This window comes from Paracoccus sp. (in: a-proteobacteria), assembly GCF_030538695.1.
Lineage (GTDB): Bacteria > Pseudomonadota > Alphaproteobacteria > Rhodobacterales > Rhodobacteraceae > Paracoccus.
Window position 1 is genome coordinate 1 of the sequence record NZ_JAUNTN010000020.1, and the last position, 55,293, is coordinate 55,293.

56 protein-coding genes (1 of these 56 only partly in view) are annotated in these 55,293 nt (G+C 62.8%); 29 read left to right on the top strand and 27 right to left on the bottom strand.

Annotated features, from left to right (window positions below):
* The 5 genes from Q4G24_RS11970 to Q4G24_RS11990 all read right to left on the bottom strand — a co-directional run.
* A partial coding sequence (locus tag Q4G24_RS11970; protein ID WP_303366834.1) for a beta-ketoacyl synthase N-terminal-like domain-containing protein occupies positions 1–392 on the bottom strand: 392 nt, incomplete at its 3' end.
* A gap of 131 nt (positions 393–523) precedes the next feature.
* Positions 524–787: an acyl carrier protein gene (locus Q4G24_RS11975; RefSeq protein WP_303366768.1), complete on the bottom strand. Its 264-nt coding sequence runs from the start codon at positions 785–787 to the stop codon at positions 524–526.
* Positions 788–803: 16 nt separating this feature from the next.
* Complete coding sequence (gene lpxD, locus Q4G24_RS11980) at positions 804–1,895, bottom strand: UDP-3-O-(3-hydroxymyristoyl)glucosamine N-acyltransferase (RefSeq protein ID WP_303366769.1); 1,092 nt, start codon at positions 1,893–1,895, stop codon at positions 804–806.
* Between the two features lie 25 nt (positions 1,896–1,920).
* Complete coding sequence (locus Q4G24_RS11985; protein ID WP_303366770.1) at positions 1,921–3,504, bottom strand: murein L,D-transpeptidase; 1,584 nt, start codon at positions 3,502–3,504, stop codon at positions 1,921–1,923.
* Positions 3,501–3,815 carry a hypothetical protein gene (locus tag Q4G24_RS11990; RefSeq protein ID WP_303366771.1) on the bottom strand — a complete coding sequence of 105 codons (315 nt, stop codon included), beginning with the start codon at positions 3,813–3,815 and terminating at the stop codon, positions 3,501–3,503. Before Q4G24_RS11990 ends, Q4G24_RS11985 begins: the two co-directional genes overlap by 4 nt.
* Here Q4G24_RS11990 and Q4G24_RS11995 point away from each other — a divergent pair.
* The 5 genes from Q4G24_RS11995 to Q4G24_RS12015 all read left to right on the top strand — a co-directional run bounded on the left by Q4G24_RS11995 (position 3,814) and on the right by Q4G24_RS12015 (position 9,062).
* Complete coding sequence (locus Q4G24_RS11995) at positions 3,814–4,371, top strand: DUF882 domain-containing protein (protein WP_303366772.1); 558 nt, start codon at positions 3,814–3,816, stop codon at positions 4,369–4,371. The genes Q4G24_RS11990 and Q4G24_RS11995 overlap by 2 nt on opposite strands.
* Before the next feature lie 129 nt (positions 4,372–4,500).
* Positions 4,501–5,676, top strand: coding sequence for a DegT/DnrJ/EryC1/StrS aminotransferase family protein (locus Q4G24_RS12000; protein ID WP_303366773.1), 1,176 nt, complete (start codon positions 4,501–4,503; stop codon positions 5,674–5,676).
* A complete protein-coding gene (gene gmd / locus Q4G24_RS12005; RefSeq protein ID WP_303366774.1) occupies positions 5,673–6,740 on the top strand; it encodes a GDP-mannose 4,6-dehydratase in 1,068 nt (355 codons plus the stop codon). Before Q4G24_RS12000 ends, gmd begins: the two co-directional genes overlap by 4 nt.
* On the top strand, positions 6,737–8,152 hold the full coding sequence (locus Q4G24_RS12010; protein WP_303366775.1) for a mannose-1-phosphate guanylyltransferase/mannose-6-phosphate isomerase: 1,416 nt from the start codon (positions 6,737–6,739) through the stop codon (positions 8,150–8,152). Before gmd ends, Q4G24_RS12010 begins: the two co-directional genes overlap by 4 nt.
* Complete coding sequence (locus Q4G24_RS12015) at positions 8,139–9,062, top strand: NAD-dependent epimerase/dehydratase family protein (protein ID WP_303366776.1); 924 nt, start codon at positions 8,139–8,141, stop codon at positions 9,060–9,062. Before Q4G24_RS12010 ends, Q4G24_RS12015 begins: the two co-directional genes overlap by 14 nt.
* A 45-nt stretch (positions 9,063–9,107) precedes the next feature.
* Here Q4G24_RS12015 and Q4G24_RS12020 read toward each other — a convergent pair whose 3' ends face one another.
* The 3 genes from Q4G24_RS12020 to Q4G24_RS12030 form a co-directional block, all read right to left on the bottom strand.
* Positions 9,108–10,646: an NAD(P)(+) transhydrogenase (Re/Si-specific) subunit beta gene (locus tag Q4G24_RS12020; protein ID WP_303366835.1), complete on the bottom strand. Its 1,539-nt coding sequence runs from the start codon at positions 10,644–10,646 to the stop codon at positions 9,108–9,110.
* A gap of 45 nt (positions 10,647–10,691) precedes the next feature.
* A complete protein-coding gene (locus Q4G24_RS12025; RefSeq protein WP_303366777.1) occupies positions 10,692–12,266 on the bottom strand; it encodes a Re/Si-specific NAD(P)(+) transhydrogenase subunit alpha in 1,575 nt (524 codons plus the stop codon).
* 141 nt (positions 12,267–12,407) lie between these two features.
* Entirely contained in the window at positions 12,408–13,109 is a 702-nt protein-coding gene (locus Q4G24_RS12030; RefSeq protein ID WP_303366778.1) for a hypothetical protein, read from the bottom strand.
* A 140-nt stretch (positions 13,110–13,249) separates the two neighbouring features.
* Here Q4G24_RS12030 and pepN point away from each other — a divergent pair, with 140 nt between their 5' ends.
* Positions 13,250–15,787 carry an aminopeptidase N gene (gene pepN / locus Q4G24_RS12035; RefSeq protein WP_303366779.1) on the top strand — a complete coding sequence of 846 codons (2,538 nt, stop codon included), beginning with the start codon at positions 13,250–13,252 and terminating at the stop codon, positions 15,785–15,787.
* Here the strand turns inward: pepN and Q4G24_RS12040 are convergent.
* Positions 15,784–16,536 carry an NAD kinase gene (locus tag Q4G24_RS12040; protein ID WP_303366780.1) on the bottom strand — a complete coding sequence of 251 codons (753 nt, stop codon included), beginning with the start codon at positions 16,534–16,536 and terminating at the stop codon, positions 15,784–15,786. The two genes, pepN and Q4G24_RS12040, sit on opposite strands and share 4 nt — an antisense overlap.
* A 105-nt stretch (positions 16,537–16,641) precedes the next feature.
* On the opposite strand from Q4G24_RS12040, the gene glyA reads away from it, so the two are divergent.
* The gene (gene glyA, locus Q4G24_RS12045) at positions 16,642–17,925 is read left to right on the top strand and encodes a serine hydroxymethyltransferase (RefSeq protein WP_303366781.1); all 1,284 of its coding nucleotides are present in this window, start codon (positions 16,642–16,644) and stop codon (positions 17,923–17,925) included.
* A gap of 123 nt (positions 17,926–18,048) precedes the next feature.
* Here the strand turns inward: glyA and Q4G24_RS12050 are convergent, their stop codons facing one another.
* Positions 18,049–18,432 (bottom strand): hypothetical protein, encoded by a 384-nt coding sequence (locus Q4G24_RS12050; RefSeq protein WP_303366782.1) that lies wholly within the window; start codon positions 18,430–18,432, stop codon positions 18,049–18,051.
* A 78-nt stretch (positions 18,433–18,510) separates the two neighbouring features.
* Between Q4G24_RS12050 and Q4G24_RS12055 the strand changes: the two genes are divergently transcribed.
* Positions 18,511–19,266, top strand: a complete 756-nt coding sequence (locus Q4G24_RS12055) for an alpha/beta fold hydrolase (RefSeq protein ID WP_303366783.1) — start codon at positions 18,511–18,513, stop codon at positions 19,264–19,266.
* 21 nt (positions 19,267–19,287) lie between these two features.
* On the opposite strand, the gene Q4G24_RS12060 is transcribed toward Q4G24_RS12055, so the two are convergent.
* The 5 genes from Q4G24_RS12060 to Q4G24_RS12080 form a co-directional block, all read right to left on the bottom strand.
* Entirely contained in the window at positions 19,288–19,479 is a 192-nt protein-coding gene (locus Q4G24_RS12060; protein WP_303366784.1) for a hypothetical protein, read from the bottom strand.
* A gap of 128 nt (positions 19,480–19,607) precedes the next feature.
* A complete protein-coding gene (locus Q4G24_RS12065; protein WP_303366785.1) occupies positions 19,608–19,913 on the bottom strand; it encodes a hypothetical protein in 306 nt (101 codons plus the stop codon).
* Positions 19,914–19,947: 34 nt separating this feature from the next.
* On the bottom strand, positions 19,948–20,262 hold the full coding sequence (locus Q4G24_RS12070) for a TraR/DksA C4-type zinc finger protein (RefSeq protein ID WP_303366786.1): 315 nt from the start codon (positions 20,260–20,262) through the stop codon (positions 19,948–19,950).
* Between the two features lie 71 nt (positions 20,263–20,333).
* Positions 20,334–22,133, bottom strand: coding sequence for a translation elongation factor 4 (gene lepA, locus Q4G24_RS12075; RefSeq protein ID WP_303366787.1), 1,800 nt, complete (start codon positions 22,131–22,133; stop codon positions 20,334–20,336).
* A gap of 41 nt (positions 22,134–22,174) precedes the next feature.
* Positions 22,175–23,053, bottom strand: coding sequence for a DMT family transporter (locus Q4G24_RS12080; protein ID WP_303366788.1), 879 nt, complete (start codon positions 23,051–23,053; stop codon positions 22,175–22,177).
* Positions 23,054–23,139: 86 nt separating this feature from the next.
* Between Q4G24_RS12080 and Q4G24_RS12085 the strand changes: the two genes are divergently transcribed.
* Together Q4G24_RS12085 and Q4G24_RS12090 are read left to right on the top strand one after the other, a co-directional pair.
* Positions 23,140–23,331 carry a heavy-metal-associated domain-containing protein gene (locus Q4G24_RS12085; RefSeq protein ID WP_303366789.1) on the top strand — a complete coding sequence of 64 codons (192 nt, stop codon included), beginning with the start codon at positions 23,140–23,142 and terminating at the stop codon, positions 23,329–23,331.
* Between the two features lie 179 nt (positions 23,332–23,510).
* Positions 23,511–23,801 (top strand): hypothetical protein, encoded by a 291-nt coding sequence (locus Q4G24_RS12090; RefSeq protein WP_303366790.1) that lies wholly within the window; start codon positions 23,511–23,513, stop codon positions 23,799–23,801.
* Between the two features lie 59 nt (positions 23,802–23,860).
* Here Q4G24_RS12090 and Q4G24_RS12095 read toward each other — a convergent pair whose 3' ends face one another.
* The gene (locus Q4G24_RS12095) at positions 23,861–24,913 is read right to left on the bottom strand and encodes a DUF475 domain-containing protein (protein ID WP_303366791.1); all 1,053 of its coding nucleotides are present in this window, start codon (positions 24,911–24,913) and stop codon (positions 23,861–23,863) included.
* Positions 24,914–25,017: 104 nt separating this feature from the next.
* Between Q4G24_RS12095 and Q4G24_RS12100 the strand changes: the two genes are divergently transcribed.
* Positions 25,018–25,704, top strand: coding sequence for a DUF1045 domain-containing protein (locus Q4G24_RS12100; protein WP_303366792.1), 687 nt, complete (start codon positions 25,018–25,020; stop codon positions 25,702–25,704).
* A gap of 54 nt (positions 25,705–25,758) precedes the next feature.
* On the opposite strand, the gene Q4G24_RS12105 is transcribed toward Q4G24_RS12100, so the two are convergent.
* From Q4G24_RS12105 to Q4G24_RS12125, 5 genes are all read right to left on the bottom strand, one after another.
* Positions 25,759–26,715 carry a magnesium transporter CorA family protein gene (locus Q4G24_RS12105; RefSeq protein ID WP_303366793.1) on the bottom strand — a complete coding sequence of 319 codons (957 nt, stop codon included), beginning with the start codon at positions 26,713–26,715 and terminating at the stop codon, positions 25,759–25,761.
* A 144-nt stretch (positions 26,716–26,859) separates the two neighbouring features.
* Positions 26,860–27,060, bottom strand: coding sequence for a CsbD family protein (locus tag Q4G24_RS12110; protein WP_303366794.1), 201 nt, complete (start codon positions 27,058–27,060; stop codon positions 26,860–26,862).
* Positions 27,061–27,151: 91 nt separating this feature from the next.
* Positions 27,152–28,099 (bottom strand): D-glycerate dehydrogenase, encoded by a 948-nt coding sequence (locus Q4G24_RS12115; protein ID WP_303366795.1) that lies wholly within the window; start codon positions 28,097–28,099, stop codon positions 27,152–27,154.
* On the bottom strand, positions 28,096–28,902 hold the full coding sequence (gene proC / locus Q4G24_RS12120) for a pyrroline-5-carboxylate reductase (protein ID WP_303366796.1): 807 nt from the start codon (positions 28,900–28,902) through the stop codon (positions 28,096–28,098). Before proC ends, Q4G24_RS12115 begins: the two co-directional genes overlap by 4 nt.
* 21 nt (positions 28,903–28,923) lie before the next feature.
* Positions 28,924–29,427: a YbjN domain-containing protein gene (locus Q4G24_RS12125; RefSeq protein ID WP_303366797.1), complete on the bottom strand. Its 504-nt coding sequence runs from the start codon at positions 29,425–29,427 to the stop codon at positions 28,924–28,926.
* A gap of 108 nt (positions 29,428–29,535) precedes the next feature.
* Here Q4G24_RS12125 and cobD point away from each other — a divergent pair, with 108 nt between their 5' ends.
* Positions 29,536–30,531 (top strand): threonine-phosphate decarboxylase CobD, encoded by a 996-nt coding sequence (cobD, locus tag Q4G24_RS12130; RefSeq protein ID WP_303366798.1) that lies wholly within the window; start codon positions 29,536–29,538, stop codon positions 30,529–30,531.
* Here the strand turns inward: cobD and Q4G24_RS12135 are convergent.
* A complete protein-coding gene (locus tag Q4G24_RS12135; protein WP_303366799.1) occupies positions 30,518–31,963 on the bottom strand; it encodes a cobyric acid synthase in 1,446 nt (481 codons plus the stop codon). The genes cobD and Q4G24_RS12135 overlap by 14 nt on opposite strands.
* Positions 31,964–32,037: 74 nt before the next feature.
* Between Q4G24_RS12135 and secG the strand changes: the two genes are divergently transcribed.
* The 16 genes from secG (at position 32,038) to Q4G24_RS12215 (ending at position 47,204) form a co-directional block, all read left to right on the top strand.
* A complete protein-coding gene (secG, locus tag Q4G24_RS12140) occupies positions 32,038–32,466 on the top strand; it encodes a preprotein translocase subunit SecG (protein WP_303366800.1) in 429 nt (142 codons plus the stop codon).
* 162 nt (positions 32,467–32,628) lie between these two features.
* A complete protein-coding gene (locus Q4G24_RS12145) occupies positions 32,629–34,275 on the top strand; it encodes a CTP synthase (protein ID WP_303366801.1) in 1,647 nt (548 codons plus the stop codon).
* Positions 34,268–34,741 carry a hypothetical protein gene (locus tag Q4G24_RS12150; RefSeq protein ID WP_303366802.1) on the top strand — a complete coding sequence of 158 codons (474 nt, stop codon included), beginning with the start codon at positions 34,268–34,270 and terminating at the stop codon, positions 34,739–34,741. The genes Q4G24_RS12145 and Q4G24_RS12150 overlap by 8 nt, the downstream gene beginning before the upstream one ends.
* A 45-nt stretch (positions 34,742–34,786) precedes the next feature.
* Complete coding sequence (locus tag Q4G24_RS12155; protein ID WP_303366803.1) at positions 34,787–36,031, top strand: PAS domain-containing protein; 1,245 nt, start codon at positions 34,787–34,789, stop codon at positions 36,029–36,031.
* Positions 36,032–36,088: 57 nt separating this feature from the next.
* Complete coding sequence (ppk2, locus tag Q4G24_RS12160; RefSeq protein ID WP_303366804.1) at positions 36,089–36,994, top strand: polyphosphate kinase 2; 906 nt, start codon at positions 36,089–36,091, stop codon at positions 36,992–36,994.
* A gap of 63 nt (positions 36,995–37,057) precedes the next feature.
* Positions 37,058–37,930 carry a PhzF family phenazine biosynthesis protein gene (locus Q4G24_RS12165; RefSeq protein ID WP_303366805.1) on the top strand — a complete coding sequence of 291 codons (873 nt, stop codon included), beginning with the start codon at positions 37,058–37,060 and terminating at the stop codon, positions 37,928–37,930.
* Positions 37,931–38,233: a DUF1330 domain-containing protein gene (locus Q4G24_RS12170; RefSeq protein ID WP_303366806.1), complete on the top strand. Its 303-nt coding sequence runs from the start codon at positions 37,931–37,933 to the stop codon at positions 38,231–38,233.
* A gap of 40 nt (positions 38,234–38,273) precedes the next feature.
* Complete coding sequence (locus Q4G24_RS12175) at positions 38,274–38,735, top strand: TerB family tellurite resistance protein (protein WP_303366807.1); 462 nt, start codon at positions 38,274–38,276, stop codon at positions 38,733–38,735.
* A gap of 82 nt (positions 38,736–38,817) precedes the next feature.
* Complete coding sequence (locus Q4G24_RS12180; protein WP_303366836.1) at positions 38,818–39,618, top strand: ABC transporter ATP-binding protein; 801 nt, start codon at positions 38,818–38,820, stop codon at positions 39,616–39,618.
* An 18-nt stretch (positions 39,619–39,636) separates the two neighbouring features.
* Positions 39,637–40,365 (top strand): transporter substrate-binding domain-containing protein, encoded by a 729-nt coding sequence (locus Q4G24_RS12185; protein ID WP_303366808.1) that lies wholly within the window; start codon positions 39,637–39,639, stop codon positions 40,363–40,365.
* A gap of 51 nt (positions 40,366–40,416) precedes the next feature.
* Positions 40,417–41,295 (top strand): ABC transporter permease, encoded by an 879-nt coding sequence (locus tag Q4G24_RS12190; RefSeq protein ID WP_303366809.1) that lies wholly within the window; start codon positions 40,417–40,419, stop codon positions 41,293–41,295.
* Positions 41,292–42,119, top strand: a complete 828-nt coding sequence (locus tag Q4G24_RS12195; RefSeq protein ID WP_303366810.1) for an ABC transporter permease — start codon at positions 41,292–41,294, stop codon at positions 42,117–42,119. The genes Q4G24_RS12190 and Q4G24_RS12195 overlap by 4 nt, the downstream gene beginning before the upstream one ends.
* Positions 42,116–43,456 carry a glutamine synthetase family protein gene (locus tag Q4G24_RS12200; protein WP_303366811.1) on the top strand — a complete coding sequence of 447 codons (1,341 nt, stop codon included), beginning with the start codon at positions 42,116–42,118 and terminating at the stop codon, positions 43,454–43,456. The genes Q4G24_RS12195 and Q4G24_RS12200 overlap by 4 nt, the downstream gene beginning before the upstream one ends.
* Before the next feature lie 6 nt (positions 43,457–43,462).
* Complete coding sequence (locus Q4G24_RS12205) at positions 43,463–44,452, top strand: FUSC family protein (RefSeq protein WP_303366837.1); 990 nt, start codon at positions 43,463–43,465, stop codon at positions 44,450–44,452.
* 84 nt (positions 44,453–44,536) lie between these two features.
* Positions 44,537–45,733 carry an MFS transporter gene (locus tag Q4G24_RS12210; protein ID WP_303366812.1) on the top strand — a complete coding sequence of 399 codons (1,197 nt, stop codon included), beginning with the start codon at positions 44,537–44,539 and terminating at the stop codon, positions 45,731–45,733.
* Between the two features lie 82 nt (positions 45,734–45,815).
* Positions 45,816–47,204, top strand: coding sequence for a hypothetical protein (locus tag Q4G24_RS12215; RefSeq protein ID WP_303366813.1), 1,389 nt, complete (start codon positions 45,816–45,818; stop codon positions 47,202–47,204).
* Between the two features lie 32 nt (positions 47,205–47,236).
* Here Q4G24_RS12215 and fosX read toward each other — a convergent pair whose 3' ends face one another.
* From fosX to Q4G24_RS12235, 4 genes are read right to left on the bottom strand one after another with little or no spacing between them, the layout of a single operon-like run.
* Entirely contained in the window at positions 47,237–47,653 is a 417-nt protein-coding gene (gene fosX / locus Q4G24_RS12220; RefSeq protein ID WP_303366814.1) for a FosX/FosE/FosI family fosfomycin resistance hydrolase, read from the bottom strand.
* A gap of 19 nt (positions 47,654–47,672) precedes the next feature.
* The gene (locus Q4G24_RS12225) at positions 47,673–48,452 is read right to left on the bottom strand and encodes an ABC transporter ATP-binding protein (protein ID WP_303366815.1); all 780 of its coding nucleotides are present in this window, start codon (positions 48,450–48,452) and stop codon (positions 47,673–47,675) included.
* Positions 48,449–49,486 carry an iron ABC transporter permease gene (locus Q4G24_RS12230; protein ID WP_303366816.1) on the bottom strand — a complete coding sequence of 346 codons (1,038 nt, stop codon included), beginning with the start codon at positions 49,484–49,486 and terminating at the stop codon, positions 48,449–48,451. The genes Q4G24_RS12225 and Q4G24_RS12230 overlap by 4 nt, the downstream gene beginning before the upstream one ends.
* Positions 49,483–50,595: an ABC transporter substrate-binding protein gene (locus tag Q4G24_RS12235; protein WP_303366817.1), complete on the bottom strand. Its 1,113-nt coding sequence runs from the start codon at positions 50,593–50,595 to the stop codon at positions 49,483–49,485. Before Q4G24_RS12235 ends, Q4G24_RS12230 begins: the two co-directional genes overlap by 4 nt.
* 89 nt (positions 50,596–50,684) lie before the next feature.
* Between Q4G24_RS12235 and Q4G24_RS12240 the strand changes: the two genes are divergently transcribed.
* Positions 50,685–51,512, top strand: coding sequence for an alpha/beta hydrolase (locus Q4G24_RS12240; protein WP_303366818.1), 828 nt, complete (start codon positions 50,685–50,687; stop codon positions 51,510–51,512).
* Positions 51,513–51,567: 55 nt separating this feature from the next.
* Here Q4G24_RS12240 and Q4G24_RS12245 read toward each other — a convergent pair whose 3' ends face one another.
* On the bottom strand, positions 51,568–55,293 hold the 3' portion of the coding sequence (locus Q4G24_RS12245) for an amino acid adenylation domain-containing protein (protein WP_303366819.1). The gene runs 147 nt beyond the window's last position; the window shows 3,726 of its 3,873 coding nt (coding positions 148–3,873); the start codon falls outside the window, past its right edge; the stop codon is at positions 51,568–51,570.

The following is a 55,293-nucleotide window of genomic DNA, read 5'->3' on the forward strand; positions in this document are numbered from 1 at the left end:
AAGGGGTGAACGCGGTTCTTCCCTTCCTCGAACACGGTGCGGTAATTTTCGTCCCAGGTGTTCATGCCCCCCGCCGCGGTGCCAAGCACCACGCCCGAGCATAAGCCCAATTCGCCCGCGAAGGACAGGCCCGACTGGGCCACCGCCTGTTTCGCAGCCAGCAGCGTGAACTGCGTGAACTTGTCATAGAGCAGGCATTGCTGGCGGTTAAAGTGATCCTCTGGCACCCAGCCGTGAACCTGCCCACCGATGCGCACCGCCAGCCGGTCCACATCGCGAAAGTCCAGATCGGTGATGCCGCAGCGCCCCTCGCGGAAGGCGGCAAAGGTCGAGGCCACATCAAGCCCGAGCGCGTTGATCGTTCCCGCCCCGGTGATTGCCACCCGCCGCAGCCCCGAGGCCGCAGCGACCGGCGGGGCAACATAGGCGGGTGCCGCAGGCGGGTTGCCCTGTACAACGGGATCGGATTTACGCGCCTTTTTCGTGGCCTTTTCGACCTTATCGCCCTTGGTTTTCTTGGGACTCATGCTTTTTCAGCCACCAGCTTTTCGACAGCGGCGATGATCTTGCCCATATCCGAGATGTCAAATTCGGATGCCTCGGGGTCATTGGCGTTGAAAGGAATCGAGATGTCGAACGCCTCCTCGATCGCAAAGATCGATTCGACCAGCCCGAGGCTGTCGATGCCCAAATCGGCAGGCGTTGCCTCGTCGGTGATCTGTTCGGGGTCCAGCATCGCCTGTTCGGCAATGATTTCCCGGATGCGGGTCTTGATGTCTTGGGTCATGGGAACCTCCGGCCTGTCAGGTCTTATCCATCAGTTTTGTAACAGTTTCCTGAAGGCGCGCCACTTGCTCGAACAGGCGCGGCAGGCGGCGGATATTTTTCTGCGCTGTGACCTGCGTTTCCATCTTGACCGCAGGGCTGCCAAGGATGACCCGGCCAGCCGGCACATTGGTATAGATTTTGCTGGCCCCGCCGGCGATCACATCGTCACCGATAAAGATGTTGTCCGACACGCCGCATTGCCCGCCAAGCACCACCCGGTCCCCGATCCGGGTCGAGCCTGCCACCCCGCACTGTCCGGCGAACAGACAGTCGCGGCCGATCTGAACGTTGTGGCCAATGTGGTTCAGGTTGTCGATCTTGGTGCCTGCGCCGATCCGGGTCGCGCGGACGGTGCCGCGATCCACGGTGGCATTGGCCCCGATTTCCACGTCATCGCCAAGCTCAACCCCGCCGAGGCTGTGGATGCGGGTCCAGCTTTGCTGGCGGATCTCGGCGCGTTCCCCCAGGGTTTCGCGGATGTCCTCGACCCCGGATTTTTCAGGGGTTACGAAAGAATGGCCATCCGCACCGATAATCGCGCCGGGGTTGATCCAGACCCGATGCCCCAGCACCATCCCATGCGCCAGCCGCGCCCCGGCCAGCAGCGTCACATCATCCCCGATGCGGCTGTCGCGGCCGATGCTGACGCCGGTAGCAATGCGGGCGCGGGCACCGATCCGCACCCCTGCGCCGATCACCGCAAAAGGCCCGATCACCGCGCCTTCCCCAATTTGCGCAGTCTCGTCGATCACCGCTGTCGGATGCACACCACTGATCACGCCAAGATCCGCGCCGGGATCAAAGGCGCGGGTCAGCCCGGCCATCACCAGCCGCGGACGCGGTGCGAAAATCGCCGCCCGCAGCCCGTAAGCCTGCGGGTCCATACCCTCAGCCAGAATGGCAATACTGCCAGATTTCAGCGCCTCGGCATATTTCGGGGCCATCGCCAGCGCGATCACCCCCTCGTCCGCGTCAGACGGCTCGGCCGCGCCCGTCACCGGCAGGTCGGTTTCCCCCCAGGCGCGGGCATCCAGCGCACGCGCAAGTTCAGCAATGGTCAGGGTCATGGTTATCTCCCTATTCAGGACAGGTTTACCCTTCGGCGCCGCCGCTTTCCAGCCCGGCGCGGCTCAGCGCCTGCCACAGCTTGCCGTCCCGGTTGTAAATGTCGGGATAGGTCCGCAACCGCCCGGTCTCATCGGGGAAGGTGGTGAAATAGACCAGATGCACCGGCAAGGGCGGGTCCAGTTTCAGCCAGCGTTCGTTGCCCCCCGCCAGCGCCCGGTCGAACATGCCGCGCGGGTTGTCTGTCTGGCGCGACAAAAGCTGTGTCGCAAGATCCACGGGGTCGCCCACCCGCACGCAGCCATGCGAATAGGCGCGGCTGTTGTGCGAAAACAGCCCTTTGGACGGTGTGTCGTGCAGATAGATGTTCCACGGGTTCGGAAAGATGAACTTGACGATCCCAAGCGCATTATCATCGCTGGGCTGCTGCTGCATCCGATAGGGAAAGTTGGCCTCGGTATATTTGGAAAAGTCGATGCTGCTGCGGTCGATCTTGCGGCCCCGGCTGTCCACGATGTCGATATGGCTGACCGCGTTGCGGTTCGCCTTGAGCCGCGGCAGGTATTCCCGCACCGTGATCGAGCGCGGCACGTTCCAGCGCGGGTTGACCACGACATATTCCATCAGATCCGAGAACTCGGGCGTCTGCAATTCCTCATCGACCTTGCCGACCACGACGCGCGTGTCGAAAACCTGCTGTCCGCCATCCAGAATCTGGGTCTTGAACTCGGGGATATTCACCCAAACCTGCCGCGCCATCGGGTCGGCATCCCCCATCCAGCGCATCCGCTCCAACGCCAGCAGGATGCCGCGCTGGCTGCGGTCAAAGCCGCCGTTCAGCCGCCGCGCCGTCGCCGGGCCGCTGATCCCATCGGCGGCCAGGCCTGCCGCCTGCTGATAGGCCGCAACCGCATCACGCAACGGCTGATCGTAAAGCTGCGGATCGGGACTGTCGGCCGTAAAGCCGATGCTAGCCAGACGCGCCCGAAGATCGGCCACCTGTGGGCTGCTTTCGCCGGGACGCAGCAGCACCTCGGGCGCCAGCGGCGCATCTGCGGGGGCGACCAGCCCGGCCTTTGCTCCAAGTGCCGCCTGCAATTGCGCATAACGCGGGTCTTTCGGGCCAAGCCCGGTCAGATAGCCCACCGGATCGTCCGAGGCGATGAAATCACGCAGCATCCCGTCCAGCGGCGGGCGCCTGACCTCGCGCTTGATGCCGGGATCAACGCGCTGCGGGTCCACCACGCCGCCGGTCAGGTCACGCATCCAGCGGGCGGCGGCACGCGCTTCCTGCGCCTCTGCTCTGGCGCGAGCGGCGGCGTCGGTTGCCGCAGGTGCGGCAGGCAGGCTGTAACGGCTGACCGGCAGCCCATGCGCCGGTGCCGATGCCACGGCCTGAACCAGCGCCTGACGCCGGGCCGCACCATCCACCCCCTCGAAAATCGGGCGCAGGCCGTTTGCACCATAAAATGCCGCCAACCCAGGATCAGCAGCGACGTTTTGCGCCAAAGCCCATTCGAATTCATCAAAATCCAGCTTTGGCCCGGCAAGGGCCGCAACCGGCGCCGACAGCGCCAGCACCGCAACGACGCCCCGGATGATTCTGCTCATATTCCTGCACCGATTCGTTTTTCTTGTTTGATATGGCTGATTCGCACAGCGCGACCCACAATGCCAGCGCTGCCCGCGCTTGCGACAATTTTGTCGCTTGACGCGCGGCCTGTTGACCACAGGCGGCAACAATACCCCCACGCCGCACCCGGAAGCGGCAAAAATCCGCCGATACTGGCGGATTTGCGCCATGCCGGGAACTTAATTGCTGCGATCGTGCCAAGCTGGTGACATATTCTTAACGAGTTCAGGTTAAACCCGAGCTTGCCGCGAACGGGCGGCGACAAAAAACAGGACAGGCGATCTGACATGACTCTCGACATTTCCCGCCGCGGCGTTCTGGGCATCTTCGCGGCAACGGCTGTTGCTGCCGCCCCATATTCAGCCAATGCGTTTGGCATCCGGCGCGGTGCCGGTGATGTGCGTCGCATTGCGATGTATAACCCGCGCACTGGCGAAAGCATCGACACGGTTTACTGGGTTGATGGCAAATACATTCGTGAATCGCTGAACGAGATTAACTACTTCATGCGCGACTGGCGCACGGGTCAGGTGCGCGGCATCAACCCGAACACCATCGACATCGCCGCTGCTTCGCACCGGCTGCTGCAAACCAACGAACCCTATATGATGCTGTCGGGCTATCGTTCGGCGCAGACCAATCAAATGCTGTCGCGCAATACCCGCGGCGTAGCCCGCAACTCGCTGCATATTCAGGGCATGGCTGCCGATATGCGGCTGAAGTCGCGCTCGGTGAACCAGATGTTCCGCGCGGCGGTGTCCTGCGCTGGTGGCGGGGTCGGCAAATACAGCCGCTCGAACTTTGTCCATATGGATTGCGGTGCTGTCCGCACCTGGGGCGTCTGATCCCCGGCCGTCCGGGCGATCTGCTGAAGGGCCTGTCGCATCGCGGCGGGCCTTTTGCGTTCTGGATCGTTTACCCCGGCGCGGCTTTTGTCTAAGCCTGTGATAACGCAAACCGCTGACAGGCATATGATGTTTTACCCTCTGGCCAGCCCGACTTGGGACGATGCCGAAGCGCAGGCCATGGCCCGCGTCATCGCCAGCACCCGGCACACGATGGGACCAGAGGTCGCGCGGTTTGAAACCGATTTCGCAGCATATCTGAACAGTCCGCATGTGCTGATGGCCTCGTCCGGCTCGGCGGCGAATCTGCTGATGCTGGCAGGCTGTTTCTGGCACCCTGATCTGGACTGGCGGCAGGGGGATGAGGTGATCGTGCCGGCCGTCAGTTGGTCCACGACCTATTTCCCGGTTTCACAGATGGGCTTGCGGCTGCGTTTCGTGGACATCGACCCGGCCACGCTGAACATTGACCCAGCACTGGCCGAGGCCGCCATAACCCCCCGCACCCGCGCAATTCTGGCGGTGAACCTGCTGGGCAACCCCGCCGAGCTGATCCGCCTGCGCGAGATCTGTGACCGCCACGGCATCCTGCTGCTGGAGGACAACTGCGAATCCATGGGTGCCACGCTGGCAGGCCGCCAGACCGGGACATTCGGCTTTGCCGGGACGTTTTCGACGTTTTTCTCGCATCATATCTGCACGATGGAAGGCGGGCTGATTGCCACCCCCGACCGCCGCTTGCGCGATACCATCCTGTCCTTGCGGGCGCATGGCTGGACCCGCGAACAGCCCGAGGGCAGCCATCTGGCCCCCGACCCCGATCCATTCATCCGCCAGTTCCGCTTTGCCCTGCCCGGCTATAACCTGCGTCCACTGGAGCTGGAGGGTGCGACCGGACAGGAACAGTTGCGCAAACTGCCTGATTTTATCGTGAAGCGCCGCCGCAATGCCGCGATCTTCCGTGACCTCTTTTCCGATTGTGAGGATGTGACGATTCAGCAGGAAACCGGCGAATCGTCGTGGTTCGGCTTTGCCCTGACCCTGCGCGAAGGGCTGGCAGACCGCCGCGGCGATCTGGTTCGGGCGCTGACCGCTGCTGACATCGAGACCCGCCCTATCGTCGCAGGCAATTTCCTGAACAACCCCGTCATTAGCAAGCTGGACCATACCGTCGCCAGCCCCTTGCCCGCCGCTGAAACCATTGATCGGCAAGGGCTGTTCACCGGCAACGGCCATCTGCCGCTTGGCCCGCAACTGACCCGTCTGCGCGAGGTCGTCGAAACTGTCCGAAAGGCAAAGCCATGACCCGTAAGGCATTGATAACAGGCGTAACCGGGCAGGATGGCGCCTATCTGGCCGAGTTCCTTCTGGCCAAGGGCTATGAGGTTCATGGCATCAAGCGCCGTTCGTCCAGTTTCAATACCGGGCGCATTGATCATCTGTCGATCGACCCCCATTCCGGCAGCCGCTTTCATCTGCATTACGGCGACATGACCGACGCCACCGCACTGATCCGAAGCGTCACCGAAATCCGCCCGGATGAGGTTTACAACCTCGCCGCACAAAGCCATGTCCGGGTCAGTTTCGATATGCCGGAATATACTGCCAATTCCGACGCGCTTGGTGCGCTGCGCCTGCTGGAAGCGATCCGGCTGGCCGGGCTGACGGAAACGCGGTTTTATCAGGCGTCCACATCCGAGCTTTACGGCGACGCCCCCGCCCCGCAGGATGAAAACACCCCGTTCCGCCCGCGCAGCCCCTATGCGGCGGCGAAACTTTACGCCTACTGGGTGACGGTGAATTACCGCGAGGCTTACGGGATGTTCGCCGCCAATGGCATCCTGTTCAACCACGAAAGCCCGCTGCGCGGTGAAACCTTTGTCACCCGCAAGATCACCCGCGCGGTGGCGGCGATTGGTTTGGGGCTGCAAGATACGCTTTACCTCGGCAATCTGGATGCGCAGCGCGACTGGGGCCATGCGCGGGATTATGTCGAAGGCATGTGGGCGATCCTGCAACATGACCGCCCCGATGATTTTGTGCTGGCCACGGGCGAGACCCATTCCGTCCGCGATTTTGCCAAGGCCGCCTTTGCCGCCGCCGGCACCCGTCTGGAATGGCAAGGCACGGGCGTCGATGAAACCGGCATGGATGCGGACACGGGCCGGGTGCTGATCCGCATTGATCCCGTCTATTTCCGCCCGACCGAAGTGCCGCTGCTGCTGGGTGATCCGGCCAAGGCGCGGCGCGAATTGGGTTGGTCGCATCGCACCAGCTTTGCTGATCTGGTCGCAGAGATGGTGGCCGAGGACCGCCGCCTTTTGGAAACCGAGCGCCTTGCCCGCCGTGCCTATGGGGTCAGTGAATGATGACCCCGGTTCTTTTGGCGGGCGGTTCCGGCACCCGCCTCTGGCCCGTGTCGCGACGCAGTTTTCCCAAGCAGTTTGGTCAGATTGCGGGTGATTTATCGCTGTTTCAGCAATCTGCCCTGCGTCTGTCCGCACCGCAATATGGCAAGCCGCTGGTGCTGACGCATGAGGATTTCCGCTTTATTGCCACCGAACAGCTTGGTGCCATTGGCATTACCCCCGCCGATGTGCTGATCGAACCGGCGCCGCGCAATACCGCCCCTGCGGTGCTGGTCGCCGCCCTTTACGCCGCCGCGCGTGACCCGGAATCGCTGGTGCTGATTGCACCCTCGGATCATGCCATGAACGACCCGGATGCGTTTAATGCCGCCGTCTTACGCGGTGCGGATGAGGCCCGGCGCGGTCAGATCGTGACCTTTGGCATCCAGCCGACGCGGGCGGAAACCGGCTATGGCTATTTGGAACCTGCCGGTCTTGGCGACATCGCCCCCTTGCGCCGTTTCGTCGAAAAGCCTGATACGGACACCGCGCAATGGATGCTGGAACAGGGCAGTTTCTTGTGGAACGCCGGGATTTTTCTGTTCAAGGCGCAGGTCATGCTGGACGCTTTCCGCGATCTGGCCGCCGATTACATGGGGCCGGTTCTGGCGGCGATGAAGGCATCGCGCCGCGACCTTGGCTTTATCCGGCTGGATGCACCCGCATGGGAAAAGCTGCCGGATCTGTCCATCGACTATGCGGTGATGGAAAAGGCGGCAAACTTGTCGGTGGTGCGCTATGCGGGCCATTGGTCAGACCTTGGCGGCTGGGATGCGGTCTGGCGCGAAGGACTGGCGGCTGCGCCAGATGCGGCAGGCGTGGTCACACAAGGCCCGGCGCAGGCGCAGGATTGCCGCGATGTGCTGCTGCGATCAGAGGATGCCGACACGCAGATCGTCGGCATCGGGCTGGAAAATCTGGTGGTGGTGGCCACCTCGGACGCGGTGCTGGTGGCGGATAAATCCCGCGCGCAGCAGGTCGGCGCTGCGGTCAAAACGATGAAAGCAAATAATATTCGGCAATCCGAGAGCTTCCGCCGCGATCACCGCCCTTGGGGCTGGTTTGAAACGCTGGCGCTGTCAGATCGGTTTCAGGTCAAGCGTATCGTGGTCAAACCGGGTGGAATCCTGTCGCTGCAAAGCCACCTGCACCGGGCCGAACATTGGATCGTGGTCAGCGGCACCGCGCGGGTGACGCTGGATGATGCGACCCATGTGCTGACGGAAAACCAGTCGGTCTATATCCCACTTGGGGCAAAACACCGGCTGGAAAACCCCGGCAAGCTGCCAATGGTTCTGATCGAGGTGCAGACCGGCGGCTATCTGGGTGAGGACGACATCACCCGATATGAGGACATCTATGCCCGCCCCTGACCGCATCGCCCTGACCGGCGGCACCGGGCTGGTCGGTCGCGCCGTGCTGCGGCAGGCCGAGACGCGCGGCATCCCCATCCTTGCGCCGCGCCGCGCTGATCTGGACCTGGCCGACCCGCGCCGGGTGGCGGAATGGCTGGGCGATCACCAGGTCGATACGCTGATCCATGCCGCTGCGAAAGTGGGCGGAATCGCTGCCAATATTGCCGACCCGACCGGGTTTCTGGCAGAGAACATCGCGCTGAACCACGGCGTTCTGATGGGGGCGCATCAGGCCGGAGTTACGCGGCTGCTGAATCTCGGTTCAAGCTGCATCTATCCGCGCAATTACCGGCAGCCACTGGTCGAAACCGACCTGATGGCCGCGCCTCTGGAACCCACGAACGAAGGCTATGCGCTGTCGAAAATTGCCGCCCTTCGGCTGGTGCAGGCCATTGCCGGGCAATACCCCGACCGGCATTGGCGCAGCCTGATCCCCTGCAACCTGTTCGGGATCGACGACCATTTCGGCAGCACCTCGGCGCATCTGATCGCAGCGATTATCACCAAGGTTCTGACCGCCGGACCAGTTATCGACATCTGGAGCAGCGGCACCGCCCGGCGCGAGTTTCTGTTCGCGGATGATCTGGCGGGTTTCATTCTGGACAGCTTGCCCCGGCTGGAAACCTTGCCGCCGCTGATGAACACCGGCTTTGGCCGCGATTACAGCGTCAATGAATATTACCAGATGATTGCAGATCTGGCGGGTTGGCAGGGGCGCTTTACCCATGACCTGACCCGCCCCGAAGGCATGGCGCAAAAATTGATGGATTCGTCGCTGGCGCGGCGTCACGGATGGGCACCGCCCGATAATCTGATCCCCGCGCTGAGGGTCACACTAACGGCAGCGCGCGCACGGCTGCAAACGTAAACGGGCGGCCCCAAGGGACCGCCCGCCTGTCATATCACCGAAAAATCAGTCGATCAGCGGCAGCAGCGCGTCGATGGATTTCTTGGCGTCACCATAGAACATCCGGGTATTGTCCTTATAGAACAACGGGTTTTCGATCCCGGAATAGCCGGTCCCCTGCCCGCGCTTGGACACGAACACCTGCTTGGCCTTCCAGACCTCCAGCACCGGCATCCCGGCGATGGGGCTGTTGGGATCTTCCTGCGCAGCCGGATTCACGATGTCGTTCGAACCAATGACGATCACCACATCCGTATTCGGGAAGTCGTCGTTGATCTCATCCATTTCCAGAACGATGTCATATGGCACCTTGGCCTCGGCCAGCAGCACGTTCATATGGCCGGGCAAACGGCCCGCGACCGGGTGGATGGCAAAACGCACGTTCTTGCCCTTGGCCCGCAGTTTGCGGGTCAGCTCCGACACGGATTGCTGCGCCTGCGCCACGGCCATGCCGTAACCCGGCACGATGATGACCTCATCAGCATCATTCAGCGCCTGCGCCACGCCCTCGGCGTCGATGGCGATTTGTTCGCCCTCGATCTCCATTGCGGGGCCAGCCTCACCGCCAAAGCCGCCAAGGATCACCGAAACAAAGTTCCGGTTCATCGCCTTGCACATGATATAGGACAGGATCGCGCCCGAAGACCCGACCAGCGCCCCGACCACGATCAGCAGATCGTTCGACAGGGTAAAGCCGATCATCGCCGCCGCCCAGCCGGAATAGCTGTTCAGCATCGACACCACCACCGGCATATCCGCACCACCAATGCCCATAATCAGGTGATAGCCGATGAAAAACGCCAACAGGCAGATCAGCACCAGCCACAGCACCGGCGAGCCGACATTCGCGCAATACAGGATCGCAAAGATCAGCGACAGCGCAGCGGCACCGGCGTTCAGCATATGCCCGCCCGGCAGCTTTTTCGGCTTGCCGTCGATCCGGCCCGCCAGCTTGCCAAAGGCCACGATCGAGCCGGTAAAGGTCACGGCACCGATGAACACACCCAAGGCGACCTCAACCCGCAGCATCGCCAGTTCCGCCGGGGTTTTCTGCGCCAGAAGCGCGGCGAACCCCTTGAGATTGCTCAGATATGCCTGCGCATCCGCGACGCGCTGCATGACCACATCAATCGGCGTATCACCCATCCGACCCTGCGGGATCAGATCATGCAGCGCACGGGTCAGCTTGGACAGTTCAAACTGCGCGTTGAAACCGACAAAAACCGCTGCCAGGCCAACCAGAGAGTGCATGGCAGCGACAAGCTGCGGCATCTCGGTCATTTGCACGCGCTTGGCCACGAACCAGCCGATCACACCGCCAATGGCGATCATCACCAGCGACAGGAACCAGTTGCCCGCGCCCGGCCCGATCAGCGTGGCGACCACCGCCAGCGCCATGCCGGCAATGCCATACCAGACCGCGCGTTTCGCGCTTTCCTGCCCCGACAGCCCGCCAAGCGACAGGATGAACAGAACCGCCGCAACCACATAGGCCGCAGTGGTCAGCCCACAGGCCCCCACGCTATGCGCCGCGCCCGAAACCATGAACTGATCCATGGGATGAAAAACCTTTTCCATGTGTTCAGCCCCTTACGATTTCTGGAACATGGCCAGCATCCGGCGCGTGACCAGAAAGCCGCCAAAGATATTGATGCCCGCCATCAGCACCGACAGCGCCGCCAGAATCAGCACCAGCCACGAGCCGGAGCCAATCTGCATCAGCGCTCCCACAATGATGATCGAGGAAATCGCGTTGGTAATCGCCATCAGTGGCGTATGCAGGCTGTGGCTGACGTTCCAGATCACCTGGAAGCCGATGAACACCGACAGCACGAACACAATGAAATGCTGAAGGAAGCTGGCCGGCGCAAAGGCCCCGACAATCAGCATCAGCACTGCGCCCGCAACCAGCAGCGTGACCTGCGATTTCGTCTGCGCCTTGAACGCGGCGGCTTCTTGTGCGCGACGTTCCTCGGGGGTCAGCTCGCGCGGCTTGTCCTTGGGCTTTTGTGCCGCGATGGCCGCCACTTTCGGCGGTGGCGGCGGGAAGGTGATCGCGCCGTCATGGGTCACAGTCGCGCCCCGGATGACATCATCTTCCATGTTCTGATTGATGACGCCATCCTTGCCCGGCGTCAGATCAGCCATGAAGTGACGGACGTTATTGCCATACAATTCAGAGGCTTGCGCAGCCATCCGCGACGGGAAGTCCGTATAACCGATAATGATAACGCCATTATCGGTGACGATGCGCTGGTCTTTCTGGGTCAGCTCGCAATTGCCACCCTTTTCAGCGGCAAGGTCCACGATCACGCTGCCCGGCTTCATCGCAGCGACCATATCGGCGGTCCACAGCACCGGCGCATCGCGGCCCGGAATCAGCGCCGTGGTAATCACGATGTCCATTTGCGGCGCAAGCTCGCGGAACTTTTCAAGCTGCTTTTCGCGGAACTCGGGGCTGGAGGGTGCGGCATAGCCGCCAGTCGCGGCCCCGTCCTGCTGGCTTTCCTTGAAATCAAGGAAAACGAACTCGGCGCCCATGGATTCAATCTGTTCGGCCACTTCTGGGCGCACGTCAAAGGCATAGACCTGCGCACCAAGGCTGGTCGCCGCGCCAATGGCGGCCAGACCGGCAACACCTGCGCCGACGATCAGCACCTTGGCTGGCGGCACCTTGCCCGCCGCCGTCACCTGCCCGGTGAAAAAGCGGCCGAAATTGTTCGCCGCCTCGATCACCGCGCGATAACCGGCGATGTTGGCCATGGACGACAGCGCATCCATTTTCTGCGCCCGGCTGATCCGCGGCACCATATCCATGGCGATGGCCGTCACACCTTTGGCGCGAGCCTGTTCCAGCAAATCGGCATTCTGCGCCGGGTAGAAATGCGAAATCAGCGTCTGGCCAGCGTGCATCCGGTCCAATTCAGCCGGTTCCGGTGGGCGGACCTTGGCGACCACATCGACGCCATCAGTCAGGCTTTGCGCATCGGGCAGAACCTCGACCCCGGCCTTGCGGTAATCTTCGTCCGAGAAACCCGCCGCGACACCCGCGCCCGATTGCACAAAGGGCTGATGCCCCAGTTTTTGCAGATGCGCCGCCGAAGCCGGAGTGATTGCCACCCGCGCTTCGCCGTCCTGCACTTCCTTCAAGGCGCCGATTTTCATTCAGCCAATCCCCCGTCTGGTTCACAGTCGGGGATTGTCTAGCACCCCGGTGTGAAACTTCACAAGCCTGACCGGGCGCGTCCGCGAACGAAAACGCCGCGCAGAGAAACCCTGCGCGGCGTCAGTCAAAGAACGAACCAATCAGTTCGAGGTCGCGGGCGCAGCCGGCTCGACCGACACGGCCGCAGCCGCATCATCAACGGCATTTTCAACAGCCGAAGCCGCAGCCTCGGCAGCATCCGCCGCCGCATCGGCTGCGCTGTCAGCCGCCTGACCAGCGGCACGGGCCGCATCCGCGGCACCTTGGGCTGCCGAATTGACGGTCTGGTTCACGACATTGCCCGCCGCCTGACCAGCGGTGCTGACGGCTTCAGCGGCACTGTCAGCAGCCGAAGACGCGGCTTCGGCGGCCTGACCGGCGGCCTGCTGCGCACGCTCGGCGGCATCGGTTGCGGCCTCACCCACGGCCGTGGCGGCCTCGCCCGCAGCCTCAACAGCCTGATCGGCGGCCTGATGCGCCTCGGTCGCGGCCTGATCGGCAGCTTGCGCAGCGTCCTGAACAGCCGTTTCCACAGCTTCCGCAGCGGTTTCCGCAGCCGCTTCCGTCGTCGCGGCAGCCTCAGCCGGAGCTTCGGTCGTCACCGTGGTGGTGTCCGTCTCGGTCGCCGTGGTGGTTTCACCGCCCATGAACTTTTGCGCCACGAAATAAGCCAGCGCCAGCGCAATCACGATCCCGATAATCAGCGGCAGCGGCGACGCGCGCTTTTCTACCGGCTCGACATAGGTGTTGTTGGGATCATTGCTGTTCGACCGATTCGGGTCGTTGGGATCATAATGCGCCATCGGCGTCCTCCAGTTCAGTTACGGTGACGGGGCCAGCATCCACTGGCGGTCCCGCGCCTTGCGGCCCGTCCGTCAAGCGCCTAACACTTGAACAACCAAACAAGTTCCCGGCCTGCCACATTTTTTCTTGCGGAAATACCATGACCCAAAACAGCACCAGCTTTCGCCTTGCCGATTACCGCCCCTGGCCGTTCACCCTGACCGCCACGCGGCTGGATTTCACGCTGGACCCGGCGGCGACACGGGTGCGGTCCGAGCTGGATCTGGTGCCGCAAGGCACCGCCGATCTGGTGCTGAACGGCGTCGGGCTGGACACCCGCAGCCTGCTGATCGACGGCCAGCCCATCGACCCCGCGCATCTGGTCCAGACCGATGAGACCCTGACCATCCGCGCCGCCGCCCTGCCCGACGCGCCCTTCACCTTTGCCGCAGAGGTGCAGATCAATCCCGCCGCCAACACCGCCTGCGAGGGGCTGTATATGTCCGGCGGCATCTATTGCACTCAATGCGAGGCCGAGGGCTTCCGCCATATCACCTGGTATCCCGACCGCCCCGATGTGATGGCTCCGTTCCGGGTGACGATCCGTTCCGACATGCCGGTGCAACTGTCCAACGGCAATCCGGTGCCGGGAACGCTGGCGGTTTGGGATGACCCGTGGCCCAAACCCGCCTATCTGTTTGCGCTGGTCGCCGGTGATCTGCGCAATATCCATGACACCTTCACCACCCGCAGCGGGCGCGTCGTGGACCTGAACATCTGGGTTCGCCCCGGCGACGAGGACCGCGCCGGTTTCGCCATGGGGGCGCTGACCCGCTCGATGCAATGGGATGAAGATGTTTACGGGCGCGAATATGATCTGGACGTGTTCAACATCGTGGCCGTCGATGATTTCAACATGGGGGCGATGGAGAACAAGGGGCTGAACATTTTCAACAGCAAGCTGGTGCTTGCGAGCCCGGAAACCGCCACCGATTCGGATTTCGAGCGGATCGAGGCTGTTATCGCGCATGAATATTTCCACAACTGGACCGGCAACCGCATCACCTGCCGCGACTGGTTTCAGCTTTGCCTGAAAGAAGGGCTGACGGTGTTCCGCGACCAGCAGTTCACCAGCGATATGCGCAGCGCCGCGGTCAAGCGGATCGAGGACGTCATTACCCTGCGCGCCCGCCAGTTCCGCGAGGATGCAGGCCCGCTGGCGCATCCGCCCCGGCCCGACCACTACCAGGAAATCAACAATTTCTACACCACCACCGTCTATGAGAAAGGCGCCGAGGTTATCGGGATGCTGAAACGGCTGGTCGGGAATGACGGCTATGCGCGGGCGCTGGATCTGTATTTCACCCGCCATGACGGGCAAGCCTGCACCATCGAAGACTGGCTGAAGGTCTTTGAGGATGCCACCGGCCGCGACCTTGACCAGTTCAGCCGCTGGTATACAGACGCCGGCACCCCACGCCTGACCATGACCGAGGAGTGGGATTCGGGCCGCCTGACCCTGCATTTCCGTCAGGACACCGCGCCCACGCCGGGCCAGCCCGACAAACCCGCCCGCGTGATCCCGATCGCGCTTGGCCTGATAGGCCCGAACGGCGGCGAGGTTCTGCCCACCACCGTGCTGGAAATGACCGAAGCCACGCAAAGTTTCAGCTTTGAAGGGCTTGGCGCACGGCCCGTCGTCTCGCTGTTGCGCGGCTTTTCCGCCCCGGTCACGGTGACGCGGCAGATCGACAATGCCGCGCGGGCGCATCTGCTGGCCCATGACACCGACCCATTCGCGCGGTGGGAGGCCGGACATGATCTGGCCGTCGAGGCGCTGATACCCGGCGGCGACAGCGCGGGATATATCGCTGCGATTGGCGGGCTGCTGGATAATGCAACCCGCGACCCGGCCTTTACCGCGCTGTGCCTGCGCCTGCCGCCCGATGATGAAATCGCCGCCGAAATGGCCGCGCGGGGCATGACCCCGGACCCCGACGCCATCCACGCCGCGCGAGACACGCTGGCCGATGCGCTGGCCCGCGCCCATGAACGCAGCCTGACCACGCTTTACGACGCGATGGCCGTTGCCGGGGATTACCGCCCGGATGCCGCGCCTGCGGGCAAACGCGCCTTGCGGCTGGCGGTTCTGTCGCTGCTGACCCGGCTGGATGGCGGCGTAAGGGCGCAGGCGCTTTACGACAGCGCCGACAACATGACCGAGCGGCAAGGGGCGCTGTCGGTGCTGATCCGCCACAACAAGGCCGATGCCGCGCTGGCCGATTTCGAGGCGCGCTTCCGCGATAACCGTCTGGTGATGGACAAGTTTTTCACCCTGCAACCGATGCTGGCCGACCCGGCCCGCGCGGTGGCGGTGGCCCGCGATCTGGCAGCGCGGCCGGATTTCGACTGGAAGAACCCCAACCGTTTCCGCGCCCTGATCGGTGGGCTGGCAGGCAACCATGCGGCGTTTCATGCCGCGGATGGCGCAGGCTATGATTTCACCGCCGACTGGCTGATGCGGCTGGACCCGCTGAACCCGCAGATTGCCGCCCGCATGTCCGGCGCGTTCGAGGTCTGGCCCCGCTATGACGCAACCCGTCGCAAAGCCGCGCAACGGGCACTGGACCGCATCGCCGCCCTGCCCGGCATCAGCCGCAACCTGTCAGAAATGATCGGGAAAATGCGCGAAATCTAAGTGAACTGCTCGCGCATCAGCCGCTCGTCCAGCCCGTGATCGGGGTCAAACAGCAGCCGGTGCGCGATGCTCGCCTCGGATTTGATTTCGACCCAAAGAACAGATCGCACCTCGCGGCTGTCAGCATCGGCCATGACCGGACGCTTTTCCGGCTCCAGCACGTCGAACCGCACCTGTGCGCCCTTTGGCAAAATCGCCCCGCGCCAGCGCCGGGGCCGGAATGCCGCAATCGCCGTCAGCGCCAGCACATCCGATCCAAGCGGCAAGATCGGCCCGCCTGCCGAATAATTATAGGCCGTGGACCCCGCAGCCGTAGATAAAAGCGCCCCGTCACAGGTCAATTCGTCCATGCGCACCCGGCCATTGACGCTGATCCGCAGCTTGGCCGCCTGCGCCCCGGCCCGCAGCAGGCTGACCTCGTTTATGGCCAGCGCGCAATGCTCATGCCCATCGACAGAACAGGCAACCATCGACAGCGGATTGGTCACGGTTTCCTCGGCTGCGGCAATTCGCGCAGGCAGGTCGTCCTCGGCATATTCGTTCATCAGGAAACCGACCGTGCCGCGATTCATCCCGTAAATCGGCAGGTTGCGGTTCTGGTGCATGGTATCCAGCATCAACCCGTCACCACCAAGCGCCACGATCACCTGCGCCTGCGCCAAAGGCACCTGACCGTAACGCGCAATCAGCGTTGCCCGCGCATCCTGCGCAATCTGCGTCCGGCTGGAAATAAAATGCATCCGTGTCATGCTCGCCATCATGGCCAGCCTGCGGCAAGGCGCAAGCGCAATCGCCACTTTGCCCCCGCGTCAAAACCGGCTAAACCACCGCCACGCCCATCTATGAGGACCGCTATGACCCAGAACGGCTTTTTCACCGAAGACCTCTCGACCCGCGACCCGGAAATCTTTGACGCCATCGGCAAGGAACTTGGCCGCCAGCGCGACGAGATCGAGCTGATCGCATCGGAAAACATCGTCTCCAAGGCTGTGTTGCAGGCGCAAGGCTCTGTTCTGACGAACAAATATGCCGAAGGTTATCCGGGCAAGCGGTATTATGGCGGCTGCCAGTATGTCGACATTGCCGAAACCCTGGCAATCGAACGCGCCAAGGAACTGTTCAACTGCGGCTTTGCCAACGTCCAGCCCAATTCCGGCTCGCAGATGAATCAGGCGGTGTTTCTGGCGCTGTTGCAGCCGGGCGACACGTTCATGGGGCTGGATCTGAACTCGGGCGGACACCTGACCCATGGCTCGCCGGTGAATATGTCGGGCAAGTGGTTCAACGTCGTATCTTATGGCGTGCGCCAGCAGGATCAACTGCTGGATATGGATGACATCCGCGCCAAGGCACTGGCACATAAGCCGAAACTGATCGTCGCAGGCGGCACCGCCTATAGCCGCGTGTGGGATTGGGCAGCCTTCCGCGCCATCGCGGATGAGGTCGGGGCCTATCTGATGGTCGATATGGCCCATATCGCCGGGCTGGTTGCGGGCGGTGTGCATCCCTCACCCATCCCGCACGCGCATGTTGTGACCACCACCACGCATAAATCCCTGCGCGGCCCGCGTGGCGGCATGGTGCTGACCAATGACGCCGAGATTGCAAAAAAGATCAACTCGGCCGTTTTCCCCGGTCTGCAAGGTGGCCCGCTGATGCATGTCATTGCCGCCAAGGCCGTAGCCTTCCGCGAGGCGCTGGACCCATCCTTCAAGGATTACGCCGCACAGGTGGTCAAGAACGCGCAGGCCATGGCCGACGAGCTGATGAAGGGCGGCATCGACATCGTGTCGGGCGGCACGGACAACCACCTTTGCCTTGCTGACCTGCGCCCAAAAGGCGTGACCGGCAAGGCTGCCGAGGCCGCTTTGGGCCGGGCACATATCACCTGCAACAAGAACGGCGTGCCATTTGACCCGGAAAAACCCTTCGTGACCAGCGGCATCCGCCTTGGCGCCCCGGCAGGCACCACCCGCGGCTTCAAAGAGGATGAGTTCCGCCAGATCGCCCGCTGGATCGTCGAGGTCGTGGACGGGCTGGCCGCCCATGGTGACGAAGGCAACGCCGAGGTCGAAACCAAGGTCGCAGCCGAAGTGCAGGCGCTTTGCGCCCGCTTCCCGCTTTACGCCGGAATGTAAGACTTGCGGCCCCGGTTCACGCCGGGGCCTTTTCCATGCGGCGCATAAGAGTTGCGCCCCAGGAGCGATTCATGTCAGCTTCGTCACCACCTCGCTGGCAATGCCGCTTATCACAACAGGCCCCTAAACCAGCCCGCGCCAGATCAGAATCCACAGAAACAGCGCCGCCACGATCATCAGGCCGAAGCTGAAACTGGCAAGGTTTCTGGCCCAGCCACGCTTCCAGTGCTGCTCGCGCCCCATCGGGGCCAGATAGGCTTGCAATCGTTGATAGGCCGCCTCAGCCCCTTTAAAATCAATCTGATGCGCAACTTTAGGCTGCGCTGTCCGCGCATAAGCCCGCGCTAAAAGCTGCGCCGCCCGCCGTTCCCGCGCCGGCAAAGCCCCGCCACGCCTGCGCAGCATGACCGGCAAGCTCAACACCTCATCCTTGCGAAGCCCGCCAAAGCGTCCCAGCATCAGCCCCGCAATATCATCCGCCATGCGGCGAATATCATCTATATTCATCGCCATTCCTTCCATCGCCAAGCTAGTCTTTACCGCCCTGTCACGCTAGAGATCGGGCAGCAGGCAAAAGGAAATGTGATGCTGGCATTTACCGAAACCGGCGCCGGGCGCCCTGTCATTCTGGTGCATGGGCTGTTCGGCTCGGGCAAGAACCTTGGCGGAATCGCACGGCGGCTGGCTGGAACACATCGGGCAATCTCGGTCGACATGCGCAATCACGGCGACAGCTTTCGTGACCCGGCGCATGATTACCCCGATCTTGCCGCTGATCTGGCCGAGGTAATCGCGGCGCAGGGCGGTCAGGCCGATATTGTCGGTCACTCAATGGGCGGAAAGGCGGCAATGTGGCTGGCCCTGACCAGACCCGAAATGGTCAACAGACTGGTGATTATGGACATTGCGCCGGTCGCCTATGCGCACGATCAGAACCGCGTGCTGAATGCCATGCGTGACATGGATCTGGCCAACCTGACCCGCCGATCCGAGGCCGACACGCGACTGGCCGCCGCCATCCAAGACCCCGGCACCCGCGCCTTTCTGCTGCAATCGCTGGACCTGAAGGCCGAACCACCGCGCTGGAAAATGAACCTTCAGGTCTTGGCCGATCAGATGGACCAGCTCACCAGCTACCCCCCGCTTGGCGACAAACGGTTCGACGGACCCGCTCTGTTTCTAGCGGGCAGCGCATCGGATTATGTGCGGCCCGAATATGACAGCATCATCCGCCAGCATTTCCCGCAAGCGCAAATCACCCGGATGCCTGACCTTGGCCATTGGCTGCATGCCGAGAAACCCGCCGAGGTCGCAGATCTGGTGGCGGGCTTCCTGACCTAAGCAAACAAAAAGCCCCGAGACTTATGCCTCTCCGGCTTCTTCGATCTTTTTCGCCACGATCCATGTCACTGGCAAGGCCAACACCGCACCGATGGCCGCGCCTGCGATAATCCCCGTCGCATTATAATGCCCCATCACCAGCGCAATAATCACACCGACACCGGCAAGCGTGCCAACCGAAAGCGTCAGCAACAGCAGGAAAAGACGGCTCATCAGATTTCCTTTCATCTCGACCGCAGGCGTAATGCCCGACCCGGACAGATAACCACCCCAATGGTAGGCACGTCTTTGATCCGTGTCAGATTATACCTCGACAAAGCTGCGGCAGGCCGCCGCACCCGTCAGCCACAATCCAGCCGCATATCCGCCACGCCCGTATCCCCCGGAATACGGGTCGAGAAACTATAGGGAACCACGCCGCAGCCTGTCGCCCTTTCTGCGGCCTGCACCATCAGCGTAGGCACCTTTCGTCGTTCTGCCGGGGGCAACCAGCCGTGCCGGATAACTTGCGCCCGGTTGCCCTTTTGAAAGACAGAAAAGCGGATGCCGCCTTCCGTCACAGAGCGATCCCCCGCCCCCATCAGATCGGGTGAGGGCGAGGCGCAGGCTGCGAGGGCCAAAAGGAGGAGAGTCAGAATCACTTTCATGCCCTTGGCATAGCAGCCAAAGGTTAAGAAAAGATTAGCGGGCGCAATTCGCGCAGAAGGGCGTGTCGGGCAGCAATTCGAGCCGCTCAGCGGCCACCTCGGCCCCGCATTGCACACAGAACCCGTATTCACCCTCATCAATACGGTTCAGAGCGGCGTCGATACGGCGAATCTCGGTTTGATCGGCATTGCCAAGAGCCGACAGAACCTCATCGTCCTGCCGCTCTTGCGCGGCATCTTCCCAGTCCTGCGGAACCGGATCATCCAGTTGATCCTCGATTTCCGCGATCTGTGCGATAAGCTCTGCGCGACGCGCCGCCAGAATATCCTTGGCTTGTGCGGGGGTCATGTTGTCCTCCTGATTCAGACGTTCAGACTGATCGTAAATTGCACGAAGCGCAAGGGCATCCGAGCGGCCCGTCAGCTATCCATCTTCAAAGCCGAAATAAACGCGCTTTGCGGAATCTCGACCTTGCCGAATTGGCGCATCTTTTTCTTACCGGCCTTTTGTTTTTCCAGCAGCTTCTTTTTGCGTGTCGCATCGCCGCCATAACATTTGGCCGTCACATCCTTGCGCAAAGCTGCCAAGGTTTCACGCGCAATCACCCGCCCGCCAATTGCGGCCTGAATCGGGATTTTGAACATATGTCGCGGGATCAGCTCTTTCAGTTTTTCGACCATAACCCGACCGCGCGCCTCGGCACGGTCACGGTGAACCATGATCGACAGCGCGTCCACAGGTTCATCATTCACCAGAATCGACATTTTCACCAGATTATCTTCACGATATTCGCTGATCTGATAATCAAAGCTGGCATAGCCTTTGGTCACGGATTTCAGCCGGTCGTAGAAATCGAAAACCACTTCGGCCAGCGGCAAGTCATAAACCACCATTGCCCGCGTCCCGGCATAGGTCAGATCAAGCTGAATCCCGCGCCGGTCCTGACAAAGTTTAAGAACATCACCCAAATATTCGTCCGGCACCATGATCGTCGCCTTGATGCGCGGCTCCTCGATATGATCGACATGGGTCAGGTCGGGCATATCGGCGGGGTTATGCAATTCCCGCACTTCACCATCGCGCATATACAGCTTGAACACCACCGAAGGCGCGGTAGTAATCAAATCCAGATCATATTCGCGCTCCAGCCGGTCGCGGATCACTTCGAGGTGCAAAAGCCCAAGAAAACCGCAGCGGAATCCAAAGCCCAGCGCGGCCGAAGTTTCCATTTCATAGCTAAAGGACGCATCATTCAGCGCCAGTTTTTCAATCGCATCCCGCAACGCATCAAAATCATTAGCATCCACCGGGAACAGTCCACAGAAAACCACCGGCTGCGCAGGCTTAAAGCCAGGCAGGGGTGTATCGGTGCCTTTTTTCTCATGCGTGATCGTATCCCCCACGCGGGTATCGCGCACTTGTTTGATCGAGGCGGTAAAAACGCCGATTTCACCCGGACCGAGTTCTGCAATATCGACCATTTGCGGCTTCAGCACGGCCAGCTTGTCGATCCCGTAAACGGCTCCGGTCTGCATCATCTTGATGCGGTCGCCTTTTTTAATAACGCCATCCATGACACGGATCATAACCACAACGCCTAAATAGGCATCATACCAGCTATCAACCAGCATGGCTTTTAACGGCGCATTACGATCACCCGCCGGCGCGGGCAAACGGGTGACAATGGCTTCCAGCACATCAGGAATACCAAGCCCGGTTTTTGCGGAAATCGGAACCGCATCGGATGCATCAATGCCGATCACGTCCTCGATCTGCTCCTTTACCCGGTCAGGTTCCGCGGCGGGCAGGTCGATCTTATTCAGAACCGGAACGATCTCGTGACCCGCATCAATCGCCTGATAAACATTGGCCAGAGTCTGTGCCTCGACCCCTTGGGTGGCATCGACGACCAGCAAAGAACCCTCGACCGCGCGCATCGAACGGCTGACTTCATAAGCAAAGTCAACATGGCCCGGCGTGTCGATCAGGTTCAGAATATAGGTCTGGCCATCCTTGGCCGGATATTCAATCCGCACGGTATTGGCCTTGATAGTAATGCCCCGCTCGCGTTCAATATCCATAGCATCGAGCAGTTGCGATTTCATATCGCGCTCGGCCACGGTGCCGGTCATCTGGATGAGCCGGTCTGCGAGGGTGGATTTGCCGTGGTCGATATGGGCCACGATCGAGAAATTGCGGATCAGGTCAAGCTGGGTCATAGGCTGGCTATACAGGTGCTTTGCGCACCGGAAAAGGGGGATTACGCGCGACTTGCCCTGCGGCGCAGCCGGGCCTCGCGCCACATCGAGAAACCACCGGCCCCGGCAATGATCGCCGCCCCCAAGAGGGTCAGCGCATCGGGCCGCTCGGCAAAGACCACCACACCAATCAGCATCGCAAAGACCAGCCGCGAATAGCGAAACGGCGCAATCACCGAGGCATCGCCTTCACGCGTGGCCGTGACCAGCATCGTATAGGCGACGACGCCAAACAGGATCGCGGCCAGAAAAAGCCCCATTTCGGCCAGATCCGGCAGCACCGGCACACTGTTGAACAGCACATCCAGCAGCAGCCCGGCCGGAATCAGCGTCAGCCAGGCCAGCGAAGAAAGCTGATCCGACGGGATATGCCGCGGCACCCGCCGCGTCGCCAGATCGCGGGTGCCAAGCCCGATCACCCCCAACACCGCCCAAAGCGAATTGGCGTCAAAGCCCGACAGGCCCGGTTTGACCACAAACAGCACCCCGACAAACCCTGCCCCGATCGCCAGCCAGCGCCGCCAGCCCACGCTTTCGCCAAGGAAAATCGCCGCGCCCAGCGTGATCGCCAGCGGCAACGCCTGCAGGATCGCCGAAGCCGAGGAAATCTCGGTCAGTGCCAGTGCCGTGACAAAGCCCATGGTGCCGATCAACTCGCCAAAGCTGCGGATAATGACGTGCTTTTGCAGCAGATCGCGGGTCAGCAACCGTCCCCCCTGCATCCGCAGCCGGGTCCAGAAAATCGCAAACCCCATCACCCCGACGGTCAGCAGCACCTGCCCCACCGGCAATCCCTGAGACAGCAGCTTGATGCACATATCCTCAAGCGCGAACAGCAGCATCGCGGCAACCATCAAACCCGAGGCACGAAGATTATCCAATTTTCGCCCTCTGCTTGAACCCGGCTTCTGCTGACCTCAAATCTAGTGCAGAAGCGCCCGCATGGCGTCAAGCGAAAGGACAAGACATGCGCTTTACTGTTGAGGATATGACCTGCGGCCATTGCACCGCGGCGATCGAAAAGGCCATCGCAGTCGCGGGGGGCGAGGCCCGCGCCGATCTGGCCAGCCATCAGGTCGAGGTCACGGGCCTTTCGCCCGAGCAAGCCGCAGAGGTGATTCGCGCCGAAGGTTACACCCCGGTGCCGCTGGCCGATTGACGGCGGCACAAGATCAGGCGGTCGGCGCCCTGCCGCCGCCCATAAGTTGCGGCCCCTCAGTTGATTGAGTGCGGTTAACGATTCTGATACGTTTTTGCGGTAATCAGGCGGAACAAGACGGGTGAACCCGCCCCCGCCGGGCAGAGAACCGAGGAGACAGCAAGATGATGAACCGTGCCATGATCGCGGTCGCCGCACTTGTGCTGACAACGCCTTTTGCCGTTGCTGGCCCGATTGACAGCGCCTGCGTGCGTTCAGAACGCGGTGCGCGCAACGTCCAGCTTTGCGGCTGCGTGCAGCAGGTAGCGAACATGACGCTTTCCCGCACCGACCAGCGCCGTGCTGCCGGATTCTTCCGCGACGCCGACGCCGCGCAGCAGGTGCGCATGTCGAAAAGCGATTCTGACAACGCTTTTTGGGCGCGTTACAAGAACTTCACCTCTACGGCCGAAGCCTATTGCAGCCGCTGACGGTGACATGAAAAAGCCCGGCCGGACCGGGCTTTTTCATATCTTGATTTTCGCGCCTCTCAATCCGCGTGATGGCCATGCAACCGCCGCCAGCGGATCGAGGAAAACAGCGAAAACCCGATCACACAGGCCCCGATCAGCCCGGTGACGACCTCGGGGATGGTCCACATGGTTTGGGCAAACATCACCAAAGACAGAATCAGGATCGACCAGAACGCGCCATGTTCCAGAAAACGGAACTCGGCCAGCGTGCCTTTCTCGACCAGCATCACGGTCATGGAGCGCACATACATCGCCCCGATGCCAAGACCAATGGCAATCAGAAACAGGTTCTGCGTCAGTGCAAAGGCCCCGATCACCCCATCGAAACTAAAAGACGCATCCAGCACTTCAAGATACAGGAACCCGCCAAGTCCGGCCTTGGCCGCGCTATGGCTGGCTTCGCCGCCGCCCCAGCGATCCAGAACCGCACCCAGCCCATCCACCGCCAGAAAGGTCACGATGCCCCACATCGCGGCGAACATGAAGGTCGCCTCGTCCCGCACCGGCAACAACCAGACAAAGATCAGCACGCAGATCAGCACGAAACCGACCTCGGCCCCGCGCACCGAGCCGGCGCTGCGCAGGTAGCGCTCAAGTGCGCCGATCCAGTCCACATCCTTGGACTGATCGAAGAAAAAGCTCAGCGCCACCAACATCAGGAACGACCCGCCAAAGGCCGCGATCGACAGATGCGCCGATTCGACCAGATGCGCATATTCGGCGGGTTGCGTCGCCGCCAGAATGACTGCCTCGATGGGGCCGATCTGCGCCGCAATCACCACGATCAGCAGCGGAAACAGAATCCGCATCCCGAATACGGCAATCAGAATACCCCAAGTCAGGAACCTCTGCTGCCAGACCGGCGACATGGTTTTCAGCTTGTTGGCATTGACGATGGCATTATCGAACGACAGCGAGATTTCCAGCACCGCCAGCACCGCGGCGATCATCAGGAAAGACAGCATCCCGCCAAGGCTGCGCGAATATTCCCAGCCGATAAAGGCCGACAGCACCAGCCCGGCAATCGTGACAATAAAGGGCCATTTCATATAGTGCAGGATACCGGGCATGATCGCTTTCCTTTGCGCTTCCCGCCCCAGATAATCCGGCAGACGGGCCTTCACAAGCCACGGCACGGCTGGCAGATTGCGCAAGCCCTTTCAGGATAATGCCCATGCAGATCACCCGCTATGCGATTTACTGGCTGCCACCGCAGGACAGCCCTCTGGCCCGGTTCGGGGCACAATGGCTGGGCTGGGATCTGAACAATGGCCGCCCGCAGCCCGCCCCGGCCCTGCCGCTGCCCGCACACGACCTATCCGCCAGCGCCCGCAAATACGGCTTTCACGCAACACTGAAAGCGCCGTTTCGGCTGGCCCCGAACACCACGGCTGAGGCTCTGACCGAGCGCCTGCGGGAAATCTGCGCCGGCATCGCCCGGTTTGACCTGCCCGGCGGGTTACGGCTGACGGATCTGGCCGGGTTTCTGGCTCTGACCCCGCAACAGGACAGCATCGCGCTGAACATGCTGCAACAACGGCTGGCCGAAGACCTTGATCCGTTCTGCGCTCCGCTGACGGAGGCCGACCTTGCCCGCCGCACCCCGGATCGCCTGCCCCCCCGTCAGCGCGAATTGCTGATGCAATGGGGCTACCCTTTCACCCATGACCAGTTCCGCTTTCACCTGACGCTGACCGGCCCGGTCCCGCAGCCACAACGCGACCATACCCGCGCTATTCTGGTGCAGCATCTGGCCCCCCTTTTGCCCGACCTGCAGCCGATCACCGAGATCGCGCTGGTCGCTGAAGGCAGCGATGGGCTGTTCCGGCACCTGCTGCGTGTCCCGCTGGGCGCGGGCTGACCACATCTTTTGTCCCTAAATATCCCCGCCGGAGGCCAGGCTGCGCAGCAGCCTTCACATCCATTTCTTCCATTTCAGCACCAGCCAGGTGCCGACGGCGCTGGCCAGCATCAGCCCAAGCGCATAGGGATAACCCCATTCCCAGTGCAATTCCGGCATCTTGTCAAAGTTCATGCCATAGGTCGAGGCAATCAGCGTCGGCGGCAGGAACAGCGCCGTCACCACCGACAGAATCCGCACCGTATCGTTCTGCCGCAGACTGATAAGACCCAGCGTCGCATCAACCGCCAGCGTCACCCGTCCAGCCAGAAAATCGGCATGAACCTCCAGCGCCTGAATATCCCGCAGATGCGCCTTGATGATGGGTTTCAGCCGCGCTGCCTCAGTTCCGGTTTCCGCGGTGTTGTAAAACGACAAAAGCCGTTCCACCGATAAAAGTCCCAGGCGGATACGGGCCAGAACATCCCCCTTCTGGCCCACATGCTCCAGCGTCTTTTGCAGCATCGCGCCACGGTCGTCCGTGCGGCCTTCGAACAGACGCTGGGTGATCTCATCCAGAACCCGGCCCACGGCTTCCAGAATATCGGCGAGGCGCGAGATGATTTCCTCGATCAGCGACAGAAACAGCCGGTTCACGGTGCCGCAACCTGCGGTGCCGCGATCGGCACGGGACGGAAAAGTGCTGAACGGGCGCGGTGCATGGTGGCGCACCGTCACCAGCCGATCCGGGGCCAGAATAAAGGTGACAGGCGCGGCAACGGTCTGCCCCTCGGGCGTCTCACCCGGCAGCACGATGGTCATGTAATAGACGCCGTTTTCTTGATAAAGCCGGTTGGAAATCTCGATTTCTTCCATATCTGCAAGAGTCGGGACCGCCAGCCCCAAAGCCTCGACCGCATCGGTCTGGCTGGACAGCGGGCGATAAAGGTCGATCCATTGCGCCTGCGCCAGATCCGCGCCAGTAGGCAAGGGCGTCACGCCGCTGGGCAAGGCGCGATAGGCGTTCAGCATGGGCAAGCTCCGGCGTTTTGCCTGTGGTGGACTGCTGCAGTCAGGTCGTCAAGCCCACACAAAGCAAAGGGCGGCCCCAAGTGCCGCCCTTCAGACTCGTTAACAAGTCACATGTTAAAGCCGATGTTGGTCAGACCACCGAAATCAGCCGTTACGCTTGAAAAAGTCGTTCAGCTTTTCATCGACTTCGGTCTTGGTCCAGCCGTATTTCTCTTGCAGCTTGCCTGCCAGCTTGTCCTTCTGGCCGTCGATCTGGTCGATTTCATCATCAGTCAGATCGCCCCAGGTCTCCTTGACCGAACCTTTAAGCTGCTTCCATTTACCCTGAATGATATCCCAGTTCATCATCATACCCCTTAACTCTGCCAGCCACATTAGGCGCCGGCTTCGGGGACATAACGGGCGGGTGGACGTTGGGTTCCAAAATTAACCTTTATCAGTTTACCAAATCTCTTGGGGATTGGCCCGCCGCCCAGTCATTCAGATTCGCCAAAGCCCGCAACGCCATCGCCGTGCGGGTTTCCTCGGTCGCAGTGCCAAGATGCGGCAACAGGGTGACATTATCCATGCTGCGCAACGCCTCGGGGACATCGGGTTCGCGCTCATAGACATCCAGCCCGGCCCCGGCAATCCGGCCCGCCTGCAAGGCTGCAATCAGCGCAGCCTCATCAACCACATCGCCACGCGCAATATTAATCAGATGCGCCTGAGGCTGCATCTGCGCCAGTTCGTCCGCGCCGATCAGATGGCGCGTCCCTACCCCGCCGGGCACCGCCAGAACGACGAAATCCGCCTGCGCCAGAACTTCAGACAAGCCTAACTGCTGCGCCGGAAAATCCAACGCACGAGCCGAGCGGTTGTGAAAGACAATCCGCATCCGGAAACCGTAATGCGCCCGCCGCGCGATGGCCTGACCGATCCGGCCCACACCGATCACGCCAAGGGTCTTGCCGCTGACATGCGTGCCAAGAAATTGCGTCGGTTGCCAGCCGTGCCAGTTTCCGGCACGCAGCAGCCGCTCGCCCTCGCTGGCACGGCGGGCGCTCATCAGCAGCAGAGTCATCGCCAGATCAGCGGTCGCATCTGTCACCGCATCGGGGGTATTCGTCACCGCGATGCCCGCCGCCCGCGCCGCCGCCACGTCGATATGGTTATACCCCGCGCCGAAATTGGCGATCAGCCGGGCGCGCGGCTGCCCCTCGAACGCTTCCGCCGTGAACGCATCACCAAGCGCCGGCATCACCGCATCATATTCCGCTAGGACCTGCACCGCCTGCACGGGTGTCAGCCCGCTGGCCTCATCCCGGAAGGTTGCATCGAAGGCCGCACGAATGGCAGTCTCGGCGGCGGCAGTCATGCGCCGCGTCACCAGCAGACGCTTCATGCGCCAAGCTCGCGGCTGCGGTTGGCGGCGGCCTCGACCGTACGGGCGATCAACGGCGGCAAGCCCTGCGCAGGGTCCATCAGCACCGCCAGCCCTGCCGCCGTCGTCCCGCCGGGCGAAGTCACATTCTGCCGCAGCACCGCCGGGTCTTCGTCCCCTGCCACAGCCAGCGCCCCGGCCCCGGCCACGGTCGCCCGCGCCAGTTCCAGCGCCAGCGCAGGGGCAAGACCCTGCGCCTGCCCGGCCAGCGCCAGCGCTTCGATCAGATGGAAAACATAGGCCGGACCCGATCCCGACAGCGCGGTGACGGCATCCATCTGGCTTTCATCACCCAGCCGGACGACGCGGCCCACAGCGGCCAAAAGCGCCTGCGCCAGATCAAGGTTATCCTGCGTTGCCAATGGGTTGCCGATCATCGCGGTAATCCCCTGCCCGATGGCCGCAGGCGTGTTCGGCATCGCCCGCACCACGGCACGCCCCGGAAAGGCAGCTTCATAGCGGGCCAGCGTCACCCCGGCAGCGATGGACAGGATCAGCGTTTCCGGCCCCGCCGCTGCCCGCAGCGCGGGCAGCACGTCGCCCATCATCTGCGGTTTGACCGCCAGCACCATCACGGCCGGATTATCCGGCAGCGCCGCGTTCAGATGCACACCAGCGAGTTTCGCGGGGTCCGCCGCAGGGTCTTGCACCCAAACCGAGGCCGGGTTCAGCCCTTGCGCCAGCCAGCCCTGCAACATTGCGCCGCCCATGCGACCGCAACCGACCAGCACCAACCCGCGCTGGTTCACCGCTTTCAGATCCATACCAAGCCCTTTCGTCACACTTTACGCGCGACCGTAAGCCTGCCCCATGGCGATGTCCAATGCTTGCGCCGGGGTCGAGCCGCCCCAGCACAACATCTGAAACGCCGGATAGAACCGTTCGCACCCCTCGATGGCGGCGCGGATCATCTCATTGACCTGCTCTGGCCCGGCAATGGATTCCCCGGCCAGAACAAGACCATAGCGCCAGACCATCAGCTTTTGCGCGGGCCAGAAGGTAAACCCGCCGTCCCAAACCTGATCGTTGGCCATATTCACCAGCTCATACAGGCCAGGCAGCGTTTCGGCGGGCGGGTCCATGTCATAGGTGCAGATCAGCCGCAGAACCTCCTCACGCGGGGACCATGCCAGCGTGATCGAATAGCTGCGCCATTGGCCCTCGACCGCCATGGCGATCTGATCTTCGGCCAGCCGGTCGAAATCCCATTCGTGATGGGTCGCTACGGTCTCCACAATGTCGATGGGGTGAATGTCATCGCTGGGGATGAAGCTGTCGGTCAAAGCCATCTGCCTGCCTCCTGCCATGAAGTGGCGTTACGCTAGACCCGGCGGTTTTCGCCGGGGCCGCTACAATATATCGTGGCAGCGATTCGGATTTTGTAAAGTAATAATTCCATGACACAGCCTCAAAGCCCCAAACGTGACCACGGCGGCGACCTTGACCGCGCCAAGGCAGAATGGGGTGATGCAGGCGACTGGCCCGGCCCGTGGATCGACCTTTCAACCGGCATCAATCGCCAGCCATGGCCGGTGCCTGCGCTATCCGCGCAGGCGTGGCAAGCCCTGCCCGAAGCCAGCGCCGTAACCCGGCTGCAACAGGTGGCAGCAGAACGGTTCTGCTGCAATTTTGGGCAGGTGTTACCCGTCGCGGGCGCCTCGGCCGCGATCCAGCTTGTGCCGGGGCTGCGCGCGCCGGGCCGCGCTGCGGTTCTCTGGCCCAGCTATAATGAGCATGGCGCGGCGCTGCGGGCGGCTGGCTGGCAGGTCGATCATGTCCCCGCGCTGGACGATCTGATCGGGGCCGATCTGGCCGTCGTGGTGAACCCCAACAACCCCAATGGCCACGAATATGCGCCCGAGTCGCTGCGCGAACTGGCCGGGCGCGTCGGGTTTCTGATCGTGGATGAGAGCTTTTGCGACCCGCGACCCGATTTAAGTATTTCATCAGATATACCGCGCAACACTTTGGTTATGCGCAGCTTTGGGAAGTTTTGGGGCCTTGCCGGGCTGCGCCTTGGCTTTACACTTGGCACGCCCGATCTTTTGACCGAACTGGCGGAGCGGGCCGGGCCATGGTCCGTCAGCGGGCCGGCGCTGGAGATTGGCGCACAGGCGCTGGCCGATCACGAATGGGCCATTGACGCCACATGGTCACTGGCCGAAGGGGCGAATCTGCTGGACTCACTGGCTTTCCGGGCGGGCTGGTCGCTGGTTGGCGGCACCCACCTGTTCCGCACCTATCACACGCCCGACGCAGCCGCCACACAGGCCACACTGGCCCAACACCGGATCTGGAGTCGGATTTTCCCCTATTCCCGCAATTGGCTGCGGCTTGGGATTCCCGCACGGCACGAATGGTCGCGTGTCACCACCGCGATCACAACCCCTTAGCGGCAACACCCAAAAGGGCATCCACATCGAGATGCGCCTCCAGATGCGCAGCCAGCCGGTCGAGAATCGCATCGACCCGCGCCTCATGGCCCGGTTGCGAATCCGCACCAAGCCGCGCCAGAAAACCTGCGCGGAAACTGTCGTCGCTGAACAAACCATGGGTATAGGTTCCCATCACCCGCCCGTCAGGTGAAATTGCCCCCTCGGGCTGGCCGTCGATCTCCGCAAAGGGCCGGGCGCGGTCGGGACCATCGCTGCGCCCCATGTGGATTTCATAGCCCCTGACCGTCGCGCCAAAGGCCCGCCCGCTGACCTGCGCCAGCCGCTTATCCGCCGACATGGTGGTGCTAACGTCCAGATGCCCAAGCCCCGCATCCGCCCCCGGCGCACCATCATAGCCAAGCGGATCGAGGATTTCACGGCCAAGCATCTGATAACCCCCGCAAATCCCCAACGCAGAACCGCCCCGCCGCAGATGCGCCGCAAGGTCAATATCCCAGCCCTGCGCCCGCAGAAACGCCAGATCGCCGCGCGTGGACTTGCTGCCGGGGATCACCACCAGCCCCGCATCTGCCGGGATCGGCTGGCCGGGTTGCAACATGGTTAGCCGCACCCCCGGTTCGGCCGCCAGCGGGTCCAGATCGTCAAAATTGGCAATGCGCGAGAGCGTCAGGCAGACCACATGCAGCCCGCCCGTGCCGCTGCCGCGGCGTAGGTCGGCGGCATCTTCGGCGGGCAGCAGAGCCGCCTCGGGGAACCACGGCACCACGCCGAAGCCGGGCCAGCCGCTGCGCCGGGCAATGAGATCATAACCTTCAGAAAACAGCGCAGGATCACCGCGAAAGCGATTGATAATAAATCCCTTTACCAGCACCGCATCTGCCACACCCAGAACCGCCTGCGTGCCGATCATCTGCGCAATGACCCCGCCCCGGTCAATGTCGCCCGCCAGCACCACCGGCACCCGTGCCGCCTGTGCAAACCCCATATTGGCGATATCATTCTGACGCAGGTTGACCTCTGCCGGGCTGCCTGCCCCCTCAACCAGCACAAGATCATAGGCGTCACGCAAGTGCTGAAAACTGTCCAGAACCGCTGCCATAAGCCGCGGCTTAACCTCACGGTAAGCCCCCGCCTGCGTCCGCCCCCATGCCTTACCCTGCACCACGATCTGCGCCCCGGTGTCGGTCTCGGGCTTGAGCAGCACCGGGTTCATATGCACCGAGGCCGCAATCCCCGCCGCCCGCGCCTGCAACGCCTGCGCCCGGCCTATCTCGCCCCCATCCGCCGTTACGGCGGCGTTATTCGACATATTCTGCGGCTTGAACGGTGTCACCCGCAACCCACGCAGCCGCAACGCCCGGCACAAGCCCGCCACCAGCAGCGATTTACCGACATTGCTGCCCGTCCCCTGAATCATCAGCGCAGCCATTTGGGCGATCCTCTGCTTGCCATCCCATTCATAGCTGACTAGATAGGCGCGTTCGTAAAAGAAAGGCCCCGCCCGTGGAAAACGTCGTCCTGACCGTGCATCTGATTCTGGCGCTGCTGCTGATCGGCGTGGTTTTGCTGCAACGCTCTGAGGGTGGCGGCCTTGGCATGGGCGGCGGTGGCAATACCGGCGGGGTAATGAGCGGGCGTCAGGCGGCCAATGCGCTGTCGCGGCTGACCTGGATCTTTGCTGCGGCTTTTATCGTGACATCGCTGGTGCTGACGGTGATGGCGGCGCGCAATTCCTCGACCAGTTCGGTGATGGATCAGATCGGGGTTCCGGCCTCGCAGCAACCGGCGACCGGCCTGCCTGATCTTGGCGCTTATACGCCGCCGCCGGGCACCGCGACCGCGCCCGAGGCCGGTGCGCCCATCCTGCCGCCGGCTGTTGACGCGCCTGCCGCCCCCGAGGCCGGCAGCCCGGTCACGCCGCCCGCAAACTGATCCGGCACACGGGTCTGGAACGGGCGGTGCGCCGCCCGTCTTAATCTGACAGACAGGGCCACCATGCGTTGCGGTCCGGCGGGTTTGCGGATATGATCCGAGTCCCGTGATATGGGCCTTTTCGGGCCGTTCTTTTTGATTCGAAAATCTCACGGGGGCTTCATGGCGCGTTACATCTTTATCACTGGTGGCGTTGTGTCCTCGCTTGGCAAGGGGCTGGCCTCGGCGGCGCTTGGGGCGCTGTTGCAGGCGCGGGGTTATACGGTGCGGCTGCGCAAGCTGGACCCCTATCTGAACGTCGATCCCGGCACCATGTCGCCCTTTGAACATGGCGAGGTGTTCGTGACCGATGACGGTGCCGAAACCGATCTGGACCTTGGCCATTATGAACGCTTCACCGGCGTTCATGCCCGCAAGACCGATTCGATCAGCTCGGGCCGGATCTATTCCAACGTTTTGGAAAAGGAACGTCGCGGCGAATATCTGGGCAAGACCATTCAGGTTATCCCGCATGTAACAAACGAAATCAAAGACTTCATCGCCATTGGCGAAGGTGAGGTCGATTTCATGCTCTGCGAGATCGGCGGCACCGTTGGCGACATCGAGGGCCTGCCGTTTTTCGAGGCCATCCGCCAGTTCGCGCAGGACCGCCCGCGCGGCCAGTGTATTTTCATGCATCTGACGCTGCTGCCGTGGCTGGCGGCCTCGGGCGAGCTTAAAACCAAGCCGACGCAACACAGTGTCAAGGAACTGCGCTCGATCGGGATTGCGCCCGATGTGCTGGTCTGCCGCAGCGAACAGCCGATCCCTGAAAAGGAACGTGCCAAGATCGCGCTGTTCTGCAATGTGCGCCCGGACGCGGTGATCCCTGCCTATGACCTGAAAACCATCTATGAGGCACCACTGGCCTATCACCGCGTCGGACTGGATCAGGCGGTTTTGGACGCGTTCGGCATCAGCCCCGCGCCGCGCCCCGACCTGTCGCGCTGGGAAGACGTGATGGACCGCCTGAACAATGCCGAAGGCGAAGTCCGCATCGCGGTGGTCGGCAAATATACCCAGCTTGAGGACGCCTATAAGTCGATTTCCGAGGCCCTGACCCATGGCGGCATGGCCAACCGGGTGCGCGTCAAGGCTGAATGGGTGGACAGCGAAAAGCTGGAAGGTCAGGACGCCAATCACGAGCTGGACGGCTATCAGGGCATCATCGTCCCCGGCGGTTTTGGTGAGCGTGGCACCGAAGGCATGATCGCCGCTGCCAAATATGCGCGTGAGAAAATGGTTCCCTATTTGGGGATCTGTCTGGGGATGCAGATGGCCGTGGTCGAGGCCGCCCGCAATCTGGCCGGAATGACCGATGCCGGGTCCGAGGAGTTTGACCATGAAGCCGGCGAAAACCGTTTTACGCCCGTGGTTTATCACCTGAAAGAATGGGTGCAGGGCAATTACACCGTCCAGCGTAGCCTTGGCGATGACAAGGGCGGCACCATGCGTCTTGGCGCCTATACCGCCGTGCTGGAACCCGATTCGCTGGTCAGCCGGGTTTACGGCGGCGCAACCGAGATCGAGGACCGCCACCGCCACCGCTATGAGGTGGACGCCCGCTACCGTGACCAGTTGGAGGCTGCGGGCCTGCGGTTTTCCGGCATGTCCCCCGACGGCCGCCTGCCCGAAGTGGTCGAACACCGCGATCACCCGTGGTTCATCGGTGTGCAGTCACATCCCGAACTGAAATCCAAACCGTTCGAGCCTGCGCCGCTGTTTGCGGATTTCATCCGCGCCGCGAAAGACGGTGCCCGCCTTGTCTAAGCTCGCGCAGACAGCACTGGCGCTTGCGCTGGTGCTGTCCGCCCCTGCCGCTGCCGATGCGCCGCTGTTTATCGTCGAGCCATCACAACTGCCCTTTGACCTTGGGCCGGGGGCGCCGGGAAACAGCCCGAACCGGGTTTCTAACCGGCATACGGCTGCGGCCAACAGCGCCGCCAACCCCGGTAATTCCAGCGAAACCCGCCGCAATTCTCCTACCAATCCCGAAAATGAAAAGCGCGTGGTTTTCACCTCAGACGGCCGGGTTGTGGGGTATTATGTGACCTCGACCGCAGGTGTTCTGAATATTTTTGACGTAAACGGCCGCCGCGTCGCCTATCGCCCTGCCCGCGGCACCCGCAGTTTGTTTTCCTCGCAGGGCCGCTGGTGCGGCACCGTCTCGGGGACGGTCGCGGGCGGGCTGGCGCTTGGCATGACACGGGAATGTGCCGCCCGGCTGGGCTGGTGAAAAAAAGAGCGCAAACCAGCCGTATCTTAACCGGATGTTAGGACCATGCTGCTAACCCATGTGCAAATCATGGTGGAATCGCAGATGACAGACCGACCAATTATCGACGAAGAGCGCAACGTCCCCGAACTGGATTTTTTCATCTCGCGCACCGATCCGCGCGGAGTGATCCAGGCGGGCAACAAGCTGTTCTTTGATGTCGCCGCCTATCGCCCCGCCGAACTGATCGGCGCACCGCATAAGATGGTGCGCCATCCCGATACGCCCCGAGCCGTATTTCGTATCCTCTGGGACCGGCTGACACAGGGCCTGCCGGTTGGTGCCTATGTCAAGAACCGCGCCAGCGATGGCCGTTATTATTGGGTCTTTGCGCTGGTGGCCCCGGTTCCGGGCGGCTATGTCTCGGTGCGGCTGAAGCCGGGGGCCGAGACCTTTGCGCAGGCCCGCCAGCTTTATACCACCATTCGCAAAGCCGAGCTGGAAGGGATGCCGGTTGATGAATCCGTGGCGCTGCTGGTCTCCCATCTGGGTGAGGCGGGCTTTGCCGATTACGAGGCATTCATGCGTCATGCACAAATGCTGGAGCTGCTGCGCCGCCCCGATGCGCGGTTCAACAGCCATTGCAGCGCGTTGGACAAGCTGAACCAGTTGCGCAGTCTGCTGTCCAACCTGCTGGACAATCAACAGGGCCTGCTTGGCGCCTTTGGGTCTTTGCGCAACCTGCCGACAAATATGCGCATCACCGCCGCCCGACTGGAACCCGGCGGCGGGCCAGTCAGCGTCATTGCCGATATTTATCAACAAATTGGGCGCGACACGACCACGATTCTGCGGCGCATGACAGCACAGGGGAACCGCTCGCAGCAGATGCTGGAACGGGTCACGGCAGCGATGTTCGACGCCGGCAGCGCCGCGACGCAACAGATGGCCTCAATGCAGTTCCTGCGCAGCGACGACATACCCGGCGTGGATAATGCGCAAGAGCGGGTAATCCTTGAAACCATGTGCCGCAACTCGGCCGAAAAATCTGCCGAGGGGCTAAGCTGGGTGTTGACCAGCGCCGGGCAGTTACGCTCCGAGATGCAGGCGCTGCTGGCGCTCAGCACCAGTCTGGACCAGATCCGCGTGCTGGGTGAGGTCGAGACCGGGCGGATGCGTGACGAAAACGACGGCCTGGCAGCCATCATGGGGCAATTGACGCAGTTTCACGAACAGTTCCGCGAGAATCTGGAAAGGATACTGGTGCTTATCAGTCAGACACAGGCCCACGCTCGGCTTGCGGCCGCGTAAATCGTCTACACAACTGTCACCTTTCCGGGCTATCCAACCGAAAAGACGGAGGCACGCATGACCAACGACCCTAAAGACTGGTTCGAAGACGAACTGCAAGACACGCTGGACGAAGACATCGAGATCGAGCTTGAAGATGCGGTTCTCAGCCGCGAAATCAAAAAGATCTATAAGGAAACCCATCCCGAAACGATTGAGCGCAAGACCTATTTTCAGGAACTTTTGCGCCTGCAATCCGAGTTGATCAAACTTCAGGACTGGGTGGCCCATACCGGCGAAAAGGTCGTGGTGCTGTTCGAGGGGCGCGATTCGGCAGGCAAGGGCGGCGCGATCAAGCGCATCACCCAACGTCTGAACCCGCGTGTCTGCCGTGTGGTCGCCCTGCCCGCGCCATCAGACCGCGAAAAGACGCAATGGTATTTCCAGCGTTATGTCCCGCACTTGCCTGCTGGCGGCGAAATCGTGCTGTTCGACCGCAGCTGGTATAACCGCGCCGGGGTCGAACGGGTCATGGGCTTTGCCGACGAAGATCAGGTCGAACAGTTCTTTCAGGACGTGCCAGAGTTTGAACGGATGCTGGTCCGCTCAGGCATCCGGCTGGTGAAATACTGGTTCTCGATCACCGACGAAGAACAGCAGATGCGCTTTCTCGTCCGCATCCATGATCCGCTGAAGCAATGGAAACTGTCGCCCATGGACCTGCAAAGCCGGGTGCGGTGGGAGGCCTATACCAAGGCCAAGGAAGATATGTTCGAACGCACCAATATTCCCGAAGCACCGTGGTATATCGTGCCGGGCAATGACAAGAAACGGGCGCGGCTGAACTGTATTTCGCACCTGCTTTCCCTGATCCCCTATACCGAAGTCGATCACGAGGAAGTCAACCTGCCCGATCGCGTATTCAACCCCGATTACGAACGCGATGTGTTGCCGCGCGACCTGTATGTGCCGCAAAAATACTGACAACATGAGAACCATGGCGCAGGGTTTCTTGCGCCATGCCACCCCTCGATGCAGCATCGCGCCATGACCATGCTGAATTATGAAATCTGGGACGTGTTCACCCACCGCCCCTTCAGCGGCAATCCTCTGGCCATCGTTCAGGACGCGGGCGGACTGAATAAGGCGCAGATGCAAACGATCGCGCGCGAATTCAATCTGTCCGAAACGATCTTCGTCATGCCGCCGCGCGATCCATCACACACGGTTCAGGTGCGGATTTTCTTCCCAACCGCTGAAATCCCCTTTGCCGGCCATCCAACCATCGGTTGCGCCCTGTCTCTGGCGGCGGGGCGCGACGCTGACCTGGTGCTGGAGGAACAGGCCGGTCTGGTCCCGGTCAGCATCCGCAATGGAGAGGCTGAGTTCACCGCCCCGCAACTGCCGGTGCTGCACGCGCCGCCCCCGGACGCCGCGCTGATCGCGCAGGCGCTGGATTTATCCGCCGCCGACCTTGGCTTTTCCACGCATCATCCGGCGGTCTGGCAAGGTGGCCCCGCGTTTTTGTTCCTGCCTCTGGCCAGCCTTGACGCGCTGGCCCGCGCCCGCCCGATCGAACCGTTCTGGTCCCGGCTGATGCAGGCCGCGCAGGTGGACTGCGCCTATCTTTATACGCCCCATGGCGACGGCTATCGCGCCCGGATGTTCTCGCCCACCGCGGGCATCCCCGAAGACCCGGCCACGGGCTCGGCCTCGGCGATCCTCGCGGCACAATTTCTGGCGGCGGGTGATCTGCACGAGGGTGAGGCAGATTTTCACCTGACCCAAGGCATCGAAATGGGCCGCCCCTCGCAAATCGGCATGACCGCACGGGTCAGCGCAGGTCAATTGACCGAAATCCGCATCAAAGGCCGCGCCGTGCCAATCGCGCAGGGCCGCATCCGCATCCCGGGGGGGTAAATGACCAAAGCCTATTGGATCGGCCATGTCACCGTCAGCGATCCCGACGCCTATCAGGACTACCGCCGCGCAAATGCCGCCGCTTTTGCGAAATACGGCGGGCGGTTTCTTGTCCGTGGCGGGGCGCAAGAGGTGGTCGAGGGGGAACTGCGTCCGCGCAGCGTGGTGATCGAGTTTCCCGACCTTGCCGCCGCCCGTGCCTGCTATTTCAGCCCCGAATATCAGGCCGCGCTGGCTATCCGCGCACCTGTATCATTCGCAGATATGTGCATCATCGAGGGTTGGGCTGACGAAGCCACTTGATTCTCTTGCTGTTCTTGCGGATTAGGCTAAGATGATGGTCATGTTCCGCAATCTGCTGTCCCGTCTTTTCGCCCCGGATGCGCAATCCGCCCCGTTGCGTGGGGAGGATGCCGAGTTGGCAATTGCTGCGCTGCTGGTTCGGGTGGCCCGCGCCGATGACAATTACCGCGACGTGGAACGCCGCCACATCGACGCGGTTCTGGCGCGCCGCCGTGGCCTGTCCACAACCGAGGCCGCTGAACGCCGCGAAACCGCCGAAATGGTCGAGGCCGAAGCACCCGATACCGTGCGCTTCACCCGCTCGATCAAAGATCGCATCGCGCTGGAGGACCGACAAGGCGTTATCGCCGCCATGTGGGAAATCGCCTATGCCGACGGTCGCCGTGCGCCGGATGAGGAATCCATGATCCGGCTGGTTGCTGGCCTCTTGGGTGTCAGCGACCGGGACTCGGCCCTGGCACGTCAGCAGGTGATCGATTCGCTTGGTCTGACGGAACGATAGGCAGCCCCGATTTCCCCTGTTTTTGCGCCATGACCCGTTGCAATTTCCGCAGCGATAGCGCCTGATACAACCCATGATGACGATGAACGACACCACCGACAGCCCAGCCCCGACAACCGCCCCGGCGGTTATTGAGTTGCGCGATTTGCACAAATCCTATGGCCCGCTAGAGGTTCTCAAGGGCGTGTCGTTGCGGGCGCCGCGTGGTCATGTCATCAGCCTGATCGGCAGCTCCGGGTCAGGAAAGTCAACCCTGCTGCGCTGCTGCAACCTGCTGGAACACAGCCAGCAGGGCAAGATTTTGTTCGAGGGCGAGGCCGTGCGCTGGAAAGGCCAGGGTGCCGCCCGCATCCCCGCCGACCGCCAGCAGGTCACGCGCATCCGCACCAACCTGTCGATGGTGTTTCAGCAATTCAACCTTTGGGCGCATATGACCATCCTGCAAAATGTGATGGAAGCCCCGGTAACGGTGCTGGGTCAGCCCCCCGCAGAGGTCGAGACCCGCGCGCGCGCCCTGCTGGCCAAGGTCGGCATTGGCGACAAGGCCGACGCATGGCCGGCGCAGCTTTCCGGCGGCCAGCAACAACGTGCCGCCATCGCCCGCGCCCTGTGTATGGAACCACGGGCGCTCTTGTTTGATGAACCAACCAGCGCGCTGGACCCCGAGCTTCAGCAGGAGGTCGTCAAGGTCATCAAGGATCTGGCCGCCGAACACCGCACAATGATTCTGGTGACGCATGACATGCGGCTGGCGGCCGATGTCAGCGATCACGTCGTTTTTCTGCATCAGGGCCGCATCGAAGAAGAAGGCCCGCCCGAGCAGATCTTCCGCGCCCCGCGAACCGAGCGGCTGCGCCAATTTCTCAGCGCCAGCATGGCGTGACACCAACAGGAGAGAACCATGAAAAAACTGCTTCTTGCCACCGCTGCCCTTGCACTGGGCGCTGTTGCCGCCACCGCTGCACCTGTCCGCATGGGGACCGAAGGCGCCTACCCTCCGTATAATTTCATCAATGATGCAGGTCAGGTGGACGGGTTCGAGATCGAGCTTGGCAATGAACTGTGCAAACGCGCCGCGCTGGAATGTGTCTGGGTCAAGAACGACTGGGACAGCATCATTCCGAACCTCGTGTCGGGCAATTACGACACCATCATGGCAGGCATGAATATCTCGCCCGAGCGCGAAGAAGTCATTGCCTTTTCCGAGGCTTATACCCCACCCCCGCCCTCGGCCTATGCCGCGCTGACCGCAGATGCCAATATCGACGGCATTGTGGCCGCGCAGGTGAACACCATTCAGGCCAGCTATGTCGCTGAAACCGGCGCCACCATGCTGGAGTTCGCCACCGGCGAGGAATCCATCGCCGCCGTTCGGAATGGCGAGGCTGACGCGGTTTTCGCGGATAAGGACTTCCTTGCGCCCTTCGTCAATGAAGCCAGCGAACCGCTGGTTTGGGTCGAGGGCAAAGATACCGTTGTGGTCGGCAAAGGTATCGCCGTCGGGATGCGCAAATCCGACACCGATCTGAAAGCCAAGTTCGACACCGCCATTGCCGAAATGAAGGCTGATGGCAGCCTGAACGCACTGATTACCAAATGGTTCGGTGAAGACGCGAAAACCTTTGAATAAGCCCTTGGGCTGAACCCGCCGCCCTGTCCGGGGCGGCGTCTGCGGGGATAAATGTTCTCATCTTGCGCCGATCCGAAAGCCCTCGAAGGGCTGCAATGGCTGATGTGTTACCTCACATCAGGCAAGCATCTGCTGTTTTACGCCAGCTTTGGCACCGTCTTGTTGCTGCTGGCCATCACCGCGCCGCTGGCATTACTGTTCGGCTTTGGCGGGGCTTTGGCACGACGCTCACGCATCGCGCCGCTGCGCTGGTTCGGGGCGGTCTATACTTCGATGGTGCGTGGTATCCCCGACATCATCTTTTTCCTGTTTGTCCCGATCGCCATGGATCAGGGGCTTGAATATCTGCGCAACCGGGTGAAATGCCCCGATCACGGCCCGGTCTGGCAGGGCAGCGAGTTCAGCGTTTGCGCGGCGGCAAAACTGCCGCTCAGCTCGGCCCCGGAATGGGTGCATCAGAGCTATAACTTCACCCTTGCGGTGGTGGCTTTTGCCATTGTTTTCGGGGCCTTCGCCGCAAATGTTCTGTATGGCGCGATGAATACCGTCCCGCGTGCGCAGTTAGAGACCGCCGAGGCTTATGGCATGTCTCCGCGTCAGGTCACGCGCCGGGTGCTGATCCCGCAGATGTGGTCCTATGCCCTGCCCGGCCTGTCGAATCTGTGGATGATTCTGGTCAAGGCCACGCCGCTGTTGTTCCTGTTGGGGATCGAGGACATCGTTTACTGGGCGCGTGACCTTGGCGGCGCGAAAACCAGCATGTTCGCCTATCCGCACCCGGACTGGCGACTGTGGTATTTCCTTGCGATTCTGGTGTTTTACCTTGGCATGACATGGGCCTCAGAACGATTGATCGCGCGCCTGTCCCGCCGCCTCTCCGTTGGTCAGGCAACCTTGGCCGGTGAAGCAATGCGAAAGGTTCCGGCATGAACGAATGTCTGCAAACCATCGCGGATTACGGGCTGCGCTCGATTGGCTATGGTGAAAGGCTGCTGCCGCGCACCGGGTTCGACTTGTGCCAACAGGTGACGCTGATCGGTTCGGGCCTGATCTGGAACATCTATTTCGCCGCTGTGGCGCTGTTCGTTGGTTTCTTTATCGCCAATGCGCTGGCCATGGCCAAGCTGTCGGGCAGCCCATGGCTGCGCAAGCCTGCGGAATGGTTTATTTTCCTGTTCCGGGGCAGCCCGCTGTTCATCCAGTTTTTCATTGCCTATCAGATATTTGTGCTGCTCCCCCGCGAGGGGGTCACGCTGTTGGGCGTGGATGTTCAGGTCTCGTGGCTGTCGCGGGCATGGGCCGGGGCGCTGATCGTGCTGATCCTGAACACGGCCGCCTATTCCGCCGAGATCTTCCACGGCGCCCTGCGCAACCTGCCAAAAGGCGAGATGGAGGCCGCCGATGCCTATGGTCTGACCGGCTGGCGCAGGTTCCGCCGGGTGATGTGGCCAACCGCCATGCGGCTGGCATGGCCGTCCTATACGAATGAGGCGATTTTCCTGTTTCACGCCACCACGCTGGTGTTTTTCAGCGCCTTCCCCGCGTTCCAGCAACAAGGCGATGCGCTGTATTATGCCAAGTATTTCACCGAAAAGACCTTCAACCCATTTGTGGCCTATCCGATTGTCGCGGCTTACTTTATTCTGGTGACATTGCTGCTGATCGGGTTGTTCGGGCTGGTGAACCGGCGCTTGAACCGCCATCTTCCGGGCCGACCTGAAAAGCTGCGCTATCGTCCGCAGGTGATCCGATGACTGCCCTTGACTGGTTCCGCACCCGCCCTGAAATCCGCGCTGTCCGCGTCGCTGCCGCCGATCTGAACGGCGTGGCGCGGGGCAAACGGGTGCCGCTGCGCTTTGCTGAAAAGCTGCTGACCGAGGGGACGCGCTTTCCCTATTCCGTCCTGAACCTCGATATTTGGGGCGAGGATGTCGAGGACAGCCCGCTGGTCTTTGAATCCGGCGACCCCGACGGGCTGCTGTTACCGACCGAGCGGGGCTTTCTGCCGATGCCCTGGCTGGATGCGCCCACGGCAATGCTGCCCCTATGGATGTTCCACCCCGACGGCCGCCCCTATGACGGCGACCCCCGGCAGGCGCTGGCCCGCGTTGTGGACCGTTACAAGGCGCGCGGCCTGACCCCGGTGGTGGCGACCGAGCTGGAGTTCTACCTGATCGACGACAGCGGCAAGACCCTGCGTGTGCCGCCATCGCCGCGCTCGGGCAAGCGCCGCACCGGGGGCGAGGTGCTGTCGCTGCGGGCGCTGGATGCATTCGACACCTATTTCTCGCGCCTCTATGACGCCTGCGAGGAGATGGACATTCCCGCCGATACCGCCATTTCCGAGGCCGGGCCGGGCCAGTTCGAGATCAACCTGATGCACCAGCCCGACGCGCTGAAAGCTGCGGATGATGCGTGGTTTTTCAAGATGCTGGTCAAGGGTGTGGCGCGGCAATATGGCTTTGCCGCCAGCTTCATGGCCAAGCCCTATGAGATCTGGTCGGGCAACGGGATGCACATGCATTTCTCGGTGCTGGATCAGGACGGGCGCAATATCTTTGACGATGGCAGCGACCGCGGCTCGGATGCGCTGCGTCACGCGGTTGCGGGCTGTCTGGCGGCCATGCCCGGCTCGACCCTGCTGTTTGCCCCGCATGAGAACAGCTATGACCGGCTGGTGCCGAATGCCCATGCCCCCACCGGCATCGGCTGGGCCTATGAGAACCGGACGGCGGCCATCCGCATCCCGGCTTCTGGTCCCAAGGCGCGGCGGATCGAGCATCGGGTCGCAGGCGGTGATGTGAACCCCTATCTGACCATCGCCGCCGTCCTTGGCGCGGCGCTGAACGGGATTGAGGACGCCGCCCCCTGCCCGCCGCATTTCAGCGGCAACGCCTATGACAAGAACCTTGCGCAACTGCCTGGCACATGGGCCGACGCCATCGAGGCTTTTGCGCAATGCCCTGAAATCAAGCGCATCTTCCCGGCGCATCTGATCGAGAACTTCCTGATGACCAAGCGACAGGAACTGCATTACATGGCCGAGCTGTCCGATCAGGAAACCGTCGAGCTGTATCTGGATACGGTCTGATCCGTGATGCACAGCCAATGGCGGCCCGATCTGTTCACCCCCGCCGACTGGCAAGGGGCCTGGCGGGCGGTTCCGGCATTGGTGCTGCCGCTTGGCTATGGGCTGATGACCGGGCAATTACTGCCGGCGATGGTCGTGACAGGGGCCGCCTTCTCGGTCGGGTTCGGCAGCTTTCGTGCATCGGGCAGGATGCGCTGGCAGATCATGGCAGCGGTGACATCAGGGCTGATGCTGGCCGCCTTTGCCGGCAGCCTGCTGGGACATTCTCTGGCGCTGACGGTGCTGGCTGCGGCGGCTTTGGCGGCGCTCTGCGGAGCTTTGTCGCTTTATCATCAGAATTGGTGGTGGTCGGTTTTGCAACTGGTCATCGCCTTTGTGTTGGCCAGCTATTACCCGAATGATCTGGCAGGCGCGGCGGAACGCGCCGGGCTGGTCGCCATAGGCGGGCTGGCGCAGATCGTGCTGGTCGGGCTGGGCCTGTGGCTCTGCCCCGACCACAACCCACCTGTCGCAGCCGCCCCGATGCCGGTGCCTGACCGTTGGCTGACCGCCAGCTATGCCGCACGCTCAGCAATGGCGGTTGCGCTGGCCATGTTCATCGCGCGGGCCAGCGGCTTGCAGCATGATTACTGGGCGCCGATGACCGCCATGCTGATCCTGAAACCGGGCCTGCTGGCAACCCGGACCCGAGGACTGGCGCGGCTGACCGGCACGCTGGCCGGGTCGCTGGCTGCGACTGTCTTTGCCCTGCTCAGCGCCCTGTCCGGGCCTGCGATGCTGACAGCCATCGCGGGGGCGGCCTATGGGGCCTATACGTTCCGCGCCGCACATTATGCGGTTTTGTCGTTCTTCATCACCGCAACCGTGGTTCTGATGCTGGATCTGGTGCATGGTCACGCGCTCGCCAATGCGGGGCAGCGGGTGGTGGCGACGCTGCTGGGTGGCGGCATCGCACTGCTGTCGGCGCTGGCCCTGCCGCGCGCGGCACGGCCCTGATCCCTTGCCCGCCGGACCCCTTGCCCGCCGCCCGGCCTGCCGTCATAGTGTTTTCGTCAACATAAAGCACACGGCCCCTCCCTCATGCCCGGACACTCCCGCCCCGCCATGCCCGCGACCGTCTGGATGCTGGGTTTTGTCAGCCTGCTGATGGATGTTTCATCCGAGATGGTGCAGACCCTGCTGCCGCTTTATCTGGCGGGCGGGCTGGGGATTTCGGTGCTGGCCATCGGCTTTATCGAAGGGCTGTCGGTGGCGATTGCGACGGCGACCAAGTTCCTTTCCGGGCTGATCGCGGATCGCAGCGGCCGGGCCAAGCCGCTGGCAGTGCTTGGTTATGGGCTTGGGGCGCTGTCGCGGCTGATCTTTCCGCTGGCCGTCAGTCTGGATCAGATCGTGCTGGCCAAGGCGATGGACCGGGTTGGCAAGGGCATCCGAGGCACGCCGCGCGATGCGATGGTGGCAGGCGCGACCCCGCCCGAGATCCGGGGCGCGGCTTTTGGCCTGCGTAAATCGCTGGATACTGTGGGCGGCTTTGCCGGGCCGGTTCTGGCGGTTCTGGCGATGCTGGCCTTTGCCGGGAACTATCAGGCGGTGTTCTGGCTGGCGGCAATTCCCGCCGCGCTGGCGATGGCGGTGCTGATCTTTGGCGTGCAGGAACCCAAGGCCACCCCCGCCGCCAAACCATCCAATTTCCGCCTGATCCATGCCCTGCGTCTGAATCCTGCGGTGTGGGGGGTGATTGGCATTGCCTCACTCATCATGCTGGCGCGGTTCAGCGAGGCGTTCCTGCTGCTGAAATCGCTGGAGGCCGGTTTCCTGCCGGTATGGGTGCCACTGGCCATGGTGATCATGCACGCGGCCTATGGGCTGTCCGCCTATCCGGTGGGGCGGCTGTCGGACCGGATTGGCAGCCATGGGCTGCTGATGGCCGGGCTTGGCTTTTTGCTGGCGGCGCATCTGGTGCTGGCCTCGGCCACGACCGTGGCGGGGTTTTTGTGCGGCACCGTGCTGTGGGGGCTGCATATGGGCTTTTCGCAAGGGCTGCTGGGGGCGTTGATCGCCAAAGCCACGCCACCAGACCTGAAAGGCAGCGCCTTTGGCACCTTTAACCTTGTGACCGGGCTGGTGGTGCTGGTCGGCAATACGGCGGCGGGCTGGTTGTGGGTCAGCCATGGGTCGGCCGCCCCCTTCCTGATGGGGGCAGCACTGACGGTGCTGGCGCTGATCCTTTTGTCCCTGACCCATCAGCGCAGCACAAAGCCCGCAGATAATAGTTGACAAACTTTGTTGGTTATCTCATCCCTTGACCGCCACGGCGCTTGCCGCCTGCTTTTTTACTCATCCTCGGAAGGGATCTTCCATGACCAGACATAACCGCCCCCTGCTTGGCCTGCTGCTGGCGACCAGCACCGCACTGACCAGCCTTGCCCTGCCCGCAGCGGCCGATGCCGTCTTTGACCAGCCCGCCACCTTTACCGGGCAGGTGCAGCTTTCCGGCGCAGATCGCAGCCCGGCTTATCCAGGCAAGCCCGTTGAAATCCGGGGCAGTCGCTTTCAGCCGGGGCAAGAGGTCCGCCTCAGCCGTGGTGCCGACCTGCTGACCGAGGCGCTGACCGCCGATGCAGAGGGTAATTTCACCGCCAGCTTTGACCTGCCCGCCGATGCGGTGGTTGGGCAGCACCCGATCGTCGTGCAGACTGAAAGCCCCGACAGCGCCGAAATCATTACGCTGAAAGTCTCGCCAGAAATCCCGTTCTCGGGCGAGGATCAGTTCGACATCGCCAAGGTCGCCCCCGGCAAGGGCTTGTATCAGATCGCCTTCAGCCCCAAAAGCAACGCCTATTTCGTAACCGGCGCTGTCGGTCGTCCGCCGATCAAGGAATCCGAGTTGCTAAAGCTGGACGCCGCCACGCTGGACACGCTGGCCAAGGTAACGCCCGCCGCCGCACCCGCGCAGGGCGACCGGGACAGCGGGCTGTTCGCCGTTTATGGCGTCGCTGTGGACGACACAAATGGCACGGTTTGGGTCACAAATACCCGTCAGAACACCGTTGCCATCTATGCCCAGTCCGACCTGAGCCTGATTAAGCAGTTCGAGCCGGGCCTGACCGACCACCCGCGCGATGTCGTGGTGGATGCCGAACGCGGTCGCGCCTATGTTTCGGCCGCCTCGCAGGGGATCGTGGTGTTTGACACCGCCACGCAAGAGCTGGTCGAGGTTATCGAAATCCCATCCGGCCAGCGGCGCGAGACCTTTACCGCCATGAGCCTTGCCTTTGATCCGCAGGCAAATCTGCTTTACACGCCGTCGCTGACCACGCCCGAGGTGGCACGGATCAATCTGACGGACAAGACGGTTCAGGTCTTTCCGCTGTCTGACGCGAATCAGGCCACCGGCATCGACATCGACCCGGCCAGTGGACGAATGTTTGTCGCGGCACAAGGCACCGACAACCTGATCGCGCTGGACGCCGAAGGGGCTGAGCAATTCAACGTAAAGGTTGGCGCAGGTGCGTTGAACGTCGCTTATGACGCCAGCCACAACCGGGTCTATGTGACCAGCCGCGGATCGGATTCGCTGGCAGCGGTCAATGCCGATACCGGCGAGATCATCGCCAACCTGAACCTTGGTTCCTTCCCGAACTTTGTCGATGTGACCACCGATGGCACCATTATCGCGGTGAACAAAGCCCGCGGGGCCGAGGACGGCACCGGCGATCAGGTCTGGCGCCTGACACCGAAGCAATAAAACCAGCCCCCGCCAGTCCGTTCTGGCGGGGGTTACGCCTTGGGCGAACCGTTTTCATAGCGCCGCAAACGCTCGGCAAGGGTGCCGCTGTGCAGCTCGAACAGGTGGTTGTCGTAATCATAAAAGTAGATTGAGCGCCCCTCGCCTTCAACGCGGGGGCGGCCCTCTCTGATCTCAAGCCCAAGCGAGCGGATCAGTCGCAACCTGCTGTCATATTCGTCATCAGGGATTTTGAAAGCAATGTGGTCATAGCTTTGGTCCTGCCGCGCCCGCCCCTGCATAATCGCAACCCAGACGCCGCCAATATCGAAAAAGCGTTCTTTCGACAGCGAAAACATCTGATCGTCGCTGTCATAAAGCCTTTTGGCATCCAGAACCTTGACCAGTAGTGCCTCGGTCCAGTCAAGGTCGCTGACAATAAATGTCATATGGCTAAGACCTTCAATCATTCGCAATCTTTCCGGTTGTTCAGCCGATTTCCCCATCCACCAGCACCACCAGCCGCCCTTGCGAACAGCGTTCCACCCGCGCCCGCACGCCGTAAGCCTGCGCCAGCAATTCAGGCGTCAGCACCTGATCGGGGGGGCCGTCTGCAATACAGCCGCCCTGATGCAGCATCACGATGCGGTCAGCCCATTGCGCGGCCATGCCAAGATCATGCAGCACCGCCAGCACCATGCGGCCTTCGCCGGCAAGGTTGCGCACCTCGGACAGCAGCCGGTGCTGCCGTGCAAGATCCAGTGCCGAAGTCGGTTCGTCCAGCAGCAAAATACGCGGATCACGAACGATCGCCTGCGCAAGACTGACCATCTGACGCTGACCGCCCGACAGCCGGTCCAGCGTCTGCATCGCCAGATTGCCAATACCCAGCCGGTCCAGAACCGCCATGGCGCGCTCATCGGCATCACGGGGCGCAAGGCCATCCGCACCCGCCGCCCGCAGCGCCGCAATGACGCCTTCCAGCACCACCAGCGAGGCCCCGGAAGGCAAGCTCTGCGGCATCATCCCGATCAGCGCAGCACGTTGCCGCAAGGGCATATCGGCCAGCGACAGACCATCCCATGCGATCTGGCCCGCATAGGGCAACAGCCCCGCAATCGCCCGCAGCGCGGTGGATTTCCCCGCCGCATTGGGACCGGCCAGAACCGTCAGCTCTCCGGCCCGCAGCGGCGGCAGGGACAGACCCGCAATGACCTCGCGCTTGCCCAGCCGCACGCGCAGGTCGGTGATCTGCAACTGTCCGCTCATGCCGACCGCCCTTTGCGCAGGATCAGCGCGAAAAACACCGGCAGGCCGATCAGCGACGTGACCAGCCCCACCGGCAGCAGCACCCCCGGCACCAGAGTCTTGGAAAAAGTCGAGGCCAGCGACAGCATCGACGCCCCGCACAATAGACTGGCTGGCAGGAAAAAGCGGTGGTCCTCGCCCACCAGGCGGCGGGCGATATGCGGCGCGGCCAGACCGACGAAACCGACCACCCCGACCATCGCCACCGCGCTGGCCGCCAGCAGGCTGACCCGCACCAGCGCCGCGCGGCGCAGCCGGACCACATCCACGCCAAAGCTGCGGGCCTGATCCTCACCCATGCGCAGCGCCGTCAACTGCCAGGCCGCCCGCAGCGCCAACGGTGTGGTCAGCGCCAGCACCACCGCCACCAGCGCCACCCCCTGCCAACGCGACGCGGCAAGGCTGCCCATGGTCCAGAACACCAACTGTTGCAGCGCATCGGCCGAGGACAGGAATTGCACCAGCGCCAGACAAGCGGCGGCGGTAAAGTTCAGCGCGATCCCGAACAGGATCAGTGTTTCCGCCCCGCCACCACGCAGCCGCGACAACAGTTGCAACAGCGCCAGACACAGCGCCGCAAACAGGAACGCATTGGCCGAAACCGACCACAGCGGCGGCAGAAACGGCAGGCTGATCCCCAGCGAAATCGCCAGCGCCGCGCCAAGCGCTGCGGATGAAGACACCCCCAGCGTGAACGGTTCGGCCAGCGGGTTTTCCAGCACGGTCTGCATCTCGGCCCCGGCAAGCGCCAGCGCCGCGCCCACGACCAGCGCCATCGCGGCCACCGGCAGCCGCACCTGCCAGACGATCAGGCTGGCAGTCTGGCCGACGCTCTCATCCCCGGTCAGCGCCCGCAGCGTCTGATCCAGCGGCAGGCCCGAAGGCCCGGTCACAAGATCCAGCACCAAGGCCGTGACAGTCAGCACCGCCAACAGCAGCACAATGACCGCCCGCCGCCGGTTCGCGGCGCGGTATTGGCTCAGCGCCCCGGTCATGTGCCGTCACCAACCCACCATGTCCCCGGCACCTGCACCGGCGAAAACCGGGTTCCGATCTCGGCCAGCGTGGCGGCAGGGTCCACATCCGCAAACAGATCAGGATGCAGCATCTTGGCCAGATATTCGATCATCACGATATGGCTGGGGGAATCGTTGAACATATGCCAGATCCCCGCTGCCTGGCCTTCGCGCACCGCCCGCAGCCCGGAAAACCCCGGCGCTCCGGTCAGCGCGGCAAAGCTGGCGGCGGCGGTTTCAGGCGCGACATCCGGGCCAAGCACCAGCCCGCCCCGCGCCGCCATATGCGTGCCGCCGGTGGCGACATAAAAATCGGGATCGGCGGCCAGCAGATATTCCATGCTGACCGTGCCAAGTACGCTTTTCACCGTCTCCGCCGTGATATTGCGCCCGCCTGCCGTGGTGACGAAATCGTTGAACACGCCCTCACCCACGGTCGAGCAGCAATTCACCGGCGCGGCATGGACATGGACGAACACACCGGGACGGGCAATGGCCGGATCGGCCAGCCGCTCGGTGATACGGTTCAGATGTTCGGTATAAAAATCCGCGAATTGCCCGGCGCGCGCCTCGGCCCCGGTCAGGGCGCCAAGAATATGCAGGCTGGGCAGCGTGTTTTCCTGCGGATGCGCAAAGAAATCGACATAGACCACGGCAATTCCGGCCTGCGCGAACACATCCAGCGCAGCGGTAATCGCCGGGTCGTTCTGGTCCATGAGCGACAGCACCAGCAGATCGGGTTGCAGCCCCAGAATAGCCTCGACCGACAGCGCCCGGTTGCCCGCCCCGACCGGCACGATGCGGTCAATCGCAGGGAACTTCTGGCGGTAAGCCTGCAAGGTCGGCGGGTCCAGCGGCTTGTCCAGACGCCAGCCGACCACCCGCGACACCGGATCATCCAGCATCAGCCCCAAAACCGACAGATGCCGCGCCTCGCCCAAAACGATACGCTGCGCGGGTTCCGGCAAGGTCACGCCTCGCCCCAGAATATCGGTGACGGTGACGGGCTGCGCCGATAGCGGCGCGCCCAGCAGCACCAGAAACAGCACCACCAGACTGGATCGGATCATCGTGAAGGTCTTGCGCATCACCGCTTTTCCTGCTGGCCAAGAACGAGGTGATAAGCCATATTCCGAGAAAACTTGTCAACCTACAATACAGATGCAGGCCCCGCCCAATGACCGGAAAAGTCGGCCCCGACCACGCCCGCAAACCCGCTGAACTGCTGATCCTTCAGGCTGACCTGCCAAGCCATCATTTCGACGTGCTGCACAGCCCCGAAGGTCCGGGCCACCGCCTGTATCGCGCCATCCCGCGCGGAACGCCGCCTGCGGACGGATGGCCGGTGCTGTATCTGCTGGATGGCAACGCCGCTTTTGACTTTCTGACCGCTGACATGCTGGCCGAGGCCCCCGGCCTTGTGGTGATCGGCGTCGGCTATGACACCGAACGCCAATTCGCACGAGAACGCCGCACGCTGGACTTTACGCCTCCCGAAAGCCCCGGTGCGGGGCCTTCGCCCGATCATGTCCACGAAGGCCGTATGGCTGGCGGGGCCGAGGATTTCCACGCCCGGCTGACCGGCCCGCTGCGCACGCTGGCCGAAACCGGCCTGAACATCGACCCCCACCGCCGCACATTATGGGGCCATTCTTTTGGCGGACTGTTCACCCTGTTCGCCCTGCTGGGCCAACCGCATGGCTTTGCCCGCTATGCCGCCATCAGCCCTTCGATCTGGTGGGACGAGGCCCGCATCCGCCGCATTGCCCGCAACTGCACCGCCATGGACAACCCGCCGCCGCTGCTGGTCGCGCTTGGCGACCGCGAAAAGCGATCCGGCAGCGATGGCCCGCCCCCCAATGGCCCAGCCCCGGCAACGATGCAATTCATGGCCGATCTGAAAGCCCATCCCGGCATCGACACGACCCCGCATGTGCTGCCCGGCCTGATCCATATTCAGACCATCGCTGGCTCTCTGCCCCTGACGCTGGCTTTTGCGTCCTAGGTTTCATGCCTCCGGCGGGGATATTTAGGGACAAAAGATACCCCTTCTTCTTCACTTAAATATCCCCGCCGGAGGCATCTGCCCGTGCCATTGATTCTGCCAGCAGAGGGGCGATCAGCGTCACCGCCTCGGGCGAGATCATCTGCGCGTGCAGGAAAGGCACTTCGGCCAGGGTGATGTCCCCCGCATAGGGGTGCCACATCTCGCCGCGCAGATCGCGCCCGGCGTGATCCAGACCGGCCCGGATATGCAAGACCGGCCCCGCATAGGGTCGGTGCCTGTGGCGACGCACCAGCCGGTTGCTGTCGGTGACAATGCGGATCACCGCATCCAGAACCGGGCCGGGCAGGCTGCCCAAAGCGGTGCCGCTGCGTTTCAGAAAATCCACCACCCGCGCCGGGGTGTTCAGATCCTGATGCGCGTCCGGGTCATGCCCGGCAATCGCCAGAAGAGCCCGCAGCGCCGCCGCCGGGTCAGGGTCGGGTTCGTCCCGCCAGCAATCCGCCGGGTAGGAATCCAACATCGCCACCATACCGACCGCACGGCCTTTTGCCGTCAACTCGACCGCCACTGCCTGCGCCAGAATCCCACCAACCGACCATCCCGCCAGATGCACCGGTCCCTGCGGGACCAGCGCCATGATCCGCGCCGCATAATCCGCCGCCAGCGCATCCAGACTGACAGGCAGCGCCGTTTCCGTATCCAGCGCCGGATGCTGCAACGCCCATATCCGCCGCGCCGGCGCCAGTTCCGAGGCCAGCCGCCGATAGCCCCAGCCAAGCCCGCCCGCAGGATGCAGGATGAACAGCGGCGTGGCCTGCGGGTTGCCTTCGGCCAGCAGCAGCGTGGGTTTCAGCCCGGCGTCCAGATCGAAGCCTTCGTCCAGCGCCGCGGCCAGCAGCACCAGCACCGGATGTTCAAAGATTACCCCGAGGCCGGGGCTGCGGCCGGTTTCCTGTTCGATGCGCAAGACAAGCTGAACCGCCGACAGGGAATCGCCGCCAAGCGCAAAGAAATCCGCCTCGGCCGATGGCGGCGCAGGCAGGTGCAGGATTTCCGCAAACAACCCGGCCAGCATCACCTCGGTCGGGGTCTGCGCCGCACGGCCTGCGGATTGAAAGGTGGGCGCTGGCAGCGCCTTGCGGTCCAGCTTGCCATTCGCGGTCAGGGGCAGCGCCTCCAGCGCGACCTGCGCGGCGGGGATCATATAGGCGGGCAGGCTTTGCCCCAGATGCGTCACCAGCCGGTCGGGCGCATAGTCATCGGCGGGGACAAGATAGGCAACCAGATGCTTCGTCCCCGCGCGGTCCTCACGCGCGATGACCACGGTTTCGCGGGCCATGCCGCTGGCCATGATGGCGGCCTCGATCTCGCCCAGTTCGATGCGCAGGCCCCGCAGCTTGACCTGATGATCCGAGCGGCCAAGATAGACCACCGCCCCATCAGGACGCAGACGCGCCAGATCGCCGGTCGCGTAAAGCCGCCCGGCGGGGGTGTCGATGAACCGTTCCGCCGTCAGCTCCGGCTGGCCCAGATAGCCCCGCGCAAGCTGCACCCCGCCAAGGTAAAGATGCCCTGCCAGCCCCGCAGGCACCGGGCGCATCCGGTCGTCCAGCACATGCAGCGTGGTGTTCCAGACCGGCCAGCCGATCGGCAGCGGGTCGGATGTATCATCAGGCGTGGCGGGCCAATAGCTGACATCCACCGCCGCCTCGGTCGGGCCATAAAGGTTGTGCAATTCCGCCCGCAGCCGCGCATGAAAGCGGCGGCGCTGGTCAGCGGTCAGTTCCTCGCCCGAGCAGAACACCCGGCGCAGGCTGATGCCCTCAGACGCGGGCGCAGCAAGAAAGGCCGACAGCATCGACGGCACGAAATGCGCCGTCGTGATCTCCGCCTGCCGGATCAGTGCAGCCAGCGCGGCAGGGTCACGATGCGCACCGGGGGCGGCCAGAACCAGCTCGGCCCCGCAGATCATCGGCAGGAAGAACTCCCACACCGACACATCGAATGTCGCCGGGGTTTTCTGCAAGATCCGGTCCGAGCCGTCAAAGCCGTAATGGTCGCGCATCCACAGCAGCCGGTTCACGATGGCACGATGCTCGATCACCACGCCCTTCGGCTCGCCCGTGGAACCCGAGGTGAAGATGACATAAGCCATGTTGTCGGGGGCCATGTTATCCGGGGCAGGCAGCGGCAGGTCGCCACCCCCGCCCGTGGGCCAGTCGTCCGTCAGCAGCAGCGGCACGCCTTCGGGCATCAACCCGGCCAGATCGGCGCTGGTCAGCACCACAACCGGCGCGGCGCGGTTCAGAATCGAGGCGATCCGCGCGGGCGGGTGATCGGGGTCCAGCGGCAGATAAGCGGCCCCGGCCCGCAGCACCGCCAGCAACGCCACCGGCAATTCAATGGAACGGTTCAGCGCCACCGCGACGATGGTTTCCGGGCCTGCCCCCATCTGGCGCAGCCGGACGGCCAGCGCGGCGCTGGCACGGTCCAGCCCCGCATAATCCAGCCGCTGATCGCCAAAGCGCAGCGCGGGCGCATCGGGGTTGGCCTGCATCTGCGCCGCAATCAGCGCGGACAGGGTGGTGTCGGGCAGCGCGTGGCGGGTATCGGGAAGGGCCGCTGCGGCCTCGACCGGGGTGGCGGTCGGCACGGTGGCCAGCGTTTCCGCCACCAGCGCCGCATCAAGGAAAACCGCCAGCCGCGTGGCATGACCCGCCAGCATCTCGGCATCATAAAGCGCCGGGTTGCCGTCTACCTCGAACAACAGACCGGATTGCAGATCTCCCCGGAAGGTCAGCGTCAGATCATCGACGGCACCCGCGCCAAGGATATGCAGACGACAGTCCAACCCCTCAAATTGCGGTGCCTTGTCAAAAGGCTGCACATTGACCAGCGGGCCATAAAGGCGCTTTGCCCCGCCAAGCAGACCAAGGTCGCGGCGCAGATGTTCGCTGCGGTAAAGCCCATGGCGGCGATGGGCCGCCATCTGCGCAGCAGCCCCGGCCAGCCAATCGGCCAGAGCTGCGTCCTCGTCCAGCGTCAGCCGCAGCGGCAGGACATTCATCACCATGGCCGGGCTACGGGCGGCAGGGCTGCCGAACCGCGCCATGAAAGGCACCCCAATGACGGTCTCACCATCGGTCCAGCGGGCCAGATAGGCCCCGGCCAGCGCCGTCAGCAAATCCGGCCAGCCGATCCGCAAATCCCGGCTGCGCTGGTCCAGCGCCGTGCAAAACGCGGGGTCCAGCCAAAGGCTATGGCGCAGGAACCGCGCCCCTGACACCGCCCGCCCCGGCGCAGGGCCGCTGACTTCGGGCAAGTTCGCCATGGCCTGCTGCCAATAGCTGCGGTCGGCCTGTTCACGGTCCGAGCCGCGATAATCCGCATCCGCCGCCAAGGCCCGCGCATAGGGGGCCAGCGGGATGCCCTTGCCGGAATAGACCTCGGCAATGCGGTTCGTGACCAGCACCATGCCATAGCCATCAATGGCCAGATGGTGAATCCGCTCATAGAGAAAATGCCGGTCGGGCGTCAGGCGATAGATGGTAAACCGCGCCGGGGCCTCGGCCGACAGGTTCAGCGGGCGGTTCTGGTCGGCCTGCATCTGGCGCAGCGCCTCGGCCTGCGGATCGGTGGCGGCCGTCAGATCGACCAGCCCGGGCGGCGCGGGCGGGCTGTCCAGCCATTGCAACGGCTGGCCTTGGGCTTGGGCAAAGCGCAGCCGCAGCGCATCGGATTCCGCCACCACCTGCGCGATGGCATCCATCAGGCGCGG

Excerpts from the sequence above, each read along its gene's own strand:
- Q4G24_RS11975 (WP_303366768.1), bottom strand. The coding sequence starts at position 787 with ATGACCCAAGACATCAAGACCCGCATCCGGGAAATCATTGCCGAACAG.
- lpxD (WP_303366769.1), bottom strand. The coding sequence starts at position 1,895 with ATGACCCTGACCATTGCTGAACTTGCGCGTGCGCTGGATGCCCGCGCC.
- Q4G24_RS11985 (WP_303366770.1), bottom strand. The coding sequence starts at position 3,504 with ATGAGCAGAATCATCCGGGGCGTCGTTGCGGTGCTGGCGCTGTCGGCG.
- Q4G24_RS11995 (WP_303366772.1), top strand. The coding sequence starts at position 3,814 with ATGACTCTCGACATTTCCCGCCGCGGCGTTCTGGGCATCTTCGCGGCA.
- Q4G24_RS11990 (WP_303366771.1), bottom strand. The coding sequence starts at position 3,815 with ATGTCAGATCGCCTGTCCTGTTTTTTGTCGCCGCCCGTTCGCGGCAAG.
- Q4G24_RS12000 (WP_303366773.1), top strand. The coding sequence starts at position 4,501 with ATGTTTTACCCTCTGGCCAGCCCGACTTGGGACGATGCCGAAGCGCAG.
- gmd (WP_303366774.1), top strand. The coding sequence starts at position 5,673 with ATGACCCGTAAGGCATTGATAACAGGCGTAACCGGGCAGGATGGCGCC.
- Q4G24_RS12010 (WP_303366775.1), top strand. The coding sequence starts at position 6,737 with ATGATGACCCCGGTTCTTTTGGCGGGCGGTTCCGGCACCCGCCTCTGG.
- Q4G24_RS12015 (WP_303366776.1), top strand. The coding sequence starts at position 8,139 with ATGCCCGCCCCTGACCGCATCGCCCTGACCGGCGGCACCGGGCTGGTC.
- Q4G24_RS12020 (WP_303366835.1), bottom strand. The coding sequence starts at position 10,646 with ATGGTTTCGGGCGCGGCGCATAGCGTGGGGGCCTGTGGGCTGACCACT.
- Q4G24_RS12025 (WP_303366777.1), bottom strand. The coding sequence starts at position 12,266 with ATGAAAATCGGCGCCTTGAAGGAAGTGCAGGACGGCGAAGCGCGGGTG.
- Q4G24_RS12030 (WP_303366778.1), bottom strand. The coding sequence starts at position 13,109 with ATGGCGCATTATGATCCCAACGACCCGAATCGGTCGAACAGCAATGAT.
- pepN (WP_303366779.1), top strand. The coding sequence starts at position 13,250 with ATGACCCAAAACAGCACCAGCTTTCGCCTTGCCGATTACCGCCCCTGG.
- Q4G24_RS12040 (WP_303366780.1), bottom strand. The coding sequence starts at position 16,536 with ATGACACGGATGCATTTTATTTCCAGCCGGACGCAGATTGCGCAGGAT.
- glyA (WP_303366781.1), top strand. The coding sequence starts at position 16,642 with ATGACCCAGAACGGCTTTTTCACCGAAGACCTCTCGACCCGCGACCCG.
- Q4G24_RS12050 (WP_303366782.1), bottom strand. The coding sequence starts at position 18,432 with ATGAATATAGATGATATTCGCCGCATGGCGGATGATATTGCGGGGCTG.
- Q4G24_RS12055 (WP_303366783.1), top strand. The coding sequence starts at position 18,511 with ATGCTGGCATTTACCGAAACCGGCGCCGGGCGCCCTGTCATTCTGGTG.
- Q4G24_RS12060 (WP_303366784.1), bottom strand. The coding sequence starts at position 19,479 with ATGAGCCGTCTTTTCCTGCTGTTGCTGACGCTTTCGGTTGGCACGCTT.
- Q4G24_RS12065 (WP_303366785.1), bottom strand. The coding sequence starts at position 19,913 with ATGAAAGTGATTCTGACTCTCCTCCTTTTGGCCCTCGCAGCCTGCGCC.
- Q4G24_RS12070 (WP_303366786.1), bottom strand. The coding sequence starts at position 20,262 with ATGACCCCCGCACAAGCCAAGGATATTCTGGCGGCGCGTCGCGCAGAG.
- lepA (WP_303366787.1), bottom strand. The coding sequence starts at position 22,133 with ATGACCCAGCTTGACCTGATCCGCAATTTCTCGATCGTGGCCCATATC.
- Q4G24_RS12085 (WP_303366789.1), top strand. The coding sequence starts at position 23,140 with ATGCGCTTTACTGTTGAGGATATGACCTGCGGCCATTGCACCGCGGCG.
- Q4G24_RS12090 (WP_303366790.1), top strand. The coding sequence starts at position 23,511 with ATGATCGCGGTCGCCGCACTTGTGCTGACAACGCCTTTTGCCGTTGCT.
- Q4G24_RS12095 (WP_303366791.1), bottom strand. The coding sequence starts at position 24,913 with ATGCCCGGTATCCTGCACTATATGAAATGGCCCTTTATTGTCACGATT.
- Q4G24_RS12100 (WP_303366792.1), top strand. The coding sequence starts at position 25,018 with ATGCAGATCACCCGCTATGCGATTTACTGGCTGCCACCGCAGGACAGC.
- Q4G24_RS12105 (WP_303366793.1), bottom strand. The coding sequence starts at position 26,715 with ATGCTGAACGCCTATCGCGCCTTGCCCAGCGGCGTGACGCCCTTGCCT.
- Q4G24_RS12110 (WP_303366794.1), bottom strand. The coding sequence starts at position 27,060 with ATGAACTGGGATATCATTCAGGGTAAATGGAAGCAGCTTAAAGGTTCG.
- Q4G24_RS12115 (WP_303366795.1), bottom strand. The coding sequence starts at position 28,099 with ATGAAGCGTCTGCTGGTGACGCGGCGCATGACTGCCGCCGCCGAGACT.
- proC (WP_303366796.1), bottom strand. The coding sequence starts at position 28,902 with ATGGATCTGAAAGCGGTGAACCAGCGCGGGTTGGTGCTGGTCGGTTGC.
- Q4G24_RS12125 (WP_303366797.1), bottom strand. The coding sequence starts at position 29,427 with ATGGCTTTGACCGACAGCTTCATCCCCAGCGATGACATTCACCCCATC.
- cobD (WP_303366798.1), top strand. The coding sequence starts at position 29,536 with ATGACACAGCCTCAAAGCCCCAAACGTGACCACGGCGGCGACCTTGAC.
- Q4G24_RS12135 (WP_303366799.1), bottom strand. The coding sequence starts at position 31,963 with ATGGCTGCGCTGATGATTCAGGGGACGGGCAGCAATGTCGGTAAATCG.
- Q4G24_RS12145 (WP_303366801.1), top strand. The coding sequence starts at position 32,629 with ATGGCGCGTTACATCTTTATCACTGGTGGCGTTGTGTCCTCGCTTGGC.
- Q4G24_RS12155 (WP_303366803.1), top strand. The coding sequence starts at position 34,787 with ATGCTGCTAACCCATGTGCAAATCATGGTGGAATCGCAGATGACAGAC.
- ppk2 (WP_303366804.1), top strand. The coding sequence starts at position 36,089 with ATGACCAACGACCCTAAAGACTGGTTCGAAGACGAACTGCAAGACACG.
- Q4G24_RS12165 (WP_303366805.1), top strand. The coding sequence starts at position 37,058 with ATGACCATGCTGAATTATGAAATCTGGGACGTGTTCACCCACCGCCCC.
- Q4G24_RS12170 (WP_303366806.1), top strand. The coding sequence starts at position 37,931 with ATGACCAAAGCCTATTGGATCGGCCATGTCACCGTCAGCGATCCCGAC.
- Q4G24_RS12175 (WP_303366807.1), top strand. The coding sequence starts at position 38,274 with ATGTTCCGCAATCTGCTGTCCCGTCTTTTCGCCCCGGATGCGCAATCC.
- Q4G24_RS12180 (WP_303366836.1), top strand. The coding sequence starts at position 38,818 with ATGAACGACACCACCGACAGCCCAGCCCCGACAACCGCCCCGGCGGTT.
- Q4G24_RS12185 (WP_303366808.1), top strand. The coding sequence starts at position 39,637 with ATGAAAAAACTGCTTCTTGCCACCGCTGCCCTTGCACTGGGCGCTGTT.
- Q4G24_RS12190 (WP_303366809.1), top strand. The coding sequence starts at position 40,417 with ATGTTCTCATCTTGCGCCGATCCGAAAGCCCTCGAAGGGCTGCAATGG.
- Q4G24_RS12195 (WP_303366810.1), top strand. The coding sequence starts at position 41,292 with ATGAACGAATGTCTGCAAACCATCGCGGATTACGGGCTGCGCTCGATT.
- Q4G24_RS12200 (WP_303366811.1), top strand. The coding sequence starts at position 42,116 with ATGACTGCCCTTGACTGGTTCCGCACCCGCCCTGAAATCCGCGCTGTC.
- Q4G24_RS12205 (WP_303366837.1), top strand. The coding sequence starts at position 43,463 with ATGCACAGCCAATGGCGGCCCGATCTGTTCACCCCCGCCGACTGGCAA.
- Q4G24_RS12210 (WP_303366812.1), top strand. The coding sequence starts at position 44,537 with ATGCCCGGACACTCCCGCCCCGCCATGCCCGCGACCGTCTGGATGCTG.
- Q4G24_RS12215 (WP_303366813.1), top strand. The coding sequence starts at position 45,816 with ATGACCAGACATAACCGCCCCCTGCTTGGCCTGCTGCTGGCGACCAGC.
- fosX (WP_303366814.1), bottom strand. The coding sequence starts at position 47,653 with ATGATTGAAGGTCTTAGCCATATGACATTTATTGTCAGCGACCTTGAC.
- Q4G24_RS12225 (WP_303366815.1), bottom strand. The coding sequence starts at position 48,452 with ATGAGCGGACAGTTGCAGATCACCGACCTGCGCGTGCGGCTGGGCAAG.
- Q4G24_RS12230 (WP_303366816.1), bottom strand. The coding sequence starts at position 49,486 with ATGACCGGGGCGCTGAGCCAATACCGCGCCGCGAACCGGCGGCGGGCG.
- Q4G24_RS12235 (WP_303366817.1), bottom strand. The coding sequence starts at position 50,595 with ATGCGCAAGACCTTCACGATGATCCGATCCAGTCTGGTGGTGCTGTTT.
- Q4G24_RS12240 (WP_303366818.1), top strand. The coding sequence starts at position 50,685 with ATGACCGGAAAAGTCGGCCCCGACCACGCCCGCAAACCCGCTGAACTG.